The 45,233-nt window shown below is 73.8% G+C and carries 43 protein-coding genes, 4 pseudogenes and 1 riboswitch; of the genes and pseudogenes, 13 read left to right on the forward strand and 34 right to left on the reverse strand.

Features of this window, described 5'->3' with window-relative positions; genetic code table 11:
* On the reverse strand, positions 1-213 hold a 213-nt coding region (locus BN2279_RS30515; RefSeq protein WP_234347711.1), incomplete at its 3' end, for a hypothetical protein.
* On the opposite strand from BN2279_RS30515, the gene BN2279_RS09800 reads away from it, so the two are divergent.
* Positions 203-1,018 carry a DUF8017 domain-containing protein gene (locus tag BN2279_RS09800; RefSeq protein WP_059008323.1) on the forward strand — a complete coding sequence of 272 codons (816 nt, stop codon included), beginning with the start codon at positions 203-205 and terminating at the stop codon, positions 1,016-1,018. The two genes, BN2279_RS30515 and BN2279_RS09800, sit on opposite strands and share 11 nt — an antisense overlap.
* A gap of 7 nt (positions 1,019-1,025) precedes the next feature.
* On the opposite strand, the gene BN2279_RS09805 is transcribed toward BN2279_RS09800, so the two are convergent.
* A complete protein-coding gene (locus BN2279_RS09805) occupies positions 1,026-1,871 on the reverse strand; it encodes a spermidine synthase (protein WP_059008324.1) in 846 nt (281 codons plus the stop codon).
* Between the two features lie 129 nt (positions 1,872-2,000).
* On the opposite strand from BN2279_RS09805, the gene BN2279_RS09810 reads away from it, so the two are divergent.
* On the forward strand, positions 2,001-2,912 hold the full coding sequence (locus BN2279_RS09810; protein ID WP_059008325.1) for an undecaprenyl-diphosphate phosphatase: 912 nt from the start codon (positions 2,001-2,003) through the stop codon (positions 2,910-2,912).
* A gap of 34 nt (positions 2,913-2,946) precedes the next feature.
* Here the strand turns inward: BN2279_RS09810 and BN2279_RS09815 are convergent, their stop codons facing one another.
* The 8 genes from BN2279_RS09815 to BN2279_RS09840 all read right to left on the reverse strand — a co-directional run bounded on the left by BN2279_RS09815 (position 2,947) and on the right by BN2279_RS09840 (position 8,843).
* Positions 2,947-3,465 carry a hypothetical protein gene (locus BN2279_RS09815; RefSeq protein WP_059008326.1) on the reverse strand — a complete coding sequence of 173 codons (519 nt, stop codon included), beginning with the start codon at positions 3,463-3,465 and terminating at the stop codon, positions 2,947-2,949.
* A 188-nt stretch (positions 3,466-3,653) separates the two neighbouring features.
* Positions 3,654-3,977, reverse strand: coding sequence for a hypothetical protein (locus tag BN2279_RS29285; protein WP_159037183.1), 324 nt, complete (start codon positions 3,975-3,977; stop codon positions 3,654-3,656).
* A gap of 7 nt (positions 3,978-3,984) precedes the next feature.
* Positions 3,985-4,422, reverse strand: coding sequence for a hypothetical protein (locus tag BN2279_RS09820; RefSeq protein WP_059008327.1), 438 nt, complete (start codon positions 4,420-4,422; stop codon positions 3,985-3,987).
* A 37-nt stretch (positions 4,423-4,459) separates the two neighbouring features.
* Complete coding sequence (locus BN2279_RS09825) at positions 4,460-5,707, reverse strand: helix-turn-helix domain-containing protein (RefSeq protein ID WP_059008328.1); 1,248 nt, start codon at positions 5,705-5,707, stop codon at positions 4,460-4,462.
* 184 nt (positions 5,708-5,891) lie between these two features.
* Positions 5,892-6,554, reverse strand: coding sequence for an HAD family hydrolase (locus tag BN2279_RS09830; RefSeq protein WP_059008329.1), 663 nt, complete (start codon positions 6,552-6,554; stop codon positions 5,892-5,894).
* Between the two features lie 67 nt (positions 6,555-6,621).
* Complete coding sequence (locus BN2279_RS31455; protein ID WP_159037184.1) at positions 6,622-6,717, reverse strand: helix-turn-helix domain-containing protein; 96 nt, start codon at positions 6,715-6,717, stop codon at positions 6,622-6,624.
* Positions 6,695-7,381 (reverse strand): HAD family hydrolase, encoded by a 687-nt coding sequence (locus tag BN2279_RS09835; RefSeq protein WP_199827701.1) that lies wholly within the window; start codon positions 7,379-7,381, stop codon positions 6,695-6,697. The genes BN2279_RS31455 and BN2279_RS09835 overlap by 23 nt, the downstream gene beginning before the upstream one ends.
* A gap of 244 nt (positions 7,382-7,625) precedes the next feature.
* Positions 7,626-8,843, reverse strand: coding sequence for a helix-turn-helix domain-containing protein (locus BN2279_RS09840; protein WP_234347712.1), 1,218 nt, complete (start codon positions 8,841-8,843; stop codon positions 7,626-7,628).
* Positions 8,844-9,048: 205 nt separating this feature from the next.
* Here BN2279_RS09840 and BN2279_RS09845 point away from each other — a divergent pair, with 205 nt between their 5' ends.
* Positions 9,049-9,609, forward strand: a complete 561-nt coding sequence (locus tag BN2279_RS09845; protein ID WP_059008330.1) for a flavoprotein — start codon at positions 9,049-9,051, stop codon at positions 9,607-9,609.
* Positions 9,610-9,632: 23 nt separating this feature from the next.
* Here BN2279_RS09845 and fxsT read toward each other — a convergent pair whose 3' ends face one another.
* The 6 genes from fxsT to BN2279_RS09875 all read right to left on the reverse strand — a co-directional run bounded on the left by fxsT (position 9,633) and on the right by BN2279_RS09875 (position 15,912).
* Positions 9,633-12,185, reverse strand: coding sequence for an FxSxx-COOH system tetratricopeptide repeat protein (gene fxsT / locus BN2279_RS09850; RefSeq protein WP_059008331.1), 2,553 nt, complete (start codon positions 12,183-12,185; stop codon positions 9,633-9,635).
* Between the two features lie 88 nt (positions 12,186-12,273).
* Positions 12,274-12,954 carry a uracil-DNA glycosylase gene (gene ung, locus BN2279_RS09855; protein WP_059008693.1) on the reverse strand — a complete coding sequence of 227 codons (681 nt, stop codon included), beginning with the start codon at positions 12,952-12,954 and terminating at the stop codon, positions 12,274-12,276.
* A gap of 111 nt (positions 12,955-13,065) precedes the next feature.
* Positions 13,066-13,839: an SDR family oxidoreductase gene (locus tag BN2279_RS09860; RefSeq protein ID WP_059008332.1), complete on the reverse strand. Its 774-nt coding sequence runs from the start codon at positions 13,837-13,839 to the stop codon at positions 13,066-13,068.
* A complete protein-coding gene (gene fabG / locus BN2279_RS09865) occupies positions 13,839-14,600 on the reverse strand; it encodes a 3-oxoacyl-ACP reductase FabG (RefSeq protein ID WP_059008333.1) in 762 nt (253 codons plus the stop codon). The genes BN2279_RS09860 and fabG overlap by 1 nt, the downstream gene beginning before the upstream one ends.
* 83 nt (positions 14,601-14,683) lie before the next feature.
* Positions 14,684-15,085 carry a DUF3037 domain-containing protein gene (locus BN2279_RS09870; RefSeq protein WP_059008334.1) on the reverse strand — a complete coding sequence of 134 codons (402 nt, stop codon included), beginning with the start codon at positions 15,083-15,085 and terminating at the stop codon, positions 14,684-14,686.
* On the reverse strand, positions 15,082-15,912 hold the full coding sequence (locus tag BN2279_RS09875; protein WP_059008335.1) for a HipA family kinase: 831 nt from the start codon (positions 15,910-15,912) through the stop codon (positions 15,082-15,084). Before BN2279_RS09875 ends, BN2279_RS09870 begins: the two co-directional genes overlap by 4 nt.
* 227 nt (positions 15,913-16,139) lie before the next feature.
* On the opposite strand from BN2279_RS09875, the gene BN2279_RS09880 reads away from it, so the two are divergent.
* Positions 16,140-16,490 carry a hypothetical protein gene (locus tag BN2279_RS09880; protein WP_059008336.1) on the forward strand — a complete coding sequence of 117 codons (351 nt, stop codon included), beginning with the start codon at positions 16,140-16,142 and terminating at the stop codon, positions 16,488-16,490.
* An 82-nt stretch (positions 16,491-16,572) separates the two neighbouring features.
* Here BN2279_RS09880 and BN2279_RS09885 read toward each other — a convergent pair whose 3' ends face one another.
* Positions 16,573-16,938, reverse strand: a complete 366-nt coding sequence (locus tag BN2279_RS09885; RefSeq protein ID WP_059008337.1) for a YybH family protein — start codon at positions 16,936-16,938, stop codon at positions 16,573-16,575.
* Between the two features lie 99 nt (positions 16,939-17,037).
* Between BN2279_RS09885 and BN2279_RS09890 the strand changes: the two genes are divergently transcribed.
* Complete coding sequence (locus BN2279_RS09890; protein ID WP_059008338.1) at positions 17,038-17,925, forward strand: LysR family transcriptional regulator; 888 nt, start codon at positions 17,038-17,040, stop codon at positions 17,923-17,925.
* Between the two features lie 142 nt (positions 17,926-18,067).
* Positions 18,068-18,772, forward strand: coding sequence for an SDR family NAD(P)-dependent oxidoreductase (locus BN2279_RS09895; RefSeq protein ID WP_234347717.1), 705 nt, complete (start codon positions 18,068-18,070; stop codon positions 18,770-18,772).
* A gap of 78 nt (positions 18,773-18,850) precedes the next feature.
* Here the strand turns inward: BN2279_RS09895 and BN2279_RS09900 are convergent, their stop codons facing one another.
* Positions 18,851-20,182 carry an aminotransferase class I/II-fold pyridoxal phosphate-dependent enzyme gene (locus BN2279_RS09900; RefSeq protein ID WP_079032042.1) on the reverse strand — a complete coding sequence of 444 codons (1,332 nt, stop codon included), beginning with the start codon at positions 20,180-20,182 and terminating at the stop codon, positions 18,851-18,853.
* A 68-nt stretch (positions 20,183-20,250) separates the two neighbouring features.
* Here BN2279_RS09900 and BN2279_RS09905 point away from each other — a divergent pair.
* Positions 20,251-20,959, forward strand: a pseudogene (locus BN2279_RS09905) (pyridoxamine 5'-phosphate oxidase family protein).
* 109 nt (positions 20,960-21,068) lie between these two features.
* Positions 21,069-21,734: a DUF4232 domain-containing protein gene (locus BN2279_RS31000; protein WP_059008339.1), complete on the forward strand. Its 666-nt coding sequence runs from the start codon at positions 21,069-21,071 to the stop codon at positions 21,732-21,734.
* A gap of 59 nt (positions 21,735-21,793) precedes the next feature.
* Here the strand turns inward: BN2279_RS31000 and BN2279_RS09915 are convergent, their stop codons facing one another.
* Positions 21,794-22,618 (reverse strand): CPBP family intramembrane glutamic endopeptidase, encoded by an 825-nt coding sequence (locus BN2279_RS09915; RefSeq protein WP_104531004.1) that lies wholly within the window; start codon positions 22,616-22,618, stop codon positions 21,794-21,796.
* Between the two features lie 84 nt (positions 22,619-22,702).
* Positions 22,703-24,184 carry a glutamate-cysteine ligase family protein gene (locus tag BN2279_RS09920; protein ID WP_059008341.1) on the reverse strand — a complete coding sequence of 494 codons (1,482 nt, stop codon included), beginning with the start codon at positions 24,182-24,184 and terminating at the stop codon, positions 22,703-22,705.
* A 288-nt stretch (positions 24,185-24,472) separates the two neighbouring features.
* Between BN2279_RS09920 and BN2279_RS09925 the strand changes: the two genes are divergently transcribed.
* On the forward strand, positions 24,473-25,060 hold the full coding sequence (locus tag BN2279_RS09925) for a hypothetical protein (protein ID WP_059008342.1): 588 nt from the start codon (positions 24,473-24,475) through the stop codon (positions 25,058-25,060).
* Between the two features lie 81 nt (positions 25,061-25,141).
* Here the strand turns inward: BN2279_RS09925 and gcvP are convergent, their stop codons facing one another.
* Positions 25,142-28,039, reverse strand: a complete 2,898-nt coding sequence (gene gcvP / locus BN2279_RS09930; RefSeq protein WP_059008343.1) for an aminomethyl-transferring glycine dehydrogenase — start codon at positions 28,037-28,039, stop codon at positions 25,142-25,144.
* Positions 28,040-28,221: 182 nt separating this feature from the next.
* A riboswitch (glycine riboswitch) is annotated at positions 28,222-28,320 on the reverse strand.
* A 137-nt stretch (positions 28,321-28,457) separates the two neighbouring features.
* Between gcvP and BN2279_RS09935 the strand changes: the two genes are divergently transcribed.
* Positions 28,458-28,847 (forward strand): PRC-barrel domain-containing protein, encoded by a 390-nt coding sequence (locus BN2279_RS09935; RefSeq protein ID WP_059008344.1) that lies wholly within the window; start codon positions 28,458-28,460, stop codon positions 28,845-28,847.
* Here BN2279_RS09935 and BN2279_RS31460 read toward each other — a convergent pair.
* From BN2279_RS31460 to BN2279_RS09980, 10 genes and pseudogenes are all read right to left on the reverse strand, one after another.
* Positions 28,751-29,689: pseudogene (locus BN2279_RS31460) on the reverse strand (DinB/UmuC family translesion DNA polymerase); the annotation flags it as partial. The gene BN2279_RS09935 and the pseudogene BN2279_RS31460 sit on opposite strands and share 97 nt — an antisense overlap.
* A 111-nt stretch (positions 29,690-29,800) precedes the next feature.
* Positions 29,801-30,384, reverse strand: a pseudogene (locus tag BN2279_RS31465) (Y-family DNA polymerase); the annotation flags it as partial.
* Between the two features lie 55 nt (positions 30,385-30,439).
* A complete protein-coding gene (locus tag BN2279_RS09945) occupies positions 30,440-31,054 on the reverse strand; it encodes a MerR family transcriptional regulator (protein WP_059008345.1) in 615 nt (204 codons plus the stop codon).
* A 143-nt stretch (positions 31,055-31,197) separates the two neighbouring features.
* Entirely contained in the window at positions 31,198-31,671 is a 474-nt protein-coding gene (locus BN2279_RS09950) for a bifunctional nuclease family protein (RefSeq protein WP_059008346.1), read from the reverse strand.
* Between the two features lie 78 nt (positions 31,672-31,749).
* The gene (locus BN2279_RS30530) at positions 31,750-32,274 is read right to left on the reverse strand and encodes an FHA domain-containing protein (protein WP_059008699.1); all 525 of its coding nucleotides are present in this window, start codon (positions 32,272-32,274) and stop codon (positions 31,750-31,752) included.
* A gap of 335 nt (positions 32,275-32,609) precedes the next feature.
* Positions 32,610-33,425, reverse strand: coding sequence for a DUF881 domain-containing protein (locus tag BN2279_RS09960; protein ID WP_059008347.1), 816 nt, complete (start codon positions 33,423-33,425; stop codon positions 32,610-32,612).
* The gene (locus tag BN2279_RS09965; protein WP_059008348.1) at positions 33,422-33,754 is read right to left on the reverse strand and encodes a small basic family protein; all 333 of its coding nucleotides are present in this window, start codon (positions 33,752-33,754) and stop codon (positions 33,422-33,424) included. The genes BN2279_RS09960 and BN2279_RS09965 overlap by 4 nt, the downstream gene beginning before the upstream one ends.
* On the reverse strand, positions 33,751-34,659 hold the full coding sequence (locus BN2279_RS09970; protein ID WP_407702221.1) for a DUF881 domain-containing protein: 909 nt from the start codon (positions 34,657-34,659) through the stop codon (positions 33,751-33,753). The genes BN2279_RS09965 and BN2279_RS09970 overlap by 4 nt, the downstream gene beginning before the upstream one ends.
* A gap of 77 nt (positions 34,660-34,736) precedes the next feature.
* On the reverse strand, positions 34,737-37,232 hold the full coding sequence (locus BN2279_RS09975) for a mannose-1-phosphate guanyltransferase (protein ID WP_059008350.1): 2,496 nt from the start codon (positions 37,230-37,232) through the stop codon (positions 34,737-34,739).
* Positions 37,233-37,364: 132 nt separating this feature from the next.
* On the reverse strand, positions 37,365-37,973 hold the full coding sequence (locus BN2279_RS09980; protein ID WP_059008351.1) for a cardiolipin synthase ClsA: 609 nt from the start codon (positions 37,971-37,973) through the stop codon (positions 37,365-37,367).
* A 161-nt stretch (positions 37,974-38,134) separates the two neighbouring features.
* On the opposite strand from BN2279_RS09980, the pseudogene ptsP reads away from it, so the two are divergent.
* Positions 38,135-39,856: pseudogene (gene ptsP / locus BN2279_RS09985) on the forward strand (phosphoenolpyruvate--protein phosphotransferase).
* A 573-nt stretch (positions 39,857-40,429) separates the two neighbouring features.
* On the opposite strand, the gene BN2279_RS09990 reads toward ptsP, so the two are convergent.
* Both BN2279_RS09990 and BN2279_RS09995 read right to left on the reverse strand, forming a co-directional pair.
* Positions 40,430-41,323 (reverse strand): hypothetical protein, encoded by an 894-nt coding sequence (locus tag BN2279_RS09990; RefSeq protein ID WP_059008352.1) that lies wholly within the window; start codon positions 41,321-41,323, stop codon positions 40,430-40,432.
* A gap of 39 nt (positions 41,324-41,362) precedes the next feature.
* Positions 41,363-43,423, reverse strand: a complete 2,061-nt coding sequence (locus BN2279_RS09995; protein ID WP_059008353.1) for an acetoacetate--CoA ligase — start codon at positions 43,421-43,423, stop codon at positions 41,363-41,365.
* Between the two features lie 139 nt (positions 43,424-43,562).
* On the opposite strand from BN2279_RS09995, the gene BN2279_RS10000 reads away from it, so the two are divergent.
* Entirely contained in the window at positions 43,563-44,279 is a 717-nt protein-coding gene (locus tag BN2279_RS10000; RefSeq protein WP_059008354.1) for a M15 family metallopeptidase, read from the forward strand.
* A gap of 163 nt (positions 44,280-44,442) precedes the next feature.
* Here the strand turns inward: BN2279_RS10000 and BN2279_RS10005 are convergent, their stop codons facing one another.
* Positions 44,443-44,901 carry a roadblock/LC7 domain-containing protein gene (locus BN2279_RS10005; RefSeq protein ID WP_059008355.1) on the reverse strand — a complete coding sequence of 153 codons (459 nt, stop codon included), beginning with the start codon at positions 44,899-44,901 and terminating at the stop codon, positions 44,443-44,445.
* 76 nt (positions 44,902-44,977) lie between these two features.
* On the opposite strand from BN2279_RS10005, the gene BN2279_RS29290 reads away from it, so the two are divergent.
* The gene (locus tag BN2279_RS29290; protein ID WP_159037185.1) at positions 44,978-45,133 is read left to right on the forward strand and encodes a hypothetical protein; all 156 of its coding nucleotides are present in this window, start codon (positions 44,978-44,980) and stop codon (positions 45,131-45,133) included.
* The last annotated feature ends 100 nt before the right edge of the window (positions 45,134-45,233 follow it).

The raw sequence follows: 45,233 nt of genomic DNA on the forward strand, positions 1-45,233 counted from the left end.
CTGCGGGAGCAGGGTGGGATGGTGAGCAGCGCCGGCCCGGGACAGGCCCCGGCGGCCGGCGCAGCCGCCGTCCGGGCAGTGGGAGCAGCTCTCCGGGCAGTGGCGGGCGCCGTCCGGCGAGTGGCAGCAGGCCCCGCCGCCGCCTTCCCCGCCGCCCGCGGGCGGCGGCGGGCGGCGCCGGGGCACGACGGCCATCGCGGTCGTGGTGGCCACCGCGGTGCTCGCGGCCGGTGTGATCACCGGCGTGGTCCTCCTGGGCGGCGACGACGGCAAGGACGAACCGACCGCCGGCGGCGACGCCGGCACCGAGTCCCCGACCGACCCTTCCACCGGACCGGACGGCGGGGACACCGGCGGCGACGACCTGCCGCCCGACGACCCGCGCCGGGGCGTCGCCCAGATCCCGGACCCGGTGGTCGCGCCGGACTGGCAGGTGCAGACGATAGAGAACCGGCACAACGCCTTCGACGTCCCGCCCGACTGGCAGACCGGCGGCGAGAGCGACATGATCGGCTACGCCGACGAGAACGCCGAGGACGACGACGGCTTCGCCGACCCGCTGGTCTCCATGTCGGCGCCCGCCACCTACATGGACGGCTGGTGCGCCGAGGCCGAGTACGGGGTGAGCTGGCGCGCGGTGGCGGGCACCAAGGGTGGCCAGGGCGCCACCGGCACCGCCGAGGCCGCCCGCAACGAGGCCGGGAGCTGGGCCCTGGCCGCCTACGACCAGCAGGAGCGCGGCACCCTGCGGGTCACGGAGTCCGAGCCGTTCACGAGCGAGCACGGCATCGAGGGCCACACCGCGACCGCCACCATCACCGGCGTGCCCGAGGACCCGGAGGACCCGTGCGGCTCGACCGAGGGCAAGGTCGTCACCGTCTCCTACATCGACCTCAACAACGACCTCGCGACCTGGGTGCTCGTCATGGACACCGGTTTCGACGGCGAACTGGACGACGAGACGGTCCGGTCCATGATGAACAGCCTGCGCCCGTTCCCCGCCGAGGACGCCGGCTGACGGCCCCTCAGCCGACGGTGAACGTTCCCGACGGAGGGCGCGGCGACGGTACGGCCGCGCCCTCCGGGACCGGGAGCGCGTCCCCGACCAGTGCGGCCAGCGCCTCGCCGTGCACGGCCCGCGCCGGGAACACGTCGGCGGCGGCCAGGCGGGACAGCTCGGCCACCGGCAGCGGGGCCCGCGAGGCGACCAGCACCGTGTTGCCGAACCGCCTGCCGCGCAGCACGACCGGCTCCGCGATCAGGCACATCTCGCCGAAGACGGCGCCGAACGTGGCGAGTTGGGAACGCAGGAAGGCGAACGGCGCGGCGTCGGCGAGGTTCGCCGCGTAGATCCCGGCCGGCCGCAGCACGCGGGCGACGTCCCGCGCGTAGCCGAGCGTCGTGAGATGGGCGGGGATCAGGGCGCCGCCGAAGACGTCCCCGACCACCACGTCCGCGGAGGCGGGCGCGGCGGCGGCCAGCGCGTCCCGGGCGTCCGCGATCTCCACCTCGATCCCCGCGTCGTCGGGCAGCGGGCAGCACTCGGCGATCAGCGCGGCCAGCCCCCGGTCGGCCTCGACCACCCGCTGCGCCGACCCCGGCCGCGTCGCGGCGGCGTAGCGCGGCAACGTCAGCGCGCCGCCGCCCAGATGCAGCAGGTCGAGCGGACGGCCGGGCGGCGCGGCCGTGTCCAGCACCCGGGCGAGCAGCCGGACGTACTCGAACTCCAGGTACGTCGGATCGTCCAGGTCGAGATACGACTGCGGCGCGCCGTCGACGGTGAGCAGCCAGGCGCGCGGCCGGTCCACGTCCGGCAGCAGGCGGGCGGTACCCAGATCGGTGGTCCTCGTCACCGGAACGGTCTCGTTCACTCTTCCATTGTGACCGGTGTGTCCCGGTCCGCGAGCCCGGGTTCACGGGCATCGCCCGGCGTGGCTTAAAGTGATCTCGCTCAACCCCCCGTCACCCTTTCGGCACTACCCCGGGACGCTGTCACCTTCATGTCTTGGTTCGAATCACTCGTTCTCGGGCTCGTCCAGGGGCTGACGGAGTTCCTGCCGATCTCGTCGAGCGCCCATCTGCGGCTGACGGCCGTCGCGTTCGGCTGGAAGGACCCCGGCGCCGCGTTCACCGCGGTCTGCCAGATCGGCACCGAGGCCGCCGTCATCATCTACTTCCGCAAGGACATCGCGCGGATCCTCTCCGCCTGGTTCCGGTCGCTGACGGACAAGCGGGTCCGCTCGGAGCCGGACGCGCGGATGGGCTGGCTGGTCATCGTCGGCTCGATCCCGATCGGCGTGCTGGGCGTGACGCTGAAGGACGCCATCGAGGGCCCGTTCCGCGATCTGCGGCTCATCGCCGTCAACCTGATCGTGCTGGGCATCATCCTGGGCGTCGCCGACCGCCTCGCGGCGAGGGACGCGACCGGCGGCCGGCACCGGGCCGTCAAGGAGCGCAAGACGCTGGAGCAGTTGAGCGTGCGGGACGGCCTGCTGTACGGGCTGGCCCAGGCGATGGCCCTGGTGCCCGGCGTCTCCCGCTCCGGGGCCACGATCCCCGGCGGCCTGTTCCTCGGCTCCCGCCGGGAGTCGGCGGCCCGGTACTCGTTCCTCCTGGCCATCCCCGCCGTGCTGGCCTCGGGCCTGTACGAGCTGACGGAGATCGGCGGCGAGGACAGCCATGTGTCGTGGGGCCCGACGATCTTCGCCACGGTGATCGCGTTCTTCGTCGGCTACGCGATCATCGCGTGGTTCATGAAGTTCATCTCGACCCGCAGCTTCATGCCGTTCGTCTGGTACCGCATCGCCCTCGGCGTGGTCCTGCTCGCCCTGATCCTCGCCGGAACCCTCGACCCGGACGCGGGCGAGGAGATCGGCGAGCACACCGAAGTGACCGACGCCCGCGCGTTCTAACGGTTCCGGCCCCGGTCGCCCGGGGCCGGTCCGTTCAGCGGCGGGCCGGGGGCGCTTCGCCCACCAGCTCGTGGTCGGCGAAGAAGCCGAACGGCTTGACCAGTTCGGTGGCGATCCGGCGGGAACCGTCGAGCTTCTCGCCGAGCAGGGGAGCGCCGTCCTTCAGCCTCCGCCGGATCCGGGCCGCGGGCTCGCCGTCCGGCTCCGCGGTGCGCTCGACGACCTCCCACTCGTGGTCGAAGATCCGGTAGGTGTCCCCGAGCCGCGGTTCGCGGTAGCCGACGGGACGGTGGCGCAGGGAGAGGTCGTGCAGGAAGGCGTCGAACGCGGCCAGGGCCTCCTCCTGGGAGTTCCAGGTGGCGGGCAGCGCCCTCTGTGCTTCCAGCAGGTGGTAGGTGGCGAGCCCGACCTGGAAGTTGACCCTGAAGGTCCGGGTGCCCTGGTCCTCGTCGCCGTGGGACGAGACGGCCATGCCGTAGATGTGCTCGGGATTGATCCAGGAGGTGCCGTAGTCGGTGGAACCGACCTTGATGAAGGTGGGGATTCGGGTCATGGGGATCTCCGTGTTTCCGTGAGGGATGGGAAGGGGGCCCCGGCCGCCGTGGTTGCGCAGGGGCGGCCGGGGCTGCTCCGGCGGCGCGCGGCAGCCGGCCGCCACCGGAGCGGGAGCGCCACCCGGGACCGACAACCCGGGCGGCGCGGGTCCACCCGCCGGACGTGTCACCTGGCGGGCGCGGGGGGTCAAGGCGCGGTCGGCCGCCGACCGGGCGCGCGCCCACGGGGCGGGCAGTGCGGGGCACACGCGCGCAGCACGCACCCGTGCACGTCGGCCACGCGGCGTGTGGCCGAAGTTGGCTTGTTACCGAGCCACTCCGCGCAGAGCACGCAGTCCTTGGCCGCCCACTGCCGCAGCGTGAGCCGTTCGAGATCCATCCCGGCCAGCTCGGTCGGGAGATGGATCGGAGGCTCCGGACACACGTGGGTGGTGCCCTGCTCGTAGACGCCGGGGCAGACGTCGCAGCGGACGAGGCGCCGGGTCAGGCCATGGGACCGGATGTCAGGCATAGGTGCCTCAGAGCGGTGTCGCCCGCAGAGCCTCAAGGAGCCGGTCCGCGTCGGTCAGCGTGTTCCCGGGCGGCACGAGCCATCTGGTTCCGGGCCCCGCCTGCCACTCGCCCGGAGGAACGGCGATGACGTGTCCGGGCGGCGGCACCAGGACGCCGAGGGCGACCTGATCCCACCCCCCGGCGCCGCCGGGCGCCACGAGCCACGTGTACAGACCGGCGGCCTGGTCGTGGATGACGGCACTGCCGTAGGCAAGGCGGGTGAGGACGTGACGGGCACGATGCTCGGGAACACGGACGGCATCCCACCAGCGGCCACACGGCAGCTTTCGCACACCTTGATCGCTGGTGGGCATCCACACATGCGTGGGAAGTCGGGCCTGCACGCTCTTACCCCGGCTCTCGTCGGTGATCAGGTACACACCGACCGTAAGAGCGGGCGCCATGGGGAGGGGGCAGAGAATCTGCCCCTCGCACAGTCGTTCAGGCCGTCAGCATGCCCAGCCGCACCGCCAGTTCAGCCGCTCTGCGGCGACGGCCCGGCGACTTCGCCTCCGTCTCTTCCAGCACGATCCGCCGTCCGTAGCCGCTGTACCGGATCGTCTCCGGAGCCGCCGCGAACGCCTTGTCCAGCATCGCCAGCGCCACCTCCGGCTGTCCGTCGAGCTGGTAGCCGCGCGCCTCCTCGATGCGGTGCCTGGCCCGGCGTGGGCGGGAGCGGATCGTCATCGCGTCCGCCCGGGCCGCCTGCCTCACCGACTCTCCGCCCGCGTGCAGTTCGACGGCCACGGTGACCGCGTGCGCGCCCATCACCGCCCGGGAGAAGGAGGTGACGGGGTGGTAGTAGTCGGCCGGGAGCTTCTTGGCGATCGCTCCGGCCTTGTCCCAGAAGGCCCAGGCGTTGCCGGTGTCTCCCCGGCGCGCGGCCGTGTGTCCGGCCTCGAACCGCAGCGCGCCGGTGATGGCCCGCACCTTGACGTCGGCGTCCGGCAGGAGCGGTTCCAGGTAGCGCAGTGTCTCCATCGTCACCATGTCGGCCGCATCGAGGTGCGCCGCGTCGCGATGGGCCTGGGCCATCAGCCACGCCGCCACTCCTATGGCGTGCGGGTCCTCCGACTCCTGTGCGGCGACCATGCCGCGCTCGGCGACTCGCCACAGCATGGCCGAGTCCGGCTGATAGGCAAGGAAGAACTGGCTCAGGCTGTAGGTCTCGGCGAGAGCGGCTTGTGCCGCGCGGCGCTGCGCGGCGCTGTCGGCCTGCCGGACGGCGAGCTGGGCGTCGCGGATCAGGCTCGGCAGGAGTTGGCCGATGACATCGCGGTGGTTGGGTGCGGAGTGACGGGCCGCCCAGGCGCTCTCCAGGCGCGCGTGGAGGTGCGCGGGTGGGGGCGCTTCGCGGTCGCCGGGACCGAGGGGGTAGGCGTTGATGACGGCGGCCACGGCAGGCAGGCGGGCATGGCCGGGACCGATGAAGAGGGCGGTGGGCATGGACTGATCGCCCGTCAGCTCCGAAAGGTCACGGACACGCAGGGCCTCGGCGATGCGCAGGATGACCGGCAGCTTCGGGGTCTGAAGGGTGCCTTGCTCGATCTGTTTGACCCAGGAGGGGGACATACCCACCAGTCCGGCGAGGACGGGGCGGCTCATCCCGCGCCGCGTGCGGAGAAGTTGCATGCGCTGACCGAAGGGGAGCGGCTGAGGGTAGGGCTCCGGAGTGGCGTCAGATGACACGGCCTTGCCTCTCTCTGAACAGCTCGACACCGTCAGGGTAGGCGCACGGACGTCCTTGTGGGCCGGGGTCGTGAGGACAGGGGTTTGCGAACCGCGCCCGCGAAGTCCGGCGCGCTCCAGCCTCGGAACAGCCCGCCCAGCATGCGCCACCTCGACGACGGCCTGTACGGCTGGGGAACCATCCTCACCGCTCTCGCGCGTTGAGGGTGGCGATCCGCTCCGGCAGTTCGGTCAGCTTCTCGATCCGCAACGTCGGCAGCGCCATCGCCAACGCGGTGTTCCACTGGATCGTGGCCCACGGGCCACGTCGGATCAGCGCGGTCCGCATCCCGGCCGCCAGCGCGGGCGCGACATCGTTGTCGGTCCGGTCGCCGACGTACAAGATTTCGCCCGGCTCGAAGGGGGCCGCCTCGGCGACCCGGACGAAGAACTCCGGATCGGGCTTCGAGGCGCCCCAGTCGTCCGAGGTGCCGATCAGGTCGACATCGGTCGTGAACAGCTCCCGCAGCAGGCCCCCGGCCCGTACCGTCTGATTGCCGGCGATGCCCAGCCACAGCCCCGCAGCGCGCAACTCGGCGAGGGCGGGCCGCACGTCGGGGTACAGGTCGTCCTCTCCGAACGCCTCCGGCTGCCCGGCCTGCGCCCGCTTCTCCCGCTCGGCGTACAGGTCGAACCCGGGTCGGAAGCGCTGGAAGGTCTCCCGGTAGTCCAGACCCTGGGCTATACACGCGCCGAACTGAGCGGCGAAGGTGTGCCGAGGCACGCCGAGCCAGTCCGCCCAGGTGCCGTACTCACGGGTCTCATCGACCAGGCACTCTCCGACGTCGAACACAACCGCACGGATCATGCCCGGAAGCGTACCGGCGTGGGGGCAACTGCCTGCCACACGCCGGGTGATGTGCGGGGGGCTGGGGCTACCCTCGGTGTCGCTCGCACCGCGCGCCCCTCTCCAGTCTCTGGAGGGTTCCTGCGCCGAGGCCCGCCAGGTCAGCGAGTTCGGTCTGTGTCACTCCGAACGGTATCCGGGTCCCCTGATTCCCCTACTATCGCGACGAGTTCGGCCAGGCTGTCGATGCTCCAGTTCGCGGCCCGCCTCACCTCCGGGTCGTCGGCCCACCAGTGCCCCCAGGGACCGCGCCGGATGTGTGCCGTCAGCAGGCCACAGTTCCCGGCCGGGAAGGTGTCGTTGGCCGGGTGGTCCCCGACGTACAACACCTGATCGGGCTGACACATCGCCAAGCCGACAACGCGCAGGAAGAACTCGCCTGATGGCTTGGCGACGCCCCACTCGCCTGACGTCGCGACCGCATCAACTGGAAGGTCCAGGCGGCGGATCAACTCGCCCGCACGAGCGGTCTGGTTGCCCGCGATCACCACCCGAACGCCCCGTCGGCGGAGGTCGGCGAGCACGGGCCGCACGTCCTCGTACAAGTCTTCCTCCTCCAGACGTTCACCCCGCCCGGCCTTCTCCCGGGCGGCGCGCTCCGCGTCGAGGTCGATACCGGGCCTCAGCATTCGTAAGGCGTCCGCGTTGTCACAACCTTGGACGACGACAGCGCCGACCAGTGCGGAGAGGGTGTGCACGGGGACGCCGAGCCAGTCGGCCCACGAGGCCCAGTACCTGTCGTCCCTCGTGATGGTGCTGCCGATGTCGAGTGCCACAGTTCGGATCATGCCGCCAGGGTAAGGAGCCTGGCCGACGCCCTCGCCTATTGAGAGACGAGAAGGTTCCCCCGCACACTCCGGGTGGTGCGCAAGGGGCTGGTGAACGCACCCACGCCGCGATTCGACGCGCTTTTCGTGCAGTTGATCTGTCAGCGAGCTGTATCCACCGATGACTCCGCCCTGCGGCGGGTGATCACGCCCTCACAGGTACGTTCGCGTCCGCATGGAGTGGGAGGACCACGCCTCGTCACCTTCACGCCACTTCGAAGAACCGGGCCAACTGCCGCTGCTGTGGGCCCGATCGGCGCCGCTTGCTCGACCGCAGTACCGTCTGGAAGGTGTCCGCCGCCATCCGCTGATGGCGCAGCCACTCCGGTGTCTCGTCCAGCAGCCCGGCCAGGATCGCGGTCGCGTCATCCGGCTGCCGCAGCATCGCGTGGGCCTGCGCCACATCGAGCAGGTGCCGACGCATGAACGTTCGCGACGCCTTGGGCATCCTCGCGGACAGGGCCAGCACGCGGCCCGGGCGCTCGGCGACGAGCTGGTTCTCGATGCCCTGGTACGCGACCGTCCGCCAGTCGAACCGGCCCCAGGACGACATCTCCAAGGCCCCGCCAGCGCCGAGAGCCGCGCCCGCCGTCTTCGCCAGCCTCAGATACTCCCGGGCCTCGCGTGGCCGGTTGTTCCTGGCCGCCGCGGCGGAGGCGTGCATCAGCAGCTTCCCCCACGCGCCGAGATTCGTCGGCGACGCCCGGGAGATACGCGGCTCGATCACCTCGGCCGTCGTGGCACTGACCTGCTCGGCCTCGTCCAGCCGCCCCTGACGCATCAGCAGCCAGCCTTGCTGGTAAACGGCGCCGGCCACGACCGCGCGGTCCCCGACCGTGTCGGCGTCTCGGACCGCGTCCCTGAGCGCCACGTGCGCCAAGTCGTAGGCGCGGACCTGAGTGAGGTAGCGGCCGGCCATCTGGAGCACGATCGCGCGCAGCCGGACCGCGCGGTCGTGATCGCGGCTGTCGCGGAAGTGGCGGGCTGCGACGTGGGAGGAGCGGACCAGCGGCGGCAGGAGTTCGGCCACCTCGTCGTAGTCGTCACGGTGGTAGGCGCGGGCGAGGTCGGTCGCGGTCTGCTGAAGCTGGTCGAGGTCGGGTTCGTCGGTGGCGGCGGTGTCGAGGTGTCCGGCGAACGTGGCGGGGGGCGCGATGGCCTGCCGGAGCGGCATCAGTGCCAGGTTGTCGTCGTTGGTCCGGCGCCGCTGGTGAGGGCCGCCGGATTCGAACAGGGTGGAGGTCCGGACCTTCAGGGCCCGGGCGAGCGCGTGGTAGGTCTCGATCCGGGCAGAACCGCCGCGTTCGATCTTCTTCACGACGCCGAGGCTGAGGCCGGCACGTTCGGCCAGCGCTTCCTGGGTCATGCCGCGGGCGCGGCGGAACTCTCGCAGGCGGTCGCCGGGGAGGGGAGAGTCATGCACGGAAGTGCCCCGTCCTGTGCGGCTTGCTCGTCACTCGCCAGCATAGGGCGGGGCGTGATCGCGTGTCCCGGCTTGCGCCTGCCGACTGCGCCAGGAGGGCCGTCGCGCTGTCGGCGGCGGAAACGGCCGGTTCGGAACTCTTCCTCCGGAAGCGGGGTGCGGTGACACGAGGCAGCCGTTCGCCGGGGGCGGTGGCTTGTGGTAGATGGCGGTCATGAAGCCTGTGCTCTATCTGCTCGTCTGTGCCGCGCCACCGGTCCAGTTCGTTGACGGCGTGATCCGCGATGCCCAGGCGAAGGGGTGGGAGGTTTGCCTCGGGTTGACACCGACGGCCGCGACATGGCTTGAGGAACGTATCCCGGAACTGGTGGAGTTGACCGGGCGCCCGGTGCGGATTGCCGCTCGTCGGCCGGGCGTGGACGACGGATGGCCTCCGGCGGATGTCACCGTGCTGGCCCCGGCGACGCTGCACACGGTGAACGCCACGGCGCTCGGCCTGACGCTGTCGTGGGTGGCGGCGTTCGCGTGCGAGGCGATAGGCAAGCGGTGGCCGCTGGTCGTGTTGCCGTGCGTGAACTCGGCGTATGCGACGCATCCGCAGTTCGGCCGATCGATTGCGACACTGCGAGAGGCCGGGGTCGAAGTGCTGTTCGGGGAGGGCGGATTCGTGCCCAACGAGCCTGGCAAAGGTCGGCCGGAGGCGTACCCGTGGCATCTCGCACTGGACGCTGCCGCGCGCCGCCGCCGCGTCGGGGAAAGGAACTGACGACCGGGACGCCGGGGGGTCGGTCAGGTGTCCGGTGGGAGGTCCAGTTCCGTCAGGAGGTCGGTGAGGAGTGTCGTGTCCGGGTGGTCCTCGCCGAGGAGCCGGAGGCGGCGGTCGCGGGTGTCGCGGGCCAGGGTCCGGGCCGCGTCCGTCTCGCCCAGGGTCATGAGGTCGATCGCCAGGTTGCTCGCGGTCCGCAGGGTCTCCGGGTGGTCGTCGCCCAGGACCCGCCGCCGGCGCCGGAGCGTGTCGTCCCCCAGGTCCCGGGCCGCCTCGACCTCCCCCAGGTCCGCCAGCCGGATGGCGAGGTTGCTCGCAGTCCGCAGGGCGTCCGGGTGGTCGGGGCCGAGCAGCCGCCGCTGGCGTTCCAGCGTGTCCTGCCCCAGGTCCCGCGCGGCCTCCGTCTGCCCCAGCCGCGCCTGCCAGACGGCGAGGTTGGTCGCGGTCCGCAGCGTCTCGGGGTGGTCGGGGCCGAGAACCTGCCGCATGCGTTCCAGCGTGTCCTGTCCCAGCTCCCTGGCCGCCTCGACCTCCCCGAGGTCCGCCATCCAGATCGCCAGGTTGCCCGCGGTGCCCAGGGTGTCCGGGTCGTCCTGCCCGAACGCCGCGCGCCACTGCTCGAAGGTCTCCTCCGCCAGCGCCCGCGCGGCCTCCACGTCCCCGAGGTCGCCCAGCCGGATCGCGAGGTTGTCCGCGCTGCGCAGGGTGTACGGGTGGCCGGGGCCCAGGACGCGGCGACGGCGGGCGAGGGTGTCCTCGTCCAGGTCGCGGGCGCGCGCGTGGTCCCCGGTGTCGCCGCAGGCGCGGGCGAGGTGGTGCGCCGCCCAGAGGGTGTCCGGGTGGTCGGGGCCCAGTTGCCGCAGCCAGACGGCGTGGGCCTGCTCCAGACGCGGCAGGGCCGTGTGGGCGTTGCCGCGGTCCATCAGGTACCAGCAGGCGTCGCGGACCGCGCTCCGTCCCTCCTCGGTGGCGAGGGCGGCGACATCCACGGCCAAGAGATGCGGGATGACGTCGGACCAGGCGGCCCACGTCGGGGGGTCGGCCGGGTCGCCGGGGAGCGCGGCGGTCAGCAGCGTCTCGGCGGCCAGGGAGGCGTCGGCGCGTTCCGCCGGGGAGAGCTGGTCACGGACCACGGCCTGCGTCAGGCGGTGGACCTGCACCGCGCCGTCCTGCACCCGCGCCAGCCCCTGCCGGGCCAGCGCGCCGAGCGCGTCGCGCGCCCGCAGCGGCTCGGCCAGCAGCCCGGCCAGCACGGGGTGAGGGGCGGCGACGGGGTGGGTGCACGCGTGCAGCGGAAAGGGCTCGGGCGCCAGCAGCGCGCAGGCCCGCAGCAGGGTGAGCGCGGCGGGCCGGACCTGGGCGAGGCGTTCGGTGCTCAGCCGGATCTGCGCGGCGAGCGACACAGGGTAGGTGTCGGGGTGGCCCGCGTCCAGCACGAGGCTGATCCGCTCCTCCAGCAGGCGCAGGCACTGGGCCGGGGTGAGGCCGTCGACCAGCAGGGCCGCCGCCTGGTCGAGGGCGAGCGGCAGGTCGTCCAGGGCCCGCGCCAGCAGGTCGGCGTCCGTGTCCCCGAGGTTCGGCACGCGGGCGCGCAGCAGGCTGACGGACTCGGCCCGGGCGAACGTGTCGACCTCGACGGGCATCGCGTGCACCGCCCAGTGCGGGTTGCGGGAGGTGATCAGCACGTGCCCGCCGCCCTCCGGCAGGTACGGCGCCAGCGCGGCGGGGTCCTCGGCGTTGTCGAACACCAGCAGCCACCGGCCGCGGGTGCGCAGCTCCTCGGCCAGCGCCTCGCAGGCGTCCTCGGCCCGGTCGTCGGGACCGGCGCTGCCGGTCCTGACCGCCAGCGCGGCGAGCTGCTCGGGGATCAACTCGGGTGTCTCGGAGCGGATCCACCACGCCAGCTCGTACTCCCCGGCGAAGCGGTGCGCGTACTCGATCGCGAGCTGGGTCTTGCCGACCCCGCCCCGCCCGCGCAGCGCGCGGACCGCGACCCGGGAGCCGCCGGCGAGGGCCCGCCGCAGGTGGACGAGCAGCGCGTCGCGCCCGCTGAAGCCCGCGTTGCGCTTGGGGAGGTTCCACACGCGGGGCAGGCTGCCGGGCAGGCGTGGCCCGGAGCCGCCCAGCTCGCGGAGCCGGCCGCCGTCCGTCGCGGCGGGGAAGGCCGGGGGGCTCCCGGGCCGTCGCGGTCCGGCCATGGCCGTCAGCAGCACGCGCCGCGCCTGCGGCTCGCCCAGGTTCACCAGGGAGGGCGCGATCAGCGCGCGGAGCATCGGCGGCGCGGGGGTGTCGTCGATCCGGACCGGGACCAGCTTCTCCCTGGCCGCGAGGACGGCCGTCCACTCCTCCGTGGTGAACCGCGCGCGGTCGAAGTACGCCTCCGAGAACAGCGCCAGCATCCGGCCGGCCGCGAGGGCGTCGTTCATCCGCAGGACGAAGTTGTCCCCGGCGGACCAGTCCCAGGTGTCCAGCTCCACGCTGTACCCGGCGTCCTCCAACTGCCACCCGGCCCATTCGGCCCACGCCCGGTCCGCACCGGCGTGGCTGATGAACACCCGTCCCGCGTCCCCGGTCATCCGGCCCCTCTCCCCGAGACTTCCCAGCGTAGGCCAACTCCCGCCCGCCCGGGGGAAGTCGGCGCGACCGCGGCGCGCGCGCCGCCGTTCACCCGCCCAGGTCGGGCAGATCGGGGAGGCGCCAGTCCACGGGCTCGTGGCCCTGGGCGGCGAGGGCCTGGTCGATCTGGGTGAACGGCCGGGAGCCGAGGAACTTTTTGGCCGACAGCGGCGAGGGGTGCGCCCCCTCGACCACGGCGTGGCGGGTGGTGTCGATCAGCGGGAGCTTCTTGCGGGCGTAGGCGCCCCACAGGACGAACACGGCCGGGTCGGGCCGGGCGGCGACGGCGCGGATGACCGCGTCGGTGAACCGCTCCCAGCCCTTGCCCTTGTGCGAGTTGGGCTCGCCGGCCCGGACGGTGAGCACCGCGTTGAGCAGCAGGACGCCCTGCTCGGCCCAGGGCATCAGATATCCGTGGCCGGGGATCGGGTGGCCCAGCTCGGCGTGCATCTCCTTGTAGATGTTCCGCAAGGAGGGCGGGACGCGCACCCCGGGGCGCACGGAGAAGCACAGGCCGTGGCCCTGGCCCTCCCCGTGGTACGGGTCCTGGCCGAGGATCAGCACCTTGACCCGGTCGAACGGGGTGGCGGCCAGGGCGGCGAACACCTCCTCGCGCGGCGGGTACACCGGCCCCTTGGCGCGCTCCTCCTCGACGAACTCGGTCAGCTCCTTGAAATACGGCTTGTCCAGCTCCTCGCCGAGAACGTCTTGCCAGGAGTCGGGCAGCATGCCGGTCACGTCGTCAACCTCCGGGGATGGGCGTCGGGTTGTCCCTCAGCGCGTACCCGCAACGTACCGTCCGGCACTGACAGCGACGGCGCTGCCCGGCCCCAACGTTCGCTACCCGACCCCGGCGTTGAGGAAGAGGCCGCCGTCGACCACGAGGGTCTGGCCGGTGATCCAGGCCGAGGCGTCGGAGGTCAGGAACGCGGCGGCGCCCGCGATGTCCTCCGGGACGCCGAGGCGGCCCAGCGGGTAGCCGGCGGACGCCTCCTCCTCGCGCCCCTCGTACAGGGCGGCGGCGAACTTCGTCTTGACCACGGCCGGGGCGATGGCGTTGACCCGGACCTTCGGGGCCAGTTCGTGGGCGAGCTGCTGGGTGAGGCTGATCATGGCGGCCTTGCTGATGCCGTAGGCGCCGATGAGGGGCGCGGCGGACAGCCCGGCGACCGAGGCGATGTTGACGCCCGTGCCGCCGTGGTCGCGCTGCCAGGCCCGCCACGCCTGCCGGGCGAAGCCGAGGGCCGACAGGACGTTGGTGTCGAAGACCTTCCGCGCGACGGCCGGGTCCAGGTCGATCAGCGGGCCGAACACCGGGTTGGTTCCGGCGTTGTTGACCAGGTGGTCGAGCCGCCCGTAGGCCGCCATGACCTTCTCGACGACCTCGGCCTGGTGCGCCTCGTCGTGGGCCTTGCCGGCGACGCCCATCGCGCGGCCGGGGCCGAGGGACGCGACGGCGCGGGCCAGGGAGTCGGGGTCGCGGCCGGTGACGCAGACCCGGTCGCCCCGGGCGACGAGCGCGGCGGCTATGCCGTAGCCGATGCCCCGGCTGCCGCCGGTGACGACGGCGACCGGGGACGACTCCGCGGGAGCGGGAGCGGGACCGCTGTTCATCAGTCGAGCGGCCCGCCGGCCACGTACAGCACCTGGCCGGAGACGAACCCCGCGCCCTCACCGGTGAAGTACGCGATGGCGTTGGCGACGTCCTCGGGCACGCCGACGCGGCGCACCGGGATGGCGTCGGCGGCGGCCCGCTTGAAGTCCTCGAACTCCATGCCGACGCGGGCGGCGGTCGCCGCGGTCATGTCGGTGGCGATGAAGCCGGGCGCGACGGCGTTGGCGGTGATGCCGAACTTGCCCAGCTCGATCGCGAGGGTCTTGGTGAAGCCCTGGAGACCGGCCTTGGCCGCCGCGTAGTTGGCCTGGCCCCGGTTGCCGAGGGCGGAGCTGGAGGACAGGTTGACGACGCGCCCGAAGCCGGCGTCCACCATGTGCTTCTGGCAGGCCCGGGTCATCAGGAACGCGCCGCGCAGGTGGACGCTCATGACGGTGTCCCAGTCCGCCTCGCTCATCTTGAACAGCAGGTTGTCGCGGAGCACCCCGGCGTTGTTGACCAGGATCTGGGGCGCGCCCAGCTCGGCGGCGACCCGGGCGACGGCGGAGGCCACCGCGTCGGCGTCGGAGACGTCGCAGCCCACGGCCAGCGCCCGGCCGCCCGCCGCCGTGATCTTCTCGGCGGTCTCCTTGCCGGCCGACTCGTCGAGGTCGATGACGGCGACCGCGCGGCCCTCCTGGGCGAGCCGGAGGGCGGTGGCCGCTCCGATGCCCCGGGCCGCGCCCGTCACGATGGCGACGCGCTGTTCCGGTGTGGTCATTCCTGCTTCTCCTCGCCGTCGACGAACGTGCTACCGCAGAGTAACTACTGCCGGGACGACGCTAGGAAGCGGGGCACCATCTGTCAACGGACCAACACCTCCAGCAAGCGGTCGAGCTCGGCGCCGGGGTCCGCGGTGAGCCCGGTGTGCACCGGTCCCGGCTGCACGACGGTACTGCGCGGAGCGATCAGCCAGCGGAAACGGCGCCCCGCGTCGTCCCCGGCGGCGAGTCCGGCCTCCGCGCCCCCGCGGCAGACGCACTCGGCGGCGCGCAGCGCGGCGCGCACGCCGGGGATGTCCACCGTGGGGTCGAGCGCGCCCAGTCGCGCCTCGTCCAGGTGGGTGCGGGCGGCGAGGAAGGAGCGGGCCCGGCAGTAGAGGACGACCCCGGCGTTGATGGACTCGCCGCGCTCGACGCGCGGCACGACGCGCAGCACCGCGTACTCGAAGACGTCCCGCCGGGCGGCGGTGGGGTTCCCGTTCACCGGGCGGCTCCGCTCTCCCGGTGCGGACGGCCGGTCAGCCAGCCGGGCGCCCGGGAGGGGCGGTCGTGGCTCGGGGCCCCGAGGGTGATGTGCTCCGCGATCGTGCGGGCGCGGGCGGCCAGGGCCGTGACGTAGGCGGCGCGGACGGCGCCGGGTCCGTCGAAGCCCGGCTCGCCGTCGAGCCACTCGTCGGGTACGTCGGCCAGGACGGACGCGAGCAGCTCTTCGGTGACGCGCGGCCCGAGGTCCCCGGCCGCCGAGGCGATGTCCGGGGCGAACGGCGCCAGCGCGTGGTCGGAGGCGTCGTACGGGCGGGCGGCGGAGGTGGCGGCGGTCGGCCAGTTGTGGTGCCAGATCAGCGCGGCGCCGTGGTCGATGAGCCACAGGTCGCCGTGCCAGACCAGCAGGTTGGGGTTGCGCCAGGAGCGGTCCACGTTGTTGACGAGGGCGTCGAACCACACGACGCGGCCCGCCTCGGCCGCGCCGACCTCGTAGGCGAGCGGGTCGAAGCCGAGGGAGCCGGGCAGGAAGTCCATGCCGAGGTTGAGGCCGCCGCTGGCCTTCAGCAGCTCCTGCACCTCCTGGTCGGGCTCGCCGAGGCCGATCACGGGATCGAGCCGCATCCGGACCAGCTCCGGCACCCGCAGCCCCAGCCGGCGGGCCAGCTCGCCGCAGATCACCTCGGCGACGAGGCTCTTGCGGCCCTGGCCCGCCCCGGTGAACTTCATGACGTACGTGCCGAGATCGTCGGCCTCCACGATGCCCGGCAACGAGCCCCCCTCCCGCAGGGGGGTCACGTAGCGGGTCGCGAACGTTTCGCGCAACATCCGTTCAGGCTATCCGCCTCGACGCACCCGGAATTCCCGGCGGGGCGGCCGGGGCGTACGCACCTCGTGGGCGGTGCACGGAGCCCGCTTCGGTCCGGCCAGCCGCGTCCCCGCCCGGCTCTGCGACCGAACGGCGTTGTTGCGCACGCTTGTTGGGCGGTATGCGGCGGGTAAAGTCCATGCCGAGAGGGTGGCTGCCCGGTGGGTGTCGGCTCATAATTCTGGGCATGGCCACGCGACGCGGTGACAACGGCGCCTGGATCGTCGAGGAGTCGTCCGACGGCACTCTCACCCGCTGGCGGGTCCACCCGGAGCGGGTCGACTGGCTGGAGGATCACCAACGGGCCATCCTCGGCGAGGACGCTCGCGCCCGGGGGATGACGCTGCCCGAGTACGTGGGCTGGGTGGGCAGAATGCCCACGTCCGAACTGCACGTGTACCGCGACCAGGTCATGGCGGGCAGCGGCGGGCCGCGCCTGGCCGCTGCCTACGACGCCTGGCTGAACGCGCGCAGCGTGGTGCGGGAGATCCAGATCCTGTTCCGGGGCCGGCCGGGTGAGCCGGACCGATGGGGATAGCGACGGCATGACTCGGCATCGCGCTTGAGCCGTCGGCGACCCGGTCCGGCCGAGCCGGTGATCGGGGTGGGCGGACCCGATCTCAGCGGGTGGGCGGGGTGAACTCGGGCTGGTCCAGCAGGCGCAGCCAGCTTCCGTCGGGCTGGCGCCGTACGACCTGGGCGCGGGCGCCGGCGCCGTCCTTCGGTGGGGTCGAGGTGAGGGCGATGTCGCCGCTGACCAGCGTCGGCAGCGGTGGTTCCGGCTCGAAACGGGGACGGTCGGCCAGCACCTTCTCCCAGAGCGCGCGGATCGCCTCCCGGCCCACCGTCCGTTCGCCGGGCGGATAGGCCACCACCGCGTCCTCCTCGTAGAGGGCGGCGACCCCGGCCGCGTCTCCGGCGTTGGACCGTTCGACGAACAGGCGGGTGATGTCCTCCGGCCGCATGGCCTTCTCGTACTCCGGCATGGGTTCCTCCTGAAGGTCGGGCTTCGGTGCTTCCCAGCCTGGTCGCCCCCTTGTCGGAAGTCCAACAGATGGATCTACTGATAGCTAGAATCCGCAGTCATGGAACTGAGGCAGCTCGCGTACTTCGTCGCGGTCGCGGAGGAGCGGAGCTTCACCCGGGCGGCCGAGCGGGTGCACATCAGCCAGTCCGGTGTCAGCGCCCAGATCCGCCAGTTGGAACGTGAACTCGGCGCCGAGCTGTTCGACCGGTCGGCGCGCACCGCCACGCTCACCGTCGCGGGACGGGCCGCGCTCGAACACGCCCGCGCGGCGCTCGCCGCGGCCGGGGCGGTCGGCCAGGCGGTGAGTGATGTCACCGGCCTGATCCGGGGGCGGCTCACGGTGGGGATGGTCGTCGGCTGCACCGTCACCCCGCTGTTCGACGCGCTCGCCGCGTTCCACCGGGCGCATCCCGGGGTGGAGATCAACCTGCTGGAGGACAACTCCGACCGCCTCGTCGAGGGGGTGCGCGTCGGCACCGTCGAGGTCGCTCTCGTCGGGACCGCGACCGCCCCCGAGGGGCTGGAGACGCTGACGATCATCAGCGAGCGGCTCGTCGCCGCCGTGCCGGCCGGGCACCCTCTGGCGGCACTGCGACGGGTCGCCCTGCGCGACGTGGCCGGTTACCCGATCGTGTGCATGCCACCGGGCACCGGCCTGCGCACCGTGTTCGACCGCGCCTGCGCCGCACAGGACCTCCGGCCCGTGATCGCGTGGGGAGCCAGCGCCCCGGACGCCATCGCCGACCTCGCCGCGCGCGGACTCGGCGTCGCCATCCTCAGCGACTCGATGGCCGCGCGCTATCGCGACCGTGTCGTCGCCCGCGCCATCGAGGACGCGGCGACACCCGCCCTGCTGGCCCTGATCTGGCGGAGCACGCACAGCCCCGCCGCGCGTGCGTTGCTCGCGCACAGCCGCGAGGCGTTCTCCCGGGCCGGCCCCGGGTAACGGGACCCGGGCGCACCGAGATCCGCGACGGCGGGGGCTGCCGCGAGGCGTGCCGGGGTGTTACGGTACGCAAACGGAGAACATCCACGTTCGCATGACCCGGGGGGACGCCATGCAAGCTCGCGCGGAGGATCGGACACTCGTGGTCCTGGGGGCCGGCCCGGGGCTGGGGATGTCCATGGCCCACCGCTTCGGCCGGGAGGGCTTCGCGGTGGCCCTGATCTCCCGTCACCGCCCCCGGCACGAGGCGTACCTGGCCTCGCTCGCCGAGGCGGGCGTGCCGGCCGCGTCCTTCACGGCCGACGTGCGGGACCGCCACCAGCTTCTCGCGGCGCTCGACGCGGCCCGGGAGCGGTTCGGCCGCGTCGACGTCGCCTACTACGGCCCGAGCGCCGCCGATCCGGGCGCACTGCCCGCACCGATCGACCGGACCGACGCGGCCAGTGTCCGGGAGGCGATGAACGCGGTGTACCCGGCCTTCGACGTGGTCGGCGGTCTCCTGCCCGGCATGACCGAACGCGGTGACGGCGCCCTGCTGTTCGCCGGCGGCCTGGCCGGCGTCGTGCCGCTCCCGCAACTGGGCGCGCTGGCGATCTCCAGCGCGGCCCTGCGCAACTACGCCCTCACCCTCCACGCCGCCCTCGCCGACCGGGGCGTCTACGCCGGGGTCCTGTCCATCGGCGGACTGATCGAGCGCAGCGATGTCCACCGCATGGTGACCGCGCGGCCCGAGCGGTTCGGCCGCCTGGGCCTGCGGACCCTGGACCCGGACCGGATTGCCGACGCCGCGTGGGATCTGGTCGCCCGCCGGGACCGGGCCGAAGCGGTGTTCAACACCTGGCAGTAGCAGGCCGGGGGCGCGGGAGCGCTCCTCGGGGGCCGCGCGCTGACCGTTGCGGCTGCGAACGGCGCCGCCGCACGGTGGTCAGTCGTAGCGGCGGGCGGCGGGCGGGCGTACGGCGGAGGCCACGGCGTCGGCGAGCGGCGCGATGTCGGTGCCGTCGAGGGTGGAGACCGTCAGCCGCACACCGGGCGGCGTGGCCAGCCGGAAGCGGCTGCCGGGGGCCACGGCCCAGCCCGCGTGCAGCAGGCGGGCGACGGCGCCGGTCTCGTCGGGCACGGGCACCCAGACGTTCATGCCGCTGCGTCCGTGGGCCGTGACGCCGCGCGCCGCGAGCGCCTCGACCAGCGCGGTGCGGCGCTCGCCGTACGCGCGCGCCACCCGCGCCGGATCGACGGCGTCCGCCTGCCACAGCCAGGCCACGGCGTCCTGGATCAGGTGGCTGACCCAGCCGGGCCCGAGCCGCTGCCGCCCCTCCACCCGGTCCACCGTCACCGGGTCGCCCGCGAACACGGCGAGGCGCAGGTCCGGCCCGTACGCCTTGGCGGTGGAACGGATCAGCGCCCAGTGCCGGGTGACGCCGGACAGGGGGTGCGGGGGCTGGTCCACGATGCCGTCGCCGTGGTCGTCCTCGATGAGCAGCGTGCCGGGGTGCGCGGCGAGCAGGGCGCGCAGCGCGGCGGCCCTGGCGGCGGAGACGGCGGCGCCGGTGGGGTTCTGCGCGCGGGCGGTGACGACGAGGGCGCGCGCGCCGCGCTCCAGGGCGCGCGCGGTGGGGTCCGGCAGGGGTCCGTCGTCGTCCAGGGGCACGGGGACGGTGCGCAGGCCCAGCGCGGGAACCAGGTCGAGGAGGCCCGCCCAGCCGGGGTCCTCGACGGCGACCGCGTCGCCGGGCCGCAGGTGTGCGGCGAGGATCCGCTCGATGGCGTCGAGGGCGCCGGAGGTGACGGTGATCCGGTCGGCCGGCACGCCGTCACGGCCGAATCCGGCCCGCGCGGCGCGGGCCAGTCCCTCGCTCAGCGGCGGGGCGCCGTAGAGGACCGGCGCCCGGTCGGCGCGGGCCGCCGCCGCGGCGAGGGCCGGGCCCAGTGCGGGCAGCAGGGCGGGATCGGGGTTGCCCTGGGCGATGTCGCGGACGCCGGGCGGGGCCTGAACGCCGATCGCCTCGCGCGGCGCGCTGGCCGGGCGGGCGCGGACCCGGCTGCCGCGCCGGCCGGCGGTCTCGATCACGCCGCGCTCGCGCAGCACGCGGTAGGCGGCGGCGACGGTGTTGGGGTTCACCCCGAGCCGCGCCGCCAGCTCACGCAGCGGCGGCAGCGGGGCGCCGGGCGGCAACTCGCCCGCGGCCACGCCCTGTTCGACGCTGGCCGCGATATCGGAGGCGCCGCGCCCTTCGATCCGATATTCTCCTAGCACAAAGCACAGTATGCGCTAGTTCAAAACTGCGGGCAACCGCGTGACGACACCGCACGAAGGAGCCTTGGATGCCGCCGACCGACGCCCCCGCCTACCCGCCCACCCCGCGTACCGTCCCCACCCGGTCCCGGGAGTTCTGCGCTACTGGTGGTGTTAGTGTTCTGGCTCTTCGTGCTCGGAGAATGTCACTATCCTCTTGATCGGCTGCGACAGAAGTGTATAATGGACCTGTGCCACCTCGCGTTCCTCCGCGACGGTGCCCCCGCCGTCCTCCCGACCCTCTACGCCCGCGTCGGCGAACGGCTCTACGTGCACGGCTCCACCGGCTCCCGGCCGCTGCGCTCGGCCACCGGCCCCGGTCTGCCCGTGGCGCTGGCCGTCACCCACCTGGACGGCCTGGTGCTGGCCCGCTCCGCGTTCCACCACTCCGTCAACTACCGCTCGGTGGTGGTCCACGGCACGGCCCGTCAGGTGACCGACCGGGCCGAGAAGGACCGGGCGCTGGACGCCCTGGTCGACGCCGTCGTGCCCGGCCGCGCCGCCGACTGCCGCCCGGCCGACGCCCGCGAACTGGCGGCGACCGCCGTCCTGGCCCTGGACCTGGCGGAGGTCTCCGCCAAGATCCGCGCCGGCGGCCCGAACGACGACCCCGAGGACCTGTCGCTCCCCCACTGGAGCGGCGTCCTGCCCGTGACCACGGCCTACGGGACGCCCGTTCCCGCCGACGACGAACGGGCCCCGGCCCCCGCCTATCTGACGGCCTTCGCGCGCGGCTGATCATCGACAGGCGTGCGGAACCCCGGGAAAGGGAACCCGTTCTGGCGCGGGCACGTCCAACCCGACAGCATTCCTCCGTCCCAGACGAACTCCCCACCGGAGGACCGAGATGGCATCCCACTCCCTGCGTTCCGCCGCCTGCGCCGCGCTCCTCGCGCTCGCCCTCGCGGGCTGCGCCGACGGCTCCGGCGGCCCCGAAGGCCCCGAGGCCGCCGATGACCGGCCGGACGACATCACCGGCTCGGACGGAGAGGAGCCGGACTCCGCGTCCTCCTCCGCCTCCGGCTCGTCCCCGGGCTCCGCCGCGGACGAAACGGCCGGGGCCGGTACCGAGGGCTCGCCCGGCCCGCCGTGGTGCACCCACGAGACGCTGACCGCCTCGCTCAGAACGCTCGAACCGGCCGCGGGCAACCGGTACGCGGCGCTCGTCCTGACCAACTCCTCCGACGAGCCCTGCCGCACCCAGGGCTGGCCCGGGCTCCAGCTCAGCGCGGCGGACGGCGAGGAGCTGCCCACCACCACGGTCCGCGACCACGCGGGGACCCCCGACCGGCTGACGCTGCTGCCCGGCGGCACCGCCTGGGCGCAGATCCACTGGAGCGTCGTGCCCGGCTCCGAGGACCCGGCCGACGGCTGCGGCCCGGCCCCCGGGAAGCTGGCCGTGATCCCCCCGGAGGAGACCGAGGCGACCACCACCGCGTGGGACCTCGGCGAGGTCTGCGGCGGCGGGCGGATCGAGGTCCTGCCGCTGATCGCCGGGGACGGCCCGCGCTGACGGGCCGCTGACGGCGGCACGGGTCGGGCGGCGGGTCAGGCGGCGGGTCGGGCGGCGGGTCAGGCGGTGGGGAGCCAGTCGACGCGCCCGGCCAGCAGCGCGTAGCCGACGAACGCCACGATGTCGATCAGCGCGTGCGCGACCACCAGCGGCATCACGCGCCCCCATCGCCGGTACAGCCAGACGAAGACCACGCCCATCGCCACGTTCCCGAGGAACCCGCCGACGCCCTGGTACAGGTGGTACGACCCGCGCAGCACCGCGCTGGCGGCCAGGGCCCGGCCGGGATTCCACCCCAACTGGTCCAGCCGCCGCAGCAGATAGCCGACGACGATCACCTCCTCGACCACGGCGTTCTGCACGGCGGAGGCGATCAGCACCGGGATTTTCCACCACACGTCGGGCAGCGACTCCGGCACCACCGTGAGGTTCGCCCCCGACGCGTGGGCCCCGAGGTAGAACAGCAGCCCGGTGCCGCCGATCCCGGCCGCGACCACCGCCCCCCACGCCAGGTCGGCGCGCGGCCGGGACGTGTCGAACCCGATGGCCCGCATCCCGGGACCGCCGAGCGCGGCGCCCGTGCCGCCCTCGCGCAGCAGCAGGTGTGCGACGAGCAGCACCGGCACCAGCGCGGTGGTGATGCCGAAGAGCTGCCAGGCCAGGTCGAGCCAGGGGCGCCCGGGGGCGTGGGAGCCGTTGAGCGTCGCCGCCTGGTCGGCGAGCCCGCCCGGCCGGGTCAGGACGCCGGTGAAACTGATCAGCGCCCCCACCGCGCTGGCGCCCAGCGACAGCGCGAGCACCAGCAGCAGTTCCTGGCGCGGGACGCGGCGCGAGGGCGCCCGCTCCCCGCCGCCCGAGGGGTCCGTCGTCCGCTCCGGCCTCAGCCGCACTCCGCCTCCCGTCCCCGGCTCCGGGCCGCACCCCGCCCGTGCTCGCCGGCGGCCGTCACCGGACCCGGGGGCGGAGCCCTACGGGCCGCTCGGCCACTCGTGCACGGGAGCGTCCGTCCGCGCCAGGTCGCAGTACCGCCGGACGAGCTCCCGCAGGGCGGTCGCCCGGTCCGCTCCGTTCGCCACCGCTCGGTGGTAGGCCCGAGTCTGCCAGGCCGCGCCGGTGGTCCCGCGCCGGCACCGGCCCTCGATCACCGCCAGGTACCGGTCGCGGTCCACGGCGGCGACGCCGAACGCGTCGAGCCCGGCCGCGGCCACCGGCAGCAGCCGCTCCCGGATCAGGCGGGCGGCGGGCACCTCGCCGTCGTCGCCCGGCCACCCGAAACGGGCGTCGATGCCGTGCCGGCAGGCCGCCATGAAGTTCCGCTCGGCGGTGGCGAACGGCAGCCGCGCCCACACCGGGTCCGGCTCGTCGGCCAGGCCCCGCGCCAGGCCGTAGAAGAAGGCGGCGTTGGCGACGGTGTCGGTGATGGTCGGCCCGGTGGACAGCACCCGGTTCTCCACCCGCAGGTGCGGCACGCCGTCGGCCACGCCGTAGACCGGGCGGTTCCAGCGGTAGACCGTGCCGTTGTGGAGCGCCAGCTCCGCGAGGCGTGGCACGCCGCCCGCCGCGAGGACCTCGCCCGGGTCCTCGTCGGAGACCAGCGGCAGCAGCGCCGGGAAGAACCGGAGGTTCTCCTCGAAGAGGTCGGTCACGGACTCGATCCAGCGCTCCCCGAACCAGGCGCGCGGCCGGACGCCCTGGGCGGCCAGCTCGGGCGGGCGGCTGTCGGTGGCCTGGAGGAAGAACGGCACCCGCGACTCGTGCCACAGCTCGTGGCCGAAGACGAACGGCGCGTTGGCGCCGACGGCGACCTGCGCCGCCGCGGCGGCCTGGGCGGCGTTCCACACGGCGCCGAACCGCTCCGGGGTGACCGGGAGATGGAACTGGACGGAGGTGCAGGCGGCCTCGGCGGCGATCGAGTCGAACGACCCGCTGAGGGTCTCCGCCCCGGTGATGTCCAGGCTGATGCTCTCCCCGCGCGCGGCCATGATCTGGTCGTTGAGGAGGGTGTAGCGGTCGCCGGGCGACAGGGAGGCGGGCACCATCTCCTCGGCCGTGATCGTCGGCAGCGCCCCCGTCATGACGACGCGTGCGCCGAATTCCCCGGCCATTCTGTCGGCGTAGCCGATGGCGACGCGCATCTCTTCGGCCAGATCGTCGAAAACCCTGCCGGTGAGGCGGTGCGGCGCCATATTGAGTTCGATCGTGAATTGGCCCAGCTCGGTCTGGAAATCCCGGGTGGCCATTCGCGCCAGAACTTCGTCGTTCACCATGCGGGGAGCGCCGGCGGAATCCGCCAGGCAGAGCTCCACCTCGACGCCGAGCCGGTCGCGCGGCCCCTCGAAGCGGCCCTCGCGCAGCAGCGTCCGAAGCCCGTCGAGGCAGTCGCGGACCCGGGCGCGGAAGAGCCGCCGGGCGGCCAGGTCGAACCGGTCGGCGACGACCTTCTCCCCCATGGGGCTCCTTCCGGTGGCACGATGGAACGGTCGGGCGTGCGGGCTGTCCACGATCCTTCCCACGTCGCGCGCGCGGTAACACGGCCCGCCGCGCGCACGGTCCGGCGGGAGGCATATTCCACCGGGATAATTCGCGATCCGGAGGCGCCGGGGGGCGTGAATCCCCTCTTGCCGAAACCTCCCGGGGCGGCTACGTGAAACATGGAGAGAACAACTCTCCGATAAACTCCGCCACGGCGTGTCTCCCCTACAAGAGGCGACCTACTCCGAAGCGAGAGGCGACCCATCATGCCCCTGCACATTCCCCCGGCCCCCGCTGCCGCCGAGCGCAGCGTCCGCACGGCCCTCCACTCGGCGACGCTGCGGGCCCCAGGCCCGCGGCCGACCGAGCGCGAGGACCTGCGTCTCGTCCTCCCCCTGCCCGTGTACCGGCTGGCGCCGGTGACCGGGACGACAGCACCTCCCCGCGCCCGCCTCACCGGCTGGCGTTTCCTCCTGGCCCGGGACGGCCGGCCCGTCGGCGCGGCCGAGACCATGCTCACGGCGGACGGCTGGGCGTTCTCGCACTTCTGCGAGGGCCCCTACATCCCGTCGACCGAGCGGGCTCTGCGTCTCGCGGGCTCCCTGCCGGCGGCCTGCCAGCCCCGGCTGCTCTCCGTGCCCGAGCTGTACATGCTGACGCTGTGGCTGCACACCGACCCCGGCGCCCAGCCGGCCGAGGGTGGCCCGGAGCCCCAGGACCTGCTGATGCCGCTGGCGCCCGCGCCTCCCGGCATCGCCGCCGAGCGGGCGGTCAGGAGCGACGTCCTGCTGCCGCTGCTGGCCGGCCGGCTGGCTCCGGCGGCCTCGCAGGAGACCGTCGGCCTGGTGAGCTGACCGCACGACGCCCCGTCGCGGGGCCGGGCGCGCCGTGGCGCGTCCGGCCCCGCGACGCCGGGCGGGCGCCGGGCGAGGGCGTCAGTGCGCGTACTCGGTGACGGGCGGGCAGGAGCAGATCAGGTTCCGGTCGCCGAACGCGCCGTCCACGCGGCGCACCGGCGGCCAGTACTTGCCGTCCTCCTCCGTCCCGGCCGGGAAGACCGCCTCCCGGCGGCTGTACGGGTGCGTCCACTCGTCGCTCAGGTGCGCCGCCGTGTGCGGCGCGTTGACGAGCGGGTTGTCGTCCCGGGGCCACTCCCCCGTGCCGACCCGTTCGATCTCGGCGCGGATGGCGATCATCGCGTCGCAGAACCGGTCGAGTTCGGCCAGATTCTCGCTCTCCGTCGGCTCGATCATCAGCGTGCCCGCGACGGGGAACGACATGGTCGGGGCGTGGAACCCGTAGTCGATGAGGCGCTTGGCCACGTCGTCGATGGTGACGCCGGTCGCCTTGGTCAGCGGGCGGACGTCGATGACGCACTCGTGCGCCACCAGGCCGCCGGGTCCCGTGTACAGCACCGGGTAGTGGGGCTCCAGGCGCTTGGCGACGTAGTTGGCGCCGAGCACCGCGACCTGGGTGGCGCGGCGCAGCCCGGCGGCGCCCATCAGCCGTACGTAGGCCCAGGAGATGGGCAGGATTCCGGCCGATCCCCACGGCGCGGCCGACACCGGTCCGGTGCCGCCGCCCGCCGGGCCGGCCTCGGGCCGCAGCGGGTGGCCCGGCAGGTGGGGCGCCAGGTGGGCGCGGACGGCGACCGGGCCGACGCCGGGGCCGCCGCCGCCGTGCGGGATGCAGAACGTCTTGTGCAGGTTCAGGTGCGACACGTCGGCGCCGAACCGGCCGGGCCTGGCCAGCCCGACCAGCGCGTTGAGGTTGGCGCCGTCCACGTAGACCTGGCCGCCCGCGTCGTGCACGGCGGCGCAGATCCGGGTGATGTCCTCCTCGAACACGCCGTGCGTGGAGGGGTAGGTCACCATCAGCACGGCCAGTTCGTCCGCGTGCCGCTCGATCTTCGCCCGCAGGTCGTCGGCGTCGACGTCGCCGCCCGCGCCGGTGGCCACCACGACGACCCGCATCCCGGCCATGACCGCGCTGGCGGCGTTGGTGCCGTGCGCGGAGGACGGGATCAGGCAGACGGTGCGCTGCGGCTGGCCGTTCGCCCGGTGGTACGCGCGCACGGCGAGCAGTCCGGCCAGCTCGCCCTGGGAGCCGGCGTTGGGCTGGAGCGAGACGGCGTCGTAGCCGGTGATCTCGGCGAGTCGCCGCTCCAGTTCGCGGATGAGCGCGAGATAGCCCTCGGCCTGCTCGACGGGCGCGAACGGGTGGATCGCGGCGAACTCGGGCCAGGTCACCGGTTCCATCTCGGCCGTGGCGTTGAGCTTCATGGTGCACGAGCCCAGCGGGATCATGCCGCGGTCCAGCGCGTAGTCGCGGTCGGCGAGCCGGCGCAGGTAGCGCAGCATCGCGGTCTCCGAGCGGTGCCGGTGGAAGACCGGGTGCGTCAGGTACTCGTCGTCGCGCCGCAGCTCCGGCGGCAGCGCGTCGGGGGTGCGGGCATCCAGCGCGTCGATGCCGAAGGCGTCCCCGGCGACGCCGAACGCGGCCCACACGGCGGTGAGCTGCGCCCGGCCGGTGGTCTCGTCGCAGGCGATGCCGACGTGGTCGGCGTCGGTGAGGCGGAGGTTGATCCCGGCCTCGCGGGCAGCGGCCACGACGGCGGCGGCGCGGCCCGGCACCCGGGCGGTGACCGTGTCGAAGAACGCTTCGTGGACGATCTCGACGCCGCCGTCCCGCAGCCCGGCGGCCAGCAGCGCGGCGTAGCGGTGGACGCGGCGGGCGATGGCGGCCAGCCCGTCGGGCCCGTGGTAGACGGCGTACATGCCGGCCATCACGGCGAGGAGCACCTGCGCGGTGCAGATGTTGCTGGTGGCCTTCTCCCGCCGGATGTGCTGCTCCCTGGTCTGGAGCGCGAGCCGGTACGCCGGATGGCCGGCCGCGTCGCGCGAGACCCCGACCAGGCGGCCGGGCAGGCTCCTGGCGTACGCCTCACGGACCGCCATGAAGGCGGCGTGCGGCCCGCCGAAGCCCATCGGGACGCCGAACCGCTGGCTGGACCCGACCGCGATGTCCGCGCCCAGGGAGCCGGGCGAGGCGAGGAGGGTGAGGGCGAGCAGGTCGGCGGCGACGGTGACGACCGCGCCCAGTTCGTGCGCCCGCTCGACGAGGGCGCGCGGGTCCCGGACGGCGCCCGACGCCCCCGGGTACTGGAGGAGCACGCCGAAGATCCCGCGCTCGGCCGCCTCTTCGGGGATGCCGTCGCCCAGGTCGGCGACGACGACCTCGACGCCGGTCGGCTCGGCGCGGGTCCGCACCACGGCGATGGTCTGCGGCAGGCAGTCGGCGTCCACCAGGAAGACCCCGCCCTTGACCTTGCCGACGCGGCGGGACAGGGCCATCGCCTCGGCGGCGGCGGTGCCCTCGTCCAGCAGCGACGCCCCGGCCGTGGGCAGGCCGGTCAGGTCGGAGACGACGGTCTGGAAGTTCAGCAGCGCCTCCAGCCGGCCCTGGGAGATCTCCGGCTGGTAGGGGGTGTAGGCGGTGTACCAGGCCGGGTTCTCCATGACGTTGCGCAGGATCACCGGCGGGGTGAAGGTGCCGTAGTACCCCAGGCCGATCATGGAGTCCAGCACCGTGTTCCGGGCGGCCAGGGCGCGCAGTTCGCCGAGGACGGCGGCCTCGTCCCGGGCGTCCGGCAGGCACAGCGCCTCGGTGGAGCGGATGGCCTCGGGCACGGCGGCGGCGGTCAGCTCGTCCAGGGAGCCGAAGCCGACCTGGGCGAGCATCTTCGCCTCGTCGGCGGCGTCGGGCCCGATATGCCGGGCGGCGAACGGCGTGCCCTGTTCGAGGGCGGACAACGGGGGACGGTGGGCGTTCATCGGTGAGGCTCCTCCTGGTCACGACGACCCGCGGGGGTGCCAGGCGGCGGTGCCTGGCGGGCCTCCCCCTCTGTCATGTCGACCTGAGAGCTTCACCGCACCGCTCGCGCGGCACGGCTTGCACCGTCGGTGAGGACGGTGGCGGAGTGCGGCTCCGCGACCGTCCTGCTTTCCAGAGTGGCTTCCCTCGCGCGGTACGGGTGCCTGAGAGATTCCGGGGAGGATTTGCTCCTTCGGCGCCCGGCGTCGGATGAACACCAGGACTCTCCCGCACGAGGTCGTCAACCGTGTTCGAGCCTACCAGCGCCTCCCGGGCGCGGTCCTGGGGGAGCCACTCGACTGGCCAGCCGACGGAATGTGCTCTTACGTATGTCATAGAGGACTTTTTGCTGACGAGTGGCGATCAGTTGGAGGAACCGTGCAGACCGACATCGACCCGCGGAGCCTGATCGGCCGCAAGGCGTTCGACCGCAACGGCACCAAGATCGGCACGGTGGACGAGGTCTATCTCGACGACGCCACCGGAATCCCCGAGTGGGCGGCGGTGCGCACCGGTCTGTTCACCCGGGACGCCTTCGTGCCGCTGGAGCCGAGCGAGCTGGTGGACGACGCGCTGCGGGTCCCGTTCGAACGGGCCCTGATCAAGGAGGCCCCCGACTTCGGGGTGGGGCGGCACCTCTCGCCCGAACAGGAGCTGCGGCTCTACCACCACTACGGACTCGACGTCCCCGGCCTCGGCGACGAGGCCGACGACGCGGACTTCGGCCGGCTGGCCTCCCCCGGCGACCGCGCCGACCGGCCGGACTGAACGGACGGGCTGGGCCGGACGGCCGCCAGCGGCAGCGGCTGGGAGGAGATCAGCTCCGGATCGTCCACGGCGAAGGTCCGCACCCGGCCGGGACCGGACCCGGGCCGCTCGAAACGCACCGTCACCCGGCCCACGCCACTGCCCTGCACCCACCCCGCGCCGAACCGCCCGTGCGTCACGTCGAGCCCCGGCAGCCACCGCCGGGGCACCTCCGGCTCCTGGCTCTTACACCCATCTCCGAACCCACGAGCCAGGCAGAAACCTCGTTTGCCGTCTTTTACTTGAACAAAAACACACGGCCGCAGGCGCTCCCACCCCGGCCCCGGCCCCCCGGCCCCCCCGCCCCCGGCGGGGCGGCCTCCCCCCCCCCGCCCCCCGGCCCCCCGCCCCCGCCCCCCCGCCGTCGTGTCCACCCCCTCCAGCAGCCGCTCCGCCGCCTCCCTGACCACGACCGGATCGTCGGTGGGGCCGCGCAGCGTCTCGGAGCGGGTCAGGGTGGAGAAGTCATATCTCCTGACCTTCAGCACGATTGTGCGGCCCGAGCGCCCGGCCGCGCGCAGCCGCCCCACACAGCGGTCCGCGAGCCGCGCCACCTCCAACCGGATCCGGGCCCGGTCGGTGACGTCCACGTCGAACGTGTCCTCCACGGAGATCGACTTGTGGTCCCGGTCGGCCACCACCGGCCGCTCGTCCACCCCGCTCGCCATGGCGTGGACGGACGCGCCGTGCGCCTTGCCCAGCAGCCGCAGCAGCTCCGCCTCCCCGGCCCGCGCGGTCTCCCCGACGGTGGTGATCCCCGCCCGGCGCAGCAGCTCGGCGGTGGCCGGGCCGATGCCGGGCAGCGTCCGCACCGGCAGCGGCGCCAGCAACTCCCGCTCGGTGCCCGGCGGGATGAGGACCCAAAAGTCGGCATGCGCTTTTTCTGCCGTTCTCGTGGGCACGGGCGGCGCAGCAGCTCGGCGGTGGCCGGGCCGATGCCGGGCAGCGTCCGCACCGGCAGCGGCGCCAGCAACTCCCGCTCGGTGCCCGGCGGGATGAGGACCAGACCGTCCGGCTTGGCCCGCTCGGACGCGATCTTCGCGAGCATCTTGGAACCGGCCAGGCCCACCGAGCCGCTCAACCCCGTCGCCTCCCGGATGGCGTCCCGCAGCCGCTCCCCGGCGCGGCGCGCCTCCGCGGCGGTGGCGGCGGCGCCGCCGGCCGCCAGGTCGACGAACGCCTCGTCCAGACTCAGCGGCTCCACCAGCGGGGACAGCCCGGCCAGCAGGCCCATCACGATCTCGCTGATCTCCCGGTAGACCCCGAAGCGCGGCACCAGATACGCCCCGTTCGGACAGAGCCGCCTGGCCTGGGCCGTGGGCATCGCCGACCGCACCCCGAAGCGGCGGGCCTCGTAGGAGGCGGTGGCGACCACCCCGCGCGGGCCGAGGCCGCCGACGATCACCGGCTTGCCGCGCAGACTCGGCTTGGCCGCCTGCTCCACCGAGGCGTAGAAGGCGTCCATGTCGAGGTGCAGGATCGTCGGCTGGCTCCTCACCCTGTCGATGGTGCCCCAGGGGTCTGACAGCGGCGGGTCCCGCTCAGCCGATAGGTCAGCCGATGCGGTCGGCCGGGGCGCGCCGGCGCCGGGCCAGCTCGTCCGCCGGGTGACCGGAGACGACCGGCTCCCCGGTGTCGACCCGCTCCGCCTGGAGCCGCGACAGGGCACTTTCCACATCGCCCCACACCGCGCCCACCGCGATCCCGAACAGGCCGCGCCCGCCCCGGAGCAACCCGGCCAGCTCCTCGGGCGAGTCGCAGCGGTAGACGGTGGCGCCGTCGCTCATCAGCGTCATGTCGGACAGCTCCGCGAGGTCGGCCGAGCGCAGGGCCTCGACCGCGGTCCGGATGCTCTGGAGGGAGACCCCGGCGTCCAGAAGCCGCTTGACGATCTTCAGCACCAGCACGTCGCGGAAGCTGTACAGGCGCTGGGAGCCCGAGCCATGGGCCGGGCGGACGCTGGGCTGCACCAGGCCGGTGCGCGCCCAGTAGTCGAGCTGGCGGTAGGTGATCCCGGCGGCGGCGCAGGCACTGGGCCCGCGATATCCGAGCCGGCCGGGCGCGCCGCGCCCCTGGGGGCCGACGGACGGCCTCGGTCCGGGTGATGCCGGCGCGCCGGGGAGGGCGGGAATGCCGCCGACCGCTCTGCTGTCGCCGTTACCTGTCACGCCGGCCTCCGTTCCGCATGCCCCGACCGTGTCCCCGTCACTCACCGGCTGTCACGATGAGCACGCACACAGCGCTCCTCCCAAGACATGCCCCACCGACGCTAGGCATCCACACGCGACGCGTCAACGATCGCCACGCGCCGCTACTGGCTGCTCGTGCCGAAGTCCTCAGGGGAGATCTGGTCGAGGAACTCGCGGAACCTCTCGACCTCGTCCTCCTGCTCGTCGGGGATGATGATCCCCGCGTCGTCGAGCACCGCGTCACTGCCGTAGATCGGCGTACCGACGCGCAACGCCAGCGCTATGGCGTCGGACGGACGGGCGCTGACCTCCACCCCGCTGGCGAACACGAGCTCGGCATAGAAGACCCCGTCCCGCAGATCGGTGATGCGCACCGCGCTGAGCTCCTGTCCCACGGCTTCCAGCACGTTCTTGAACAGGTCGTGCGTCAGCGGCCTGGCAGGGGTCATGCCCTGCTGGGCGAACGCGATGGCGGTCGCCTCTCCCGGTCCGATCCAGATCGGGAGGTAGCGATCGCCGCCGACCTCACGGAGGAGCACGATGGGCTGATTATTGGGCATTTCCACCCGCACACCCACGACGTCGAGCTGATTCACACAGCAACCCTAGGCGGTGCCCGGGGCATTTGGATAGTCGAGCACCCCCCAGCGCGGCGCTCGCGCGACGCCCGGGGCTCAGAATCCCTGCCGGCTCGCGAAGAACACCAGCCGGTATTTACCGATCTGCACCTCGTCGCCGTTGGCCAGGATCACGGAGTCGATCGGCTCGCGGTTGACGTAGGTGCCGTTGAGGCTCCCCACGTCACTCACCGTGAACCCACCGTCCGGCTGACGCCGGAACTCCACGTGACGGCGGGAGACCGTGACGTCGTCCAGGAAGATGTCGCTGTGCGGATGGCGCCCGGCGGTGGTCACGTCGCCGTCCAGCAGGAAGCGGCTGCCGGAGTTCGGCCCGCGGCGCACGATCAGCAGCGCCGAGCCGGGCGGCAGGGCCTCCACGGCGGCCTGTGCCTCCGGGGAGAGCGCGGGCGACGGGTGCTGGCCGGTGATCTCCGCCTCGTACGCCTCCAGGCCGCTGATGGAGATCGTCGAGGTCGTCTCCGACGAGCCGTCGAGCCCGGGCCGCAGCGCGTTCCCGCAGTTGGAGCAGAACCGGCTGGTGGGGCCGGTGCGGTGCCCGCAGCGGGGGCACGTGGGCATCTGGAAGGCGCCGGTGGGCTGGTCGCCTATATCGCCGGACCCGCCCACCTCGTCACGGAACAACGGGCGGCCCGGCTCGGCACCGGACGCCGGCGGCGTCTCGCCATGCTGGCGGGCGCGGGGCCGTGTGGCGCTGTGCGCGCCACTCTGACGCCTGCCGAACAACCTAGCGAAAAAGCTCACCAGCGATCCCCTCGTACCTAGCCCGGCCCGTTTGCGGACGGGGCGGTCCATTGTCTCTCACCGGCCGTGCGGACATTCCGACAACGTCCCCGGCCCCCGTTCAGTTTCCCTCACCGAGCGCCACGTGATCGCGGCGCCCCCGGTGCGGCAGGTCACGGCGACGACTGAGCGTAGTCAGGCTGCTCCGCCGATCGCAAGGCGTCCACGACGACCTTGTCGGGCCGCGCCACCTCCACCTCCGCCTGCTCGTTCTCCAGGGACTGCACCACGCCCCCGGGAATGTTCAGCGCCGGTTCCAGATCCTCCGGCCGGCCGATGGCCTCGACCAGGAACGGCGCGCCGACCGTGCGGCCGTCGATGACCACCTCGTCGCCGTCGTTCACGAAAAAGGTGTCGGCCACGATCCGCACGTCGTTGATCTGGATGGCCTCGGCGCCCGCGGCGCGCAGTTCCTGCACCGCGTCGAGCAGCATATCGGCCTCGACGGTGCCCCAGGGATCACCGATGCGCAGGGTGACGCCGGGGCCCTCGGCGGCGACCGTGCCGGCCAGGACGCCGAGCTGCCGTTCGCGTTCCAGCGCCTGGCGCCTGGCCTCCTCGGCCTGGTCGGAGCTGGTCTCCAGCTCGGTGCGCTGGTCCTGGAGCGCGGCGCGCTCGTCCTCCAGGCGCGCGGCGCGGTCGTCGAGGTCGCTGAGGATGCGCACCAGGTCCTCGCGGCGGGCGCCGCGCAGCGCGGTCTCGTCGCTGCCCGCCGCCCGCACCTGGATGGCCAGGCCCAGGCCGAGCACGAAGAGCAGCACGGCGGCGACGAGCTGGCCCCGGGTGGCGCGCGGCGGCCAGAACACGGCCAGCAGGGCGCGGCGCCCGGTGGGGCGCGCGGCGGGCCCGGGCGCGGGCGCGGGGATGGGATCGGTCGTGGCGTCGGGCGTGGCGTCGGGCGTGGGGGATTCCTCGGTCACCGGGGTCACGCCCCGAAGACGTGGCGGCGGATGGCCGCCGCGTTGGAGAAGATCCGGATGCCGAGGACCACCACGACGCCCGTGGAGAGCTGGGCGCCGACGCCGAGCTTGTCGCCGAGGAAGACGATCAGCGCCGCGACCGTGACGTTCGACAGGAACGACACGACGAACACCTTGTCGTCGAACACTCCGTCCAGCATGGCCCGCAGGCCGCCGAACACCGCGTCCAGGGCGGCGACCACGGCGATGGGCAGGTAGGGCTCGACGCCGGTGGGGACGACCGGGCGGGTGAGGATCCCGACCACGACTCCCAGCGCGAGTCCCAGAACGGCGATCACGGTGTGTTCTCCTCCTCGGCCGCCCGCGCCTGCGGCGTCGCGGCTTCCTCCGGCGCGGGCACGGGCCGGGCGGTACGCGTGGTGAGGGCCGGGGCGGCCGGCAGGCTCAGGTCGTCCCGGACGGACAGGGCGGTTCTGATGCCGTAGTCGTCGCGGAGCGCGTCGAGGTACCGGCCCTCGGCCGTCGCCTCGAACGCGGCGGCCAGCTCGTCGCCGGGACCGACGGCGAGGACCGTGTAGGGCGGGGCGAGGGGCCGGTTGTCGACGAGGACGGCGTCGCCGGCGGCGCGGATCGCGGACAGCGCGGTCAGCCGCCTGCCGTTGACGGACACGGCCTCGGCACCGGCCCGCCACAGACCGTTGACGACGCGTTGCAGGTCACGGTCGCGGACCCGGCCGGTGCCGGAGAAGCCGCTGTCCCCCGCGTCCTGGGCGTCGTCGACGGTGAGCTGGACACCCGGGCCCTCGACGGCCGTGGCGCCGGCCAGGAGCGCGACGAGGTCGCCCCGGTCCGCGTCGGCGGGACCGAGCGCCTCGCGGCGGCGGGCGGCGACGTCCTCGCGCAGCGCGTCCACCTCCGCCTGGAGATCGTCCAGGCCCTCGGTGCCCGCCTCGACCCGGTCCAGCAGTTCCTGCCGCTCCCTGGCGACGGCGGGGGCGGCCTCGCGCGCCTGGGCGGCGCCCCGGGGGACGACGAGAGCCGCCAGCACCAGGCCGGCGGCCAGCCAGAGTCTGGCGCGCGTCGTGCGCGGCAGGTCCGACCGGCCTTCGGCCTTCCGCCTGGCCGCCGCCTGGGCGTACCCCTCGTCGAGGGTGTGGTTCATGACGGCGGTCAGCAGCGACATGGAGGCGTCGGGGCGCGCCGGGGCACGGTGTCCGGGCTCCTGCGGTGGCATGGCGGACATCGTCCCACGGCGCCCCCGTCGGTCCGAACGGGCCCTTGGGGCAAGGGCCTTCCGGACGGAGGGTCAGGCCCCCGGCGTCACCGTTCGGCGCTGTCCACCACGGTCGCCCAGTGGTCGAGCAGCTCCTGCGCGGCGGCGTCGTCCGGTCCCTCGGCCCACAGGTGGGTGACGGCCTCGGCCGGGTCGGGCAGCACGAGGACCCACCGGCCGTCCGGCTCCACCACGCGCACGCCGTCGGTGGTGTCGATCGAGCGGTCCCCGGCCGCCTCCACGACGCGCCGCATGACCAGGCCCTTGATCGCCCACGGGGTGGCGACGTCACGGCGCAGGACGTGGGCGCGCGGGATGCGCGCGTCGATCTGGCTGAGCGAGAGCTGCGTGCGCGCCACCAGGCCGATGAGCCGGGCGAAGGCCGCGGTGGCGTCGAAGACGCTGCTGAACTCGGGGACGATGAAGCCGCCCTGGCCGTCGCCGCCGAAGACCGAGCCCTCCTTGTGGGCGACCCGGGTCAGGTCGTCGGGCGAGGTGGTGGTCCACTCGACCTGGGTGCCGTGGTAGGCGGCGACCTGCTCGGCGATGCGGGTGGTGGTCACGGGCAGCGCCACGCGCCCGCTGCGGCGCTCGGCGGCCACCAGATCGAGCATGACCAGCAGGGCGCGCTGGTCCTCGATGATCCGGCCGCGCTCGTCCACCAGGGCGAGCCGCTCGCCGACGGGGTCGAAGCGGACGCCGAACGCGGCGCGGGCGGAGGCGACGATCTCGCCGAGCCGCACCAGGCCCGCGCGGCGGACGTCGGCGGTCTCGGTGGGGCGTGCCTCGTCCAGGCCGGGGTTGATGGTGAGGGCGTCCACGCCGAGCCGGCCCAGCAGGCTGGGCAGCACGAGGCCGGCGCTGCCGTTGGCGGCGTCGACGACGATCTTCAGCCCGGACTCGGCCACCCCGGTGGTGTCGACGGCGCGCAGCACCGAACCGGTGTAGGCGTCGAAGACGCTGGCGGGGAACCGCAGGTCGCCGATCTCGCCGGGGAAGGCGCGGCGGTACTCCTGGCGGGCGTAGACGCGGTCCAGCTTGCGCTGGCCGCCCGCGGAGAGGTCGGCGCCCCGCTCGTCGAAGAACATGATGTCGACGGAGTCGGGGACGCCGGGGGTGGTGCGGATCATGACGCCGCCGGCGCTGCCGCGCGCCGTCTGCTGGCGGGCGACGGGCAGCGGCACGTTCTCCAGGTCGCGGACGTCGATCGCGCTGGCCTGGAGGGCGGAGATGACGGCGCGCTTGAGGGCGCGCGCGCCGCGGGAGTGGTCGCGGGCGGTGGTGACCGTGGAGCCCTTCTTCAGCGTGGTGGCGTAGGCGCTGGCGAGGCGGACGGCGAGCTCGGGGGTGATCTCGACGTTCAGGATGCCGGAGACGCCGCGGGCGCCGAAGAGGTTGGCCTGGCCGCGGGCCTCCCATATGACCGACGTGTTGACGAAGGCGCCGGCCTCGACGGTCTTGAACGGGTAGACGCGGACGTTGCCCTGGACAATGGATTCCTCGCCGACGAGGCATTCGTCGCCGATGACCGCGCCGTCCTCGATCCGGGCCGCGCGCATGACGTCGGTGTTCTTTCCGACGACGCAGCCGCGCAGATTGGTCTGGGGACCGATGTAGACGTTGTCGTGGACGACCGCCTTGTGCAGGAAGGCATCGGCCTTGACCACCACGTTCGACCCGATGACCGTGTGCTCGCGGATTTCCGCGCCGGCCTCGATCTTGGCGTAGTCACCGATGTAGAGCGGCCCCCTGAGCTTGGCGTCGGGGTGGACCTCCGCGCCTTCCGCGATCCAGACGCCGGGCGAGATCTCGAATCCGTCGATCTCGACGTCGACCTTGCCCTCCAGCACGTCGGCCTGGGCCTTGACATAGCTCTCGTGGGTGCCGACGTCCTCCCAGTAGCCCTCGGCGACATAGCCGTAGACCGGCTTGCCCTCCTTCATGAGGCGGGGGAAGACGTCGCCGGACCAGTCGACGGGGACGTCGGGGTCGACGTAGTCGAAGACCTCGGGCTCCATCACGTAGATGCCGGTGTTCACCGTGTCGGAGAACACCTGTCCCCAGGTGGGCTTCTCCAGGAAGCGGTCGACGCGTCCGTCCTCGTCGACGATGGTGATGCCGAACTCCAGGGGGTTGGGCACCCGGGTCAGGCAGACGGTCACCAGGGCGCCGCGCTCGCGGTGGTACCGGATGAGATCGGTCAGGTCGAAATCGGTGAGGGCGTCACCCGAGATCACCAGGAACGAGTCGTCCTTGAGCGCGTCCTCGGCATTCTTCACACTTCCGGCCGTACCCAGTGGCTTTTCTTCATGGGCGTAAGTGAGGTCCATACCGAGTTCCTCACCGTCGCCGAAATAGTTCTTCACGAGGGAGGCGAGGAATTGCACTGTGACCACGGTCTCGGTGAGCCCGTGCCGCTTCAGCAGCCGGAGCACGTGCTCCATGATCGGGCGGTTGGCCACGGGCAGCAGCGGCTTGGGCATGCTCGCGGTCATCGGACGAAGCCGGGTGCCTTCGCCACCAGCCATTACGACGGCCTTCATATCGGAAGTGTCCTCCTTGGGGAGTCGACAGTCACTCCGACCGCGCCCGTCCGGAGGGGCTGGGCCCGGGGTGGCTCCCCGGTATGCGCGGCACGTGCGGGCGCCAGCCCCCCGCGTCACTGCCGGAGCGGTCTAGTCGGAGGTGGTGTCCGCCTTCAGGAGACGGCGGACCTGCACCACGTAAAGAATCCCTGCCCACCAGTAGAGCGCTGTACCCCAGCCGGCGAACGCCCATCCGAAAATCGCAGCGAGTGATGCCACCCAGCTACTTCCGTCACTGAGCAGCAGCAACGGGAAGGCGTACATCAGGTTGAATGTCGCGGCCTTCCCGAGGAAATTCACCTGCGGCGGGGCGTAGCCGTGCCGGTCGAGGCGCCATACGGTCACCAGGAGCATCAGTTCGCGGGCGAGCAGGAGTGTCGTGAGCCACACCGGCAGAATCTCGCGCCAGGTGAGCCCCACGAGGGTGGACAGGATGTACAGCCGGTCGGCGGCCGGGTCCAGGATGCGGCCCAGCGCGCTGACCTGGTTCCAGCGGCGGGCCAGTTTGCCGTCCAGATAGTCGCTGACCCCGCTGGCGGCGAGGAGCAGCAGGGCCCAGCCGTCGAGATCGGGGCCGTCGAAAACCGGGGAGAGGACGAGCCAGAGGAAGACGGGCACGCCCGCCAGCCGGGCCATGCTCAGGATGTTCGGGACCGTGAGGACCCGGTCCGTCTGCACGCGCGTCTCCTGGACCTCCACCGGACGCCTCCTGCTGATCCCTAGACCCGACGCTGTGCGGTCCGACCTTACCCGCCGTCCCCCCGGCGGGTGGGGGCAGGGCGCCCGGAAGCGGCCAGGAGGGGATGGCCTAGGCTTTTCTGTGATCTGCGGCACTCCTGGGGCACGGCGAGGCGGGTGACATGCGGAGCAGGCTGCGAGGCGTCGGCGTGAGCCATGGCGTGGCGATCGGCGAGGTCAGACACATGGGTACGGCGGTGCCGGAGCCGCCGGCCGGGCGGATTCCGCCCGACGCGGCGCCGCGCGAGCTGGACCGCGCCCGGCGGGCGGCGCGGGCCGTGGCCGCCGATCTGAACGCGCGGGGCGGGCTCGCCGGCGGCACGGCCCGGGCGGTGCTGGAGGCGCAGGCGCTGATGGCCGCCGACCCCGAGCTGCTGGCCGACGTGGAGCGCCGCGTGTCGGCGGGCGGCACGGCGGAGCGCGCGGTCTTCGACGCGTTCGCCGCCTACCGGGCGCTCCTGGCGGAGGCCGGTGACTATCTGGCGGGCCGCGTGGCGGACCTGGACGACGTGCGGAACCGGATCGTGGCGCGGCTGCTGGGCGTGCCGGTCCCGGGGGTGCCGGAGAGCGACGAGCCGTTCGTGCTGATCGCGCGGGACCTGGCGCCGGCCGACACCGCGCTCCTCGATCCGGCGCTGGTCCTCGGCTTCGTCACCGAGGAGGGCGGGCCCACGAGTCACAGCGCGATCCTGGCGCGGGCCCTGGGCGTGCCGGCCGTGGTGGCGCTGCCGGAGGCGGGCCGGATCGCCGAGGGCACGGTCGTCGCGGTGGACGGCGCCACCGGCGAGATCGTGGTGGACCCGAGCGGCGAGGAGCTGTGTCATATACACATCTGACGCGGCCGACGAAGAGGATAGTGGGGAGCACGGCGGGAGAGGGGGCGACAGTCAGAAAAGAGAACGCAGGCAGGTGGCGGAGGAAGGATGAGGACGGGTTACGACGCGTGTGACCGGGTGCCGCTGCTGGCGAACATCGCCGGCCCCGGCGAGGTCGCCGCCGCCGTGGCGGCGGGCGCGGAGGGCGTGGGGCTGTTCCGCACGGAGTTCCTGTTCCTGGGGGGCGGGGACCGGCCGCCGTCGGAGGAGGAGCAGGCAGCCGCCTACCGGGAGGTGCTGGCGGCGTTCCCCGAGGGGCGCGTGGTGGTGCGGGTGCTGGACGCGGGGGCGGACAAGCCGCTGCCGTTCCTGACGCCGGGCGACGAGCCGAACCCCGCCCTCGGCGTGCGCGGGCTGCGGGCGCTGCTCGCGCACCCCGGGGTGCTGGACACCCAGTTGGGGGCCCGGGCCCGGGCCGCCGAGGGCCTGCCGGTCTCCCTGGCGGTCATGGCGCCGATGGTCGCGGACCGGGCCGACGCCAGGGCCTTCGCCGACGCGTGCCGGGCGGCCGGGCTGCACGTCCCGTCCGGCGTCATGGTCGAGATCCCGGCCGCCGCGCTGCGGGCGCGCGCCCTGCTGCGAGAGGCGGCGTTCCTCTCGCTGGGCACCAACGACCTCGCCCAGTACGCCTTCGCGGCCGACCGGCAGGTCGGGGCCGTCGCCCGGTACCAGGATCCGTGGCAGCCCGCGCTGCTGGACCTCGTCGCGCTGGCCGCCGAGGCGGCCGGGGCCGAGGGCAAGGGCTGCGGTGTGTGCGGCGAGGCCGCCGCCGACCCGCTGCTGGCCTGCGTGCTGACCGGCCTGGGCGTCACCAGCCTGTCGATGGGCGCGGCGGCGATCCCCGCCGTGCGCGCCGCGCTGGCCCGGCACACCCTGGCCCGGTGCGAACGCGCCGCGGCGGCGGCCCGCGCGACGGACGACGCCGAGCAGGCCCGCACGGCCGCCCACGGCATCCTCTCCGACCCGTGAGCCGGTGACCGCGACAAGCGGACGGAACACCCACCGGACACCACGGCCTCGCCCGCGCGCCCGCCGGAGCACCTCGGCCGACCAGGCCCCCCGCCGGGCCGGGAGGGACCTCGGCCGCGTTTGGGTAGCCCATACCGTGCTCCGGCCGTACCGGCTCACCAATGCGCGCGCAGGGGAAACGCCGTGGCCGATCCGGCCGGTCACAGCTCCGCGCGGAGGCCAGGCCGCGCGCCCCCGGGCGAACCACGCCGGGCTCCGGCACCACCGCACCCGGGGTCTCCCTACCGCTCGGCCGCGCGGCCTCACCCGCGCACGCCGGAGGAACGCGACGGCCGATCCGGTCGGCCATGCTCCGCGCAGGGGCCGGGCCGCGTCCAGTAGGGCACGCGGACTCGGGCACCACCGCCTCACCCACACGCGCCGGCGGAACGCCGTGACCGACCCGGCCGGTCACGGCTCCCCGCAGTGGGCGGGCGGAACGTCGGCCGCGCCCCGCTGGACCACGCCCCCCTCCGGCCGCACCGGCTCGCCCGTGTGGGCGTCCGTGCGGCGCGCCCCAGCAGATCCGGCCGGTCACGGCTCCGCGCAGGGGCCGGGTGGGATGTCGGGTGCGCTTCGGTAGGCCACGCCGTGCTCCGGGGGGACCGGCTCGCCCGTGTGGGCGTCCGTGCAGTACGCCGCGAAGACCTCTGCCTCGCTCAGGCCCCGCAGCCGGCCGGCGGCGAGGCTCCCGCCGCGCCCCTCCTCGCCGTGGCCCGCCGCTCCGGCGCCGGAGCGCAGCACCAGCCCGCCGGGGGCTCCGGTCGCCACTCCGGCCGCCAGCAGCGTGCACAGCACCAGCGCCTCGGGCTCCGGCAGCTCCAGCGCGCCGTCCGCGCCGCGCGCGGCGGTCACCGCCGCCGTCAACGGGCCGGTGTCGGCGATCACGCTGCACACCAGGTGGTGCGCGCCCGGCTCGGCCCGCTGGAGGATCTCCGTCAGCAGCCCGGCCGCCCGCCGGAACGCGCACCGCGACTGGGGCGCCCCGCACGCGGCGCAGGACCCGGCGGACGCCAGCAGATCCGTGCCCGCCTCCCAGGTCTCCCACCGCACGTGCTCCGCGAGCAGCGCCGGGACCAGCCGGGTCAGGGGCTGTCCCTCGTACGGCACGGTGGCGCCGCGGGCGGCGACCTGCGCCGTGTACCGCGCGCGGCTGGCCGGGTCGTCCGGCGGCAGGCCCTCCCGCTCGCAGAACTCCGCGAAGCCGACCGGGTCGAACAGCGCGACGCTGGTGTGCCCGTGCCGGCCCGTCATGGAGCGCAGCAGGGCCTCGATCTGCCGCAGATACCCGGCGTGGTCGGTGAAACCGAACGACGCGTACCGCCGCATCAGCGCGAATCCGGTCTCGTCCGGGACGACCGCCACCGTGCCGGCCGCCTCGCGCCACGGGTCCGCGCCCCGCGGGTCCCGCTTTCCGGTGTGTGCCATGGCTCCCCCTCACCCTTCGAACGGATGGGAACGTCTTGGTCACTCACCGTAGTCGGTGCCACTGACAGCGGCCCGGTCGCGGACCAGCCGTTCGAAGAACCGCAGCAGTTCCGGGTCGTCCACCGAGCCGGGGTTGACCGCGGACTCCAGGGGCGCGCCCTGGAGGAGGCGTTTGACCGGGATCTCCAGCCGTTTGCCCGTCAGGGTGTGCGGGACGCCGGGGATCTGGAGGATCTCGTCGGGCACGTGCCGGGGCGACAGGGCGGACCTGATGGCGTCGCGGACCCGGTCGCGCAGCGCGTCGTCCAGCGCGGCGCCCTCGGCCAGGTGGACGAACAGCGGCATCCAGTACCCGCCGTCGGGGCGTTCGAGGCCGATGACCAGGGACTCGCGGATCTCCGGGAGCCGCTCCACCACCTCGTACAGGTCGGCCGACCCCATCCGCACGCCCTGTCGGTTGAGCGTGGAGTCGGACCGGCCGTGGATGACGACGGTGCCGCGCGAGGTGAGGGTCGTCCAGTCGCCGTGCCGCCACACGCCGGGGAACATCGCGAAGTAGCTGTCGCGGTACCGCGCGTCGCCCGGGTCGTTCCAGAACCGGACCGGCATCGACGGCATGGGGGCGGTGACGACCAGTTCGCCGACCTCGTCGGTCAGGTCCCGGCCGTCCGGGCTCCAGGAGCGCAGGTCGGTGCCGAGGCTCGGGCCCTGCAACTCGCCCGTCCACACGGGCAGGGTCGGTACGGCCCCGGCGAAGCAACTGCACACGTCGGTGCCGCCGCTGACCGAGGCGATCCACAGCTCGCCCCGTCCGCCGCCGGCCTCGTCGTGAAGCCAGCGGAACCCGTCGGGCGGCAGCGGCGAGCCGGTGGTGGCCACGCAGCGGGTGGCCGAGAGGTCCAGGTCGCGCGCCGGGTGGACGTCCGCCTTGGCGCAGGCCAGGACGTAGGCCGCGGAGGTGCCGTACAGGGTGGCGCGGGTCGCCTCGGCGACCCGCCACTGGGCGTCCGGGCCGGGGAAGGCGGGGCTGCCGTCGTGGAGGACGACGGTGGTGCCGGTGAGCAGGCCGGAGACGAGGAAGTTCCACATCATCCAGCCGGTGGAGGTGTACCAGAACAGGCGGTCGCCGGGGCCGAGGTCGCAGTGCAGGCCGAGCTGCTTGAGGTGCTCGACGAGGATGCCGCCCTGGGAGTGGACGATCGCCTTGGGCAGCCCGGTGGTGCCCGAGGAGTACAGCACCCACAGCGGGTGGTCGAAGGGGACGGGGGTGAACACGGGCGCGGGCGCGGTGTCCGCCGGGCCGGTTCCGGCCAGCGCGTCCCACTCCAGGGTTCCGTCGGGCGCGGGCGTGCCCAGCAGCGGGACGTGCACGACGGCGCGGAGGGGGGGCAGCCCGGCGCGCAGTTCGGCGACGGTGGCGGCGCGGTCGTGGGTCCGGCCGCCGTAGCGGTAGCCGTCGACCGCGAACAGGACGACGGGCTCGACCTGCTGGAAGCGGTCCAGGACGCTGCGGGCGCCGAAGTCGGGGGCGCAGGAGGTCCACACGGCGCCGACGGCGGCGGAGGCCAGCAGCGCGACGACGGCCTCGGGAACGTTGGGCAGATAGCCGCTGACCCGGTCGCCTGGCCGCACGCCCAGGCCGCGCAGCGCGGCGGCCAGGGCGCCGACCCGGGCGCGCAGTTCGGCCCAGGTGACCGGGCGCGGCTCGTGCCGCTCGTCGACGGCCAGCAGCGCCGGCTCGCCGGCCCGGGCCGGGTCCTCGCCGGCGCGCAGCGCGTGCTCGGCGTAGTTGAGGGTGGCGCCGGGGAACCACTGGGCTCCGGGCATGGTGGCGTCGGCCAGCACCGTGTCGAACGGCGTGGTGAACCGGACGTCGAACCAGTCGGTGACGGCGTGCCAGAACGGGCCGAGCGCGGTGACGGACCAGCGGTGCAGCGCCGCGTAGTTCCCGGCCGGATCGTCCGGGCGCGGGGCGGGGGCGCCGTGCCGCGCCGCGGCGTACGCGTGGAACCGGGTGATCCGGGCCTCGGCGGCCCGCTCGGGCCCCGGCCGCCACAGCGGCCCGGGCGGGAACGGCGGTGCGTCGTGCGGCGTGGTCATGGCGGCTCCCCGGGCGGTGCGGCGGTACGCGTGGCGCGGCTGGGCAGGACGATGCCAGCTCACCGGCGCGGGCGCCAGAGCGGCCGTCCGGCCGGGCCCCGGATGGCCGGGCCGGGTGCGCGCTGGTAGAGCTGGAGGGGTGCGGCGCCTCCCCCTCCCGCTCGTGCTGGCCGGGCTCCTCGGCGCGCTCTGCGGCCCGGCGGCCCCGGGCGCGGCGCCCGGCGGCGACGCGGCACCGCCGGAGTTCGCCGCGCTGCGGGACGTCGCTCCCGGCATCGGGCAGGAGATGCGGTACGCCTCGCGGCGCAACTTCACCGGCCGCCCGGTGGACGGCTACCGCGAACCGGAGTGCCTGCTGACCCGCGACGCCGCGTCGGCGCTGCGCCGCGCGCACCGGGCGCTGGCGCGGCGGGATCTGGGGCTGCTGGTGTACGACTGCTACCGGCCCCGGCGGGCGGTGGCGGACTTCCTGCGGTGGGCGGCGGGACCGGAGGACGCGGACACGCGTGAGGAGTTCCATCCCCGGGTGCCGAAGGACCGGCTGTTCGACGAGGGGTATCTCGCGGCCAGGTCCGGGCACAGCCGCGGCTCCACCGTGGACGTGACGCTGGTGCGGCGGTCGGGCGAACCGGTGGACATGGGCACGCCGTTCGACTTCTTCGACCCGGCGTCGGCGCCGGACTCGCGCGAGGTGGACGGCGCGGCGCGCCGGGCCCGGGGGGTGCTGCGGTCGGCGCTGGAGGAGGAGGGGTTCGTCCCGGTGCCGACCGAGTGGTGGCACTTCACCCTCGCGGCGGAACCGTTCCCCGCCACGTACTTCGACTTCCCCGTGTCCCGGGACGCGCTCCGGCGGTGAGGCGCGCCCGCCGGACAGGCGGCGGCGGTCCGGAACCACCCCCGTAGGTCCCGGGCCCGCCGCCGTCACACCTTCCGACGTGGCGGGCCGGGGAGCGGTTCGCCCTACCGATCAGTTGTCACCCTTTCGCGACATCCCCGGGACGGACCCGGCGCACACGGCGTCAGCCCTGGTCACCGAGGAGGCCGCGGGGCGGGGTGGAGAGCTGCGGGCCGACTCGTTTCACCAGCAGCGCCATCTCGTACGCCACCTGCCCTATGTCGGCCTCGGCCTCGGTGAACACGGCCAGCGCGCTGCCCTGTCCGGCGGTGGTCACCAGCAGGAACGCGTCGTCCAGCTCGACGAGGGTCTGGCGCACCGCGCCCGTCTCGAAGTGCCGGCCGACGCCGCGCGCGAGGCTGTGGAAACCGGACGCGACGGCGGCCAGTTGCTCGCCGTCCTCTCTGCCCAGGGAGCGGGAGGCGCCCCGGGGCAGGCCGTCGGCCGCCAGGACCAGCGCGTGACGGACATGGGGCACGCGCTCGACGAGTTCGTCGAGGATCCAGTCGAGCTGTCCGCTCTCCTGGGGCGTACCGCGGTGCTGCGGGGTGCCGCCGTGACCCGCGGACTCCGGTGCGGTCATCGGTCCTGCCTTCGGCTCTCGTTGTCTGGCCTGCTTACGGTCTGGCGCCCGGCGGGGGTCCGTCCCCGCCGGGGTCGTGCTGCTGCCGCCCGCGCTGCCAGCCCCGTTGCAGGGCCGCCATCCGGGCGCGCAGCTCCTCGGCGTCCAGGTCGGGTACGGCGTCGGCGGCCGGGTGGCCGCCGGGCTGGGGAGGCTCGCCCCGCCGTGGGCCCTGCCTCTTATACACACCTGACGCCGCCGACGAAGAGGTGATGGGAGCTGAGATGGGTGGTCCGATCGCGTTCAAGATTGACTGGTCGCGCATGCAAAGGTCGCGAGCGTGCTGACATCAA

The organism is Streptomyces specialis, from assembly GCF_001493375.1.
Taxonomy (GTDB): domain Bacteria; phylum Actinomycetota; class Actinomycetes; order Streptomycetales; family Streptomycetaceae; genus Streptomyces; species Streptomyces specialis.

What these genes read in the sequence shown, in the direction of transcription:
- BN2279_RS09810 (WP_059008325.1), top strand. Translation starts at nt 2,001, where the DNA reads ATGTCTTGGTTCGAATCACTCGTTCTCGGGCTCGTCCAGGGGCTGACG.
- BN2279_RS09815 (WP_059008326.1), bottom strand. Translation starts at nt 3,465, where the DNA reads ATGACCCGAATCCCCACCTTCATCAAGGTCGGTTCCACCGACTACGGC.
- BN2279_RS29285 (WP_159037183.1), bottom strand. Translation starts at nt 3,977, where the DNA reads ATGCCTGACATCCGGTCCCATGGCCTGACCCGGCGCCTCGTCCGCTGC.
- BN2279_RS09820 (WP_059008327.1), bottom strand. Translation starts at nt 4,422, where the DNA reads ATGGCGCCCGCTCTTACGGTCGGTGTGTACCTGATCACCGACGAGAGC.
- BN2279_RS09830 (WP_059008329.1), bottom strand. Translation starts at nt 6,554, where the DNA reads ATGATCCGTGCGGTTGTGTTCGACGTCGGAGAGTGCCTGGTCGATGAG.
- BN2279_RS09835 (WP_199827701.1), bottom strand. Translation starts at nt 7,381, where the DNA reads ATGATCCGAACTGTGGCACTCGACATCGGCAGCACCATCACGAGGGAC.
- BN2279_RS09845 (WP_059008330.1), top strand. Translation starts at nt 9,049, where the DNA reads ATGGCGGTCATGAAGCCTGTGCTCTATCTGCTCGTCTGTGCCGCGCCA.
- fxsT (WP_059008331.1), bottom strand. Translation starts at nt 12,185, where the DNA reads ATGACCGGGGACGCGGGACGGGTGTTCATCAGCCACGCCGGTGCGGAC.
- ung (WP_059008693.1), bottom strand. Translation starts at nt 12,954, where the DNA reads ATGCTGCCCGACTCCTGGCAAGACGTTCTCGGCGAGGAGCTGGACAAG.
- BN2279_RS09860 (WP_059008332.1), bottom strand. Translation starts at nt 13,839, where the DNA reads ATGAACAGCGGTCCCGCTCCCGCTCCCGCGGAGTCGTCCCCGGTCGCC.
- fabG (WP_059008333.1), bottom strand. Translation starts at nt 14,600, where the DNA reads ATGACCACACCGGAACAGCGCGTCGCCATCGTGACGGGCGCGGCCCGG.
- BN2279_RS09875 (WP_059008335.1), bottom strand. Translation starts at nt 15,912, where the DNA reads ATGTTGCGCGAAACGTTCGCGACCCGCTACGTGACCCCCCTGCGGGAG.
- BN2279_RS09880 (WP_059008336.1), top strand. Translation starts at nt 16,140, where the DNA reads ATGGCCACGCGACGCGGTGACAACGGCGCCTGGATCGTCGAGGAGTCG.
- BN2279_RS09885 (WP_059008337.1), bottom strand. Translation starts at nt 16,938, where the DNA reads ATGCCGGAGTACGAGAAGGCCATGCGGCCGGAGGACATCACCCGCCTG.
- BN2279_RS09890 (WP_059008338.1), top strand. Translation starts at nt 17,038, where the DNA reads ATGGAACTGAGGCAGCTCGCGTACTTCGTCGCGGTCGCGGAGGAGCGG.
- BN2279_RS31000 (WP_059008339.1), top strand. Translation starts at nt 21,069, where the DNA reads ATGGCATCCCACTCCCTGCGTTCCGCCGCCTGCGCCGCGCTCCTCGCG.
- BN2279_RS09920 (WP_059008341.1), bottom strand. Translation starts at nt 24,184, where the DNA reads ATGGGGGAGAAGGTCGTCGCCGACCGGTTCGACCTGGCCGCCCGGCGG.
- BN2279_RS09925 (WP_059008342.1), top strand. Translation starts at nt 24,473, where the DNA reads ATGCCCCTGCACATTCCCCCGGCCCCCGCTGCCGCCGAGCGCAGCGTC.
- gcvP (WP_059008343.1), bottom strand. Translation starts at nt 28,039, where the DNA reads ATGAACGCCCACCGTCCCCCGTTGTCCGCCCTCGAACAGGGCACGCCG.
- BN2279_RS30530 (WP_059008699.1), bottom strand. Translation starts at nt 32,274, where the DNA reads ATGCCCACGTGCCCCCGCTGCGGGCACCGCACCGGCCCCACCAGCCGG.
- BN2279_RS09970 (WP_407702221.1), bottom strand. Translation starts at nt 34,659, where the DNA reads ATGTCCGCCATGCCACCGCAGGAGCCCGGACACCGTGCCCCGGCGCGC.
- BN2279_RS09975 (WP_059008350.1), bottom strand. Translation starts at nt 37,232, where the DNA reads ATGAAGGCCGTCGTAATGGCTGGTGGCGAAGGCACCCGGCTTCGTCCG.
- BN2279_RS09990 (WP_059008352.1), bottom strand. Translation starts at nt 41,323, where the DNA reads ATGGCACACACCGGAAAGCGGGACCCGCGGGGCGCGGACCCGTGGCGC.
- BN2279_RS09995 (WP_059008353.1), bottom strand. Translation starts at nt 43,423, where the DNA reads ATGACCACGCCGCACGACGCACCGCCGTTCCCGCCCGGGCCGCTGTGG.
- BN2279_RS10005 (WP_059008355.1), bottom strand. Translation starts at nt 44,901, where the DNA reads ATGACCGCACCGGAGTCCGCGGGTCACGGCGGCACCCCGCAGCACCGC.